This window comes from Amycolatopsis silviterrae, from assembly GCF_042684085.1.
Classification (GTDB): domain Bacteria; phylum Actinomycetota; class Actinomycetes; order Mycobacteriales; family Pseudonocardiaceae; genus Amycolatopsis; species Amycolatopsis silviterrae.
Genome location: NZ_JBHUKS010000023.1, coordinates 283,880 through 338,858, shown reverse-complemented (window position 1 = coordinate 338,858; position 54,979 = coordinate 283,880). Strand labels below are relative to the sequence as shown.

The window sequence follows — 54,979 nt, the reverse complement described above, 5'->3', positions numbered from 1 at the left end:
GTCAGGCCCACGAACAGGGACGCCGCGTCGAGGTCGGTGCCGTCGTAGGCGGTGGTGAACGCCTGCACCTCCTCGTTCCAGCCGTGTTCGAGCACGTCGGCCTTGATCTGGTCGCGCAGCTGGGGCCAGGCTCCCGGGACGCCGCGGCCGTACTCGTCGCCGAGCCGCACCGCGCGGTCGATGGTCACCCAGCACATCACCCGCGAGTACACCCGGTGCCGCGGCACGTGCCGCTCCTCCCAGATGCCGTGGTCCGGCTCGTTCCAGCGCCGCGTGACGGCCTCGGCCATCGCGCGCACCATCTGCCAGTCCTCGTCGCGCAGTTCGCCGCGCACCTTCGCCAGCGTCGCGACCAGTTCCACGACCGGGCCGAACACGTCGAGCTGCACCTGGTGGTTGGCCAGGTTGCCGACGCGCACCGGCCGCGAACCGGCGTACCCGGGCAGCGATTCGATGACCGCCTCCGCGCCGATGACGCTGCCTGCCAGCGTGTACAGCGGGTGCAGCCGCTCCGGGCCGGCAAGAGTGGCCAGCACGCCGTGCAGCCACTTCAGGTAGCCCTCGGCCTCCTCGTGCGAACCGAGGTGCACCAGCTCCCGCACCGTCATCGCGGCGTCGCGGACCCAGCAGTAGCGGTAGTCCCAGTTGCGGACCCCGCCGATCTCCTCCGGCAGCGACGACGTCGCGGCGGCCAGCACACCGCCGGTGTCGGTGTTGACCAGCCCGCGAAGCGTCAGCGCGGAGCGGCGCACCAGTTCGGTTTGCACGGTCGGCAGCTTGAGCTTCGCCGCCCAGTCGCTCCAGTACCGGCCCGCCCGGTCCCGGCGGTCCACTTCGGACAGTTCGTGGACGCTGAAATCCGTGGTGCCGCATCGCAATTCGAGCACGACCGGGGCTTCCGGGGCCGGCTGGACGAGCGCGGTCGCGGTGTCCTGCAGGCCGTCGGAGGTGATCGACCATTCGACGCCGGGCGAGCGCAGCACGAACGGCTCCGACGTGCCCAGCACGCGCAGGCCCTCGTCCTCGGCGACCAGCCGCACCGGCACGCCGCCGAATTCCGGCCGGGGCGCGAACACGACCTGCGCCACCGCCTCGCCGGAGATCACGCGCACGAGATCGGTGCGGTGCCCGGGGCTTTCCGGTTCGAGATAGTCCGTGACGAGCAGCCGCGACCAGCGCGTTTCGACCGTCATCGTGTTCGGCAGATACCGCTGGCCGAGCGGGAGCCCGTTGCGGTGCGGTTTGATCGAGAAGTGCCCGGCACCAGGGCCGCCGAGCAGATCGGCGAACACCGCGGGAGCGTCCGGACCGGGGTGGCACAGCCAGGTCAGCTTCGCGTCCGGCGTCACCAGCGCGACCGAGCGCTCGTTGGCAAGCAGCGACAGCCGCTCGATCGGCGGGGCGGACTCGCCGTACAGCCAGTTGCGCCGCTCTTCCAGGAGGAACGCGAGCACCATCGCGACGTCGACGGTGTCGGGCACGTGGTACTCGGCGAGCGATTCGCCGTCGCCGACCTTGATGCCGAGGTCCGGCCCGGACAGCCGGGCGAACGCCTTCTCGTCGGTGACGTCGTCGCCGAGGAACACCGCCGCGGTGGCCCCGACCTGGTGGCGAAGGGTGTCGAGGGCATTGCCCTTGTCGGTCTTCACGACCGCGAGCTCGACGACTTCCTTGCCGTCGGTGGTCGTGACGCCGTCCCAGGTCGCCGGGCCGTTGTGCACGTCCGAGAGCACGCGGCGGCCGGCGTTGTGCTCGGCGCGGCGCACGTGCACCGCGATGCTCGCCGGCTTGACCTCCAGCGACACCCCCGGCACGTCGAGCACCAGCTGTTCCAGCTCGTGTTCGAGCCGCCGGTGCAGCGCCTTCGCGTCCTCGTCGAGCGCGTGGATGAAGCCGATGTCGAACTCGGAGCCGTGGCTGCCGACCAGGTTGACCTCGGCGGGAAGCCGCGACAGCGTCGCGAGATCGCGCAGGGCCCTGCCGGAAATCACGGCGGTGGTGGTCTCGTGCAGGCCGGCGAGAGATCTCAGCGCACCGACGGACTCGGGCAGCGGGCGTGCCTCGTCCGGGTTCGCGGTGATGGGGGCCAACGTGCCGTCGTAGTCGCAGGCGACCAGCAGGCGCGGGGTACGGGCGATCTGCACGATCGCGCGCCGTAGTTCCGCGGGCAACGCCTCGGCGGTCAACACTCCTCCTCAGGAGGTCCAGCGCGGTACGGGGGAGGGGGTCAGTCGGCCGGTTCGGCACCCAGCGCCTGGAGGAACGAACGCGCCCACCGGTCGACGTCGTGGGTGAGGACCTGGCGACGCATGGCGCGCATCCTGCGTCGGCCCTCGGCGGGGTCGAGCGTAATGGCAGCCGCCAACGCGTTCTTCACCCCGTCCAGATCGTGCGGATTGACGAGGAACGCGCTGGTCAGCTCGGCCGCCGCGCCGGCGAACTCGCTCAGCACCAGCGCACCGCCCAGGTCCGGGCGGCACGCGACGTACTCCTTGCAGACCAGATTCATCCCGTCGCGCAGCGGCGTCACGACCATGACGTCGGCGGCGGAGAAGAAGGCGGCCAGCTCGGTGCGGTTCACCGACTGGTGCAAATAGTGCACGACCGGGTGGCCGACGCGGGCGAACTCGCCGTTGATCCGGCCGACCATCTGCTCGATCTCGCCGCGCATCCGCTGGTAGTGCTCGACGCGTTCGCGGCTCGGCGTGGCCAGCTGCACGAACGTGACGTCGCCGGGTTCGAGGCGGCCCTCGTGCAGCAGCTCGTGCAGGGCCTGCAGCCGCAGGTCGATGCCCTTGGTGTAGTCGAGCCGGTCGACGCCGAGCAGCACCGTTTTCGGATTGCCGAGGTCGCGGCGGATCTGCTTGGTGCGCTCGACGACCCCCTTGCTGCGGGCGAGGGTGTCGAGGCCTGCCGCGTCGATCGAGATCGGGAACGCGCCGACGCGCACGGTGCGGTCGCCGACCTGCACCATGCCCGGCCGGGACCGGACGCCGACCGCGCCGCGGGTGGGTTCGAGGCCGACCAGCTGGCGGGCCAGCCACAGGAAGTTCTGCGCGCCGCCGGGCCGGTGGAAGCCGATCAGGTCCGCGCCGATCAGGCCGCGCACGATCTCCGCGCGCCACGGGAGCTGCATGAACAGCTCGACCGGCGGGAACGGGATGTGCAGGAAGAACCCGATCCGCAGGTCGGGCCGCAGCTCGCGGAGCATCGTGGGGACGAGCTGCAGCTGGTAGTCCTGGATCCACACGGTCGCCCCGTGCGCGGCGACGGTGGCGCTGGCCTCGGCGAAACGGCGGTTGACCTTCACGTAGCTGTCCCACCACGACCGGTCGAAGACCGGCCGGGCGACGACGTCGTGATACAGCGGCCAGAGCGTCGCGTTGGAGAAGCCCTCGTAGTAGTCGCGGACCTCGGCCGAGGTGAGCGACACCGGGTGCAGGACGAGCCCGTCGTCGTCGAACTCGTCCACCTCGACGTCCGGTACGCCCGGCCAGCCGACCCACGCGCCCTTGCGGGACCTCAGGAACGGTTCGAGCGCCGAGACCAGACCGCCGGGACTGGCGGTCCAGCGTTGTTCGCCGCCGTCGGTGCGTTCCAGGTCGACGGGCAGCCGGTTGGCCACCACGACGAAGTCCGCGGACGGTGCGCTGTTCCGTTCGGCGATCGCGTCAGTCACTCCAGCTGCTCCCTCGTCATCGGCGGGTCGCGGCCCCACTGGAACCCTAGCGCGCGCGGAGTGACCGGCCGGTGACCAACTGGTTACTCCAAACGCCGTTCGGTCGGTTCCATCGGCCCGGCGAGGCGGGGTCCGGAGAGCCTGCGCTCGAGCCTGCCGAGCCCGGTGCGCACCGGCTGGGCGAGGTATTCGCCCAGTACAACGCCCGCCGCGAGGGCGAGCCCGACGGCGACCGCGGTCATCAGGGTCGAGATGTTGCCGCCCGGCACCACCGCTAATTGGTATAGACCACGATAGGTCGAGAGACCGGGGAGCAGCGGAGTGATCCCGGACACGGCTACCACGAGCGGAGTAACCTTCAGCCGCCGCGCCATCACGCCGCCGCAGAACCCGACGAGCGTCGCCGCGATCGCCGAAGCGCTCACCGCGTCGAGCGTCGCGAGGATCAGCGCGCCGTACACGAGCGCCCCGATCGCGCCCGCCGCGGCGGCGACGAGCATCGCGCGCAGCTTCGAGTACGAGGCGAGCGCGAAGCAGGCGGCCGCGCCCGCTCCGCCGATGACGATGATCGGCAGATCCTGCGCGGTCGAGATGGGGACGTCGGGCAAGGGGGTGCGCGGCAGTTCGAGCATCACCGCGATCCGCAGCGCGAGCACGACGCCCGCGATCAGCCCGGCACTCATCAACGCCGTTTCCATCGTGCGGCCGGACGCGGTGACGTAGTACCCGGTGATCCCGTCTTGCACCGCGGACACCGTGGAGAGCCCGGACAGCAGCACGGTGACCGCGGCGGCGACCACCAGCGTCGGCCGGTCGGTGGTGAGGATGTTGCTGCTGACGATGATCATCGCCGACAGCGTCGCGATCAGCCCGCCGACCACCTGCTGGAAGAAGAACGGCAGGTTGACCTTGTTGAGCAGCCTGCCGATCCGGTCGATCGCGGCGGAGATGACGACCGCGACGAGCGCGATGTCGAGCCCGCCGCCGAGCAGCAGCGTGATGAACCCGGCCAGCCCGCCCCAGGCGGCGGTCGCGGTCCAGCGCGCGTACGGGTGCGGCGCGGACGTGATCCGGTCCAGTTCGGTGACCGCTTCCTCGGCGCCGGTGTTGCCGCGGACGATCTGCCGCACGAGCGCCTCGGTCTCGGTCAGCCGCGTGTAGTCGAGGCTGCGCGTCCGCACGACCCGCAACGCGGTGACCGGCGCGAGGTCGGTCCCGCGGTGACAGGTGACGGTGATCGACGTGAAGATGACGTCGACCTCGCAGTGCGGCAGCCCGAGCGCCGAGGTGAGCGCGAGAATCGTCGCGGTGACGTCGGACGCGCCGGCGCCGCTGGACATCTGCACTTCGCCGATCCGCAGGGTGAGATCCAGAACGAAGTTGACGGTCGCGTCGTCGGGCGGCTTGGGCCCGATCGCCTCCTCGGACTCGACGGCGGGCTGCTCCGCCGTCGGGGCCTCGAGAATGTGCCAGGCGCGCCGGCGCAGCAAATTCGGCCGGTGGCGCTGGTTTGACCGCGGGTGCGGAGGCTCGAGAACCGGCCACCGTCTGCGCGCTGCCCCCTGGCCGGCACGCTCGTTGATCTTCATGATCGATCCCCACCTCCTCGTTCGTTCCCGGGGACCATCGGCCGTACCGCCCCAGCTGTTGCAGTGGCGTCCGCCACATCTGATCACGATCGTGCCGGATGCGATGGGATCGCGCCGGTTTTCGCCGTTGACCTGGGCGTTGGGGCGGGTTGTCCGGGTGCGTGCGAAGCGGCCCGATATACTTTTGGCGCGCCCGTCATCGGGTGCGCGCCGGTATAGCTCAGTTGGTAGAGCATCTGTCTTGTAAACAGAAGGTCAGGGGTTCGAACCCCCTTGCCGGCTCCGTAACGCGGGCTTTGTGCACCGCTGATCCGATGGTTCCGCTCGGCAGTAATCCGAAGGTGTTGGCGTGCCCTTTTGCGGGTGTGGTGAGCGTGCGGGTGGGCTAGACTGAATCAGTCGGCGGGGATGTGATTCAACCCGGGAGGAGGGCCGTGAGTTCACCACACGCGGGTGCGCGCATCGAGCGCGCCATCGAAGCTGCTGGGCTGAGTCAGCGTGCTCTTGAGAAAGCGACGGGCATCTCGCAGTCCACGCTGTCGCGGATTGTTTCGGGTGCTCGCCCGGCGAAGATGCCGGAGATCGCCGCGATCGCGCGTGCGGTCGGGGCCACGGTCGCCGAGCTGGCGGGTTCGGGTTCGGTGGCCGCGCGGGTGCAGTGTGCCGCACGGGCGACGAACGGATCGGACATGCAGCGGATGCGCGAGACGCTGCTGCATTACCTGGAGCTGGACGCGTACCTGGACGACCAGGCTGTGCCGGCCACGGTGTGAGGGCGGCGAAGGTGGCTGTGGAGACCTCGGAGACCTCGGAGGCCGAGGGCCGCGCCGCGGCGGAGGCGTTTCGTGCCGAGCATGGCCTGGCACTGCAACCGTTGGGCGATCTGGTGGCGTTGATCGAGCAGGTCACCGGGTTTGATGTCGCGGTGCTGGAGACCGGGCCGGATGAGCACGGCCTGACGATGCGGGATCCGGTGCGCGACGCCGTGTTCATCGGAGTCGCGTGCACCCGCCGTCCGATGCGGCAGCGCAGCACCCTCGCGCACGAACTCGCGCACGTGTTGTTCGGGGACTGGACCGACGATCACGACGGCGACTGGGCGGACCGGCGGTACGAGGAACGGCGCGCGGATGCGTTCGCCCGCCACCTTTTGCTTCCGCTGGACGGGGTCGGCCAGTTCGTCGCGGATCGGGGCTTCACTCCGGCGACGCTGTCGAACGTCGTCCAGTGGTTCCTCGCCTCGCCCGCCATGGCCGTGATCCAGTTGCACGAAGGCAAGCACATCGACGTTGCGGTCAAAGACCAGTGGATGGCCACCACCACGCCGCAGTTGGCGGCCAGATTCGGCTGGAGCGACCAGTACGCCGCGCTGCAAGCCGAGTCCGATCATCCGCGTGCCCCGCAGCGGCTGCTTGCCCGGGCGATCGTCGGTTACGCGGAATCCGTGGTGCCGGTCCAGACTATCGCCACCCTGCGCGGGGTCCGCGCCGCGGAGGCTGAGGCCGAGCTGCGCGGTGCCGGTGTCGTGCCCGCTCCGCAGCGGGTTTCCTGGGCCGAAGCCGGCGACGTGCCCGACGCCGAGGTCGACCTGGCCGAGCTGGACCGCGACCTTGCTGCTCCGGAGGATCGCGAGGGCTGATGACTCAGCGGCCGATCATCGACGCCGGCCCGAGCCTGAATTTCCTGTCTATCAACCAGGAACGACTGCTCATCCGCGTGCTCGGACAGTTGTCGGCACCGGAGACGGTGCAGGACGAGGTGCTGCGGAAAGCGAGTCAGGACGCGAGGTTTCGCGCGGCTGACGCGGTTTGGCGCAAGCTGACCCCGAAGTGGGTGCGGGTGCTGTCCGACGACCCGACGCCGGAGCTGACGGCCGTGATCGAGCGGATCACCCGGCTTCCCGCGCTGCAGCGGCTTCAGCAGTCGAGGGACCTGGGTGAGCTGATGGTGGTCGCGCACGCCGTCGTCGCCGCGGAATCGGGGCAGACCGTGCGGGTGCTGATCGACGACGGACAGGGTGCGCGGCTGGCCACCGCCGAGGCTGCCCGGCTGGAGCGCCTGCGGTCTCAGGGGAAGCCGGTCGGCGCGGTCGAGTTGGTGAGCACGGTGACGGTTCTTGAGATCGCCGCGCTGAAGAGGCTGGTCGTCGACCGTGGCGCGATGGGTGACCTGTACGGACGGATGCGAAAGCTCGACGACGGCCTTCCTCCGATCGGCCAGACCCGGCTGCTGCTGAGCCAGGTGTGGTCCTGACTCGGGTGCTACTCGTGGGTGGTCAGCCGGGTAATACCCGGGGTAGCATGACGGGTATGAAGGTTAGTGTGAGTCTTCCTGAGGAGGACGTGCGGTTCCTCGACGACTATGCCAAGGAGCAGGGCATCGAGTCTCGGTCCGCGGCACTGCACCAGGCGGTGTCGTCCTTGCGCGCGAGGCGGCTCATGGATGCCTACGAGGAGGCGTGGACGTCCTGGGGCGAGTCGGGCGAGGCCGAGGCGTGGGACGTCGTGGTCGGCGACGGACTGGAGTCCTGAGCCGTGCGGCGTGGGGAGATCCGGTTCGTTCAGCTTGATCCGGTGCGGGGCGCGGAGTCGAGCAAGACCCGGCCCGCGGTGATCGTCAGCAATGACATGGCGAACATGACGACCGAGCGTCTCGGCCGCGGCGTGGTGACGGTGGTGCCGGTGACCTCGAATGTGGAGCGGGTGTATCCGTTCCAGGTGCTGTTGCCTGCCGCGGAGACTGGCCTGTCGCGGGATTCCAAGGCGCAGGCTGAGCAGGTTCGTTCGGTCGCGGTGGAGCGGGTCGGCGGCAAGTGCGGGAGCCTTACCGGCGAGCAGATTCGTGGGCTGGATCAGGCGTTGCGCCTGCACCTCGGTCTTTGAGGCGGTCAGGCGGCGGACTGTGGGAAGTCGGTGGCCGGCAAGTCGATCGCGGCTCGGCCGGCGTCGGTGAGGAGTGCGGGGACGCGCTCGCCACGGCGGCCGGCGCGCAGCGGGATCACCAGGGCGAGCCGGGCTAGGCGGTGGGCGGTGAACTGGTCGCAGCACGCGACGCCGTCGATGTAGAGGTCGGGTTCGCAACTGCAGGTCATCTCGGCGCGGCCGAGGCCGACGGCGGTGAGAGTGGCTCGCTCGCGATGGTTCAGCGGGAGGATCTGGGCCGTCATGACTGCCTCGCTGGTGGGGATTCGCTTAGTGCTTGTCTCCCACTGTCCGAGATCCATCTGGTGCCAGCCAGCTCCAGTTTCGGGCCTATTTTCTGGTACCAGTTGACGGCTCAGCCGTGGCGGCGAGGGTCCAGCTGCTCGGCGTTGCGGGTGGCGAAGGCCGCCAGTGCCGCGGCGCGGTCGTTGAGCCGGACCTCGCGGGACCACATCATCAGCACGTGTGCGGCCGGGATCGCGGGGGTGATCTCGCACAACGCGACCGGCAGGTCTTCGTAGGACCGGTTCACCGCGGGGCGCTGGATCAGCACCGAATAGCCGAAACCGCGTGCGACGAGCGAGCGAGTCAGCTCGAAATCGGTGGTTCGCTGCTCCACACGGGGCTCGATGCCGGCGCGCTCGAACAGCATCCGGGTGTGCTGGGCGGCGGGTGGGAGGTCCAGCATGATCATGGGCTCGTCCGCCAGTTCGGTGACGGACACCGTCTCGCGGTGCGCCAGCCGGTGCCCGGCGGGCAGCAGCGCATACGGCGGCGCGCTGTACAGCAGCACCGAATCAAGGCCGTCGGGCAACGCGATGTCGTAGCCGATCGCCAGGTCGAGGCCGCCGGCGAGGAGGCGTTGCGGCAGTTCGGCCTGATTGCCGGTGACCACGGACAGGTCCACGCGTGGATGGTGGTCGCGGACCCATTTCATGAGGATGGGGACGATCGTCGGCGCGACGGTCGAGTAGCAGCCCAGCACTAGCGGGCCGGCGAGTTCGGCGGCGGCAGCGAGTTCGAGTTCGTCGGCCTCGCGCAGGAGCGCGGCGATCCGCGTGCGCAGATACTGGCCGGTCGGGGTGAGCGTGATGCCGTGTGCCTTGCGGCGCACTACGAGCTGGCTGTTCAGAATGCGCTCCAGTTCGGTGAGCGCTGAGGCGACCGCGGTCGGCGTGACGTGCAGGGCAGCCGCTGCCGAGGAGATCGATTTCGCCTCCGCGACGGCGGCGAAGTACTCGAGCTGACGCAGGGTGTAGCGCGGCATAACCAACCTCTGGTGTGGTTATTGGCAGGTTATTTGGACTTTACCTGTGGTGGTGCGCCGCACCAGGCTGATCGTCGAGGAGGTCGACGATGACAACCGAAACCACGGCGGCGCGCGAAATCCCGACAGCGGAGTGGGTGGAGATCCCAGCCCTGTACGCCGATCCGTACCCGATCTACCAGCGATTGCGGGAGAGCGCGCCGATCCACTGGGTCCCCGCGGTCGACCGTTGCCTGGTCGTGGGGTACGAGGCCAGCCACGAGATCGAGTTGGACCAGGAACGCTTCTCCGCCGACGAAGAGCAGTCGCTGATGAAGCGCGCGATGGGCCACAGCATGCTGCGCAAGGACGATCCCGAACACGACCTGGAGCGCAAGGCTTACGGCGGCGTGCTGCGGCCGAAAGCGATCAAGCAGCAGTGGGAAGCGGTCTTCGAACGCAACTACCGCACCTACGCGGAACGGTTGCGTGCCGCCGGGCCAGGCGCGGATCTGGTCGCCGAATTCGCCGCGCCGTACGCGGCGGAAAACCTGCGTACCGTTCTCGGCCTCGACAATGCGTCCCCGGAGGATTTGCAGCGCTGGTCCCAAACCCTCATCGACGGCACCGGAAACTACGCCGACGATCCGGGGGTCTGGGCGGCCGCGGAGCGCTCGTCGCGCGAAGTCGACGAGGCAATGGACGAAATGCTGCCGGTGTTGCGCGACAAGCCCGACGGCAGTCTGTTGTCGGTGCTCGGGGCTTCCGGAATGCCGCTGGAAGCGTTGCGGGCCAACATGAAAATGACCATCGGAGGCGGGCTCAACGAACCGCGGGACGCAGTCGCGACCACGGTGTGGGCGCTACTCAAGCACCCTGACCAGCTGGCGACTGTTCTGGCGCAGTCGCGATGGCAGGACGCTTTCGAGGAATGCCTTCGCTGGACCGCGCCGATTGGTATGTATCCGAGGCAGACGACGCGGGACACCGAAGTGGCGGGCATGGCGATCCCGCGCGGCACCCGGCTGGGCATCGTGATCGGTGCGGCGAATCGTGATCCGGAGGTGTTCGACGATCCGGAGTCCTATGACATCGACCGGCCGCGCAAACCGCATCTCGCGTTCGGCGGCGGCAACCATTTCTGTGCTGGAGCCTGGGTCGCCAGGACGTCGGTGGTCCGGGTCGCGCTGCCGCGGCTGTTCGCCGATTTCCCGGGGCTGCGGCTGGATCCGGCGCACCCCGCGACCGTCGGCGGCTGGGTTTTCCGCGGCGTGCTGACCCTGCCCGTGCACTGGGACTGACCCCGAGGAGCTTCGCATGCCCAAGGTCACTTTTCATCACGACGGCGGAGCCAGCACCGTCGACGTGCACGCTGGCACCACTGTGATGCGCGCGGCTGTCGAGAACGGCGTCGACGGAATCGTCGGCGAATGCGGTGGGCAAGCCATGTGCGCGACCTGCCACGTGTATGTCCGCGAGCATTGCCTTTCCACCTTGCCGCCGCGGTCGGAGGACGAGGAGGAAATGCTCGAATGCACTGCGGCACCGAGAGATGAGCGACGCAGCCGTCTCGGCTGTCAGCTCACACTTGGCGGTGCGCTCGAAGAGATCGAGGTCGATCTGCCCGAAACGCAGCTCTGAATCGGCTGCCCGGCTCCGGAAGCTTTCCGGAGCCGGGCAGCGGATCAGAAACCGTCGCAGGAGGCGGTCGCGAAGTTGCCCGACGCCTTGGCGGTCTTGGTTTCCTTGCCGTCCACGACGACCTTGCAGGTCACGTCGCCACCCTCGGCACCGGTGGTGACGGCCAGGGTGCCGCCCTTGATCAGGCCCTTCGTGGAGATGTCTTTCGACCACGGCAGGGACTTCGGCTGCTCCTGGTTGGTGGACGCGCCGCCGTCGCCGATCGTGGTGTAGCTGATCGAGGCGTCCTTCGCGGTGCCGGAAACCTCGTAGTGGATGGTGACGGAGCGGTTCGCTTCGTTGTTGAGTTCGTTGACGGCCTTGGTGACCGTCGCGGCCCAGATGATGCACAGCACCAGGCCGATCACCGAAAGCACGAGGCCGGCGATCGAGAGGCCCTTGTTCGTGGCCTTTCCGGAGCGTGTCCGGGCGAAGCCGAGCGCGGAGAAGATGATCCCGAGGATCACCAGCGGCCACGCGACGATCCCGATGATCGGGATGAACGAGAAAATCAGGCCGACCAGCCCGAGTACGAACCCGGCGGTGCCGAGGCCGTTCTTCGGCGGGACCGGGTAGGCCGGCGGGGCCGCCTGGGGCGCGGGCGGCGGAGGGTAGTCAGGGGCGGACATGAGAGCCTTTCGTGATCGTTTGACCACAAACAGGTCGCATTACCCGCCCCGAGTGTTACGGCGTGCTCGATATCAATTCGGGCGCGGCTCCACGTGCACTCGTTCCCCCTGCAGTCCGAAGAGGATCAGCAGCTCCACCGCACCGCCGTCGGCCGAGCCGAGCCAATGGGGTTCCGTCGTGTCGAACTCCGCGGCTTCGCCGGGCGGGACGGTCAGGTCCTTCGCGCCCACGATCAGGCGGAGGTGGCCATTGAGGACGTACAGCCATTCGTACCCGCTGTGCGTCTTCAGCGCGGGTTCGGCGGAGCGGCCGGGGATCAGCATTTTGTACGCGTGCACCCCGCCCGGTCGCCGGGTGAGCGGCACGTAGGTCATCCCGTGCTGGTGAATCGGGCGCAGGTGGACGCGCGGGTCGCCGGCGCGGGGAGCGCCGACCAGGTCGTCGATCGGCACGTCGTAGGCGCGCGACAGCGGCAGGAGGAGTTCCAGGTTCGCCCGGCGCTGGCCGTTTTCCAGGCGGGACAGGGTGCTTTCCGAGATGCCGGTCTCCACCGACAGGTCGGCGAGGGTGATGCCGCGCCGGTTGCGCAGGGTGCGCAGCCTCGGGCCGACCGCGTCCAGGACTTCGTCGATCTCACGCATGACCCCAGTCTCGCGGAAGTCGCGAGACTGGGGTGCGTTCAGGTCAGCCGACCAGCTCAGGCGTCGGTTTCGCGGCGCGGCGCGCGGGGGCGGTTTCCGGGAGGATCAGCAGGCAGACCAGGCTCAGCACGAGCAGTGCGGCCAGGTAGTAGCCGACCGCGAGGGCGTCGCCGGTCGCGGCGACGATGCGGTTGGCGATCATCGGGGAAAGTCCGCCGCCGAGCACCGCGCCGACGTGGTAGCCCACGCCGAGGCCGGACTGGCGCTGTTCGCGCGGGAACAGCTCGGCGAACCAGGTGTACATCGGTCCAAAGAGGATTCCAGTGGCGGTGAAACCCAAGAGCAGCGCGAAGAACACCGAGCTGACGGTGCCGGCGGACGCGATCGGGAACATCACCAGTGCGGCCCCGATCGACAGGATCGAACCGGTCAGCATCACCGGTTTGCGGCCGATCCGGTCGGACAGCCAGGCGGCTCCGACGTTCGCGGCGGCGTGGCAGAGCAGGGTGATCGTCGAAATGGTGACGATCGGGGCGCGCGGGAGGCCGAGTCCTTCCGGGGCGGCCGCGGTCGCGTAGGACAGCATGAACGTGACCAGCGCGAAGGTGCAGGCGGTGAGGCCGAGGTTCGCGCCGGCGATCAGCAGCAGCCGTCGCCAATTCGAGCGGAGGACGTCGGCGAGCGGCTTTTTCGCCCGCGTTTCGGCGGCGGCCATTTTCTCGAATTCCGGACTTTCCGAAACGCCGCGGCGCACCCAGATGCCGATGGCCAGCACGATCCCGCCGGCGAGGAACGGGAGCCGCCAGCCCCAGCTCATGATGTCGTCATTGGGCAGCAGGAGAACCAACGCGAACGCCAGGTTCGCCAGTACGACGCCGATCGGCGAGCCGAGTGCGACGAAAGAACCGTAGAGGCCGCGCCGTTTTTCCGGCGCGTGCTCGACGGCGAATACGGCGGCACCGGCGCTTTCCCCGCCTCGGGCGGCACCGTGCAGCAGGCGCAATCCGACCAGCAGCAGCGGCGCGGCGATGCCGATCACCGCGTACGGCGGGAGAACGCCCATGCCCAGCGTCGCGAAACCCATCAGCAGAAACGCGGCGTACAGTGCGGTGCGGCGGCCTCGACGGTCACCGAGCCAGCCGAAGAGGGCCGCGCCGAGCGGGGCCATCACGAAACCGATGGCGAACGTCGCGAGGCTCATGAAGGTGCCGAACCAGGCGTTGCCGGTTTTGAAAAAGACCGACCCGAACACCAGCGCCGCCGCGGTGCCGTAGATCGAGAAGTCGTACATTTCCAAGGAAGTGCCGACGCCGGCGGCGAATCCGAGCCGCAGCACGCCGGGGGAGTGCGCTTCGTCGCGCTTGGCCATAGCCGGCCTTTCGTCGTCTCGCGCGGAATGCGCGAGGTGTCCGGTGGTGGGGAAACGGTGGACACAGCTTAGGGAGCACGTGACGAAGGAGGCAAAGTCCGATTTCCGGCGGATTGATAAATAAAATCTATCAATTAATCGACGCGAGGGCCGGAATCAGCGGATTCCGGCCCTCGCGGTCAGTACAGCTCGATCACCAGTTTTTCCGAGCGGGCTCGCGACACGCACAGCGCCATCTGGTCGCCGGAAGCCTTGTCGCTGGCCGAAAGGCACTGGTCCCGGTGCTCCGGGGTGCCCTCCAGCACGCCGGAAACACACGAGCCGCAGATGCCTTCCTCGCACGATTTGAACACCTCGATCCCGTTGTCGGTCAGCACCGACAGGATCGAGCGGTCGGCCGGGATCTCGAACACCTCGCCGGTGTCGAGTTCGACGGTGAACGCCTGGTCGCCGCTCGTGTCGACCTCGGCCGCGGTGAAATGTTCGACGTGCAACTGGGATTCGCCGACCACCGGCGCGAACACGCCGGCGACCTGCTCCATGAACCCTTCCGGACCGCAGGTGTACACGTGCCCGGAGGAACTGAGCCCGCTCGCCACTTCCGCCAGTACGGCGGGCTGTTCGCCGCGCGGTACGCCGAAATAGAGCAGCACTCGATCGCGGAATTCCGCCCGTTCTTCCAGCAAGGAAACGAAAGCCGCCGACTCCCGGCTGCTCGCGAAGTAGTGCAGTTCGAATTCCGCACCGTCCGCGTGCAGCTGATAAGCCAGGCTCAGCAACGGAGTCACGCCGATGCCGCCCGCGACCAGCACGTGCCGGTCCGCGTCCGGAGCCAGCGAAAGCAGGTTCCGGGTCTCGCCGATTTCCAGCTTGTCGTTCTCCGCGACGGTGTGCAGCGCCTCGGAGCCGCCCCGCGAATCCGGCTCCCGCTTCACCGCGATCAGCAGCGACGACGTGTCGTCCGGCCGCCCGCACAGCGAATACTGCCGCAGGATCCCAGTCGGGCCGGTGACGTCGACGTGCGCACCGGCGGGGTGCGGGTCGAACGGCAGACCGTCGGCGCGCACGAGGCGAAGCGCCCGGATCCCGGGCGCTTCCTCGACGACCTCGGCCACGCGGACCACGGTGTTCGGCATCGGCTCTCCGTTTCAGGGCAAGCGGTTCAGCGCAGGTAAAGGCCGCCGTTGGCGTCCCAGCACGCCCCGGTGACCGAGGCCGCGCCGGGCGAGGCGAGCAGCGACACCATCCGCGCGATGAACGCCGGGTCGCCGAGCCTGCCGACGGGGATGTTCTTCGTGAAGGCTTCGAGGTTGTCCTCGCCGACGATCGACCGCACCATCGGGCTGTCCAGCGGCCCGGGCGACACGGAGTTCACGGTGACCCCGCGCGACCCGAGTTCGCGGGCGAACACCTTCGTCGCGGACATGATCGCGCCCTTGGACGACGCGTAATGCCCGCCGGTCGCGGTGCCGCCGTTCTGGCCGGCCAGCGACGCCATGTTCACGATCCGCCCGTAGCCCTGTTCGGCGAAGTACGCGCCGAAGATCTGGCAAGCGGTGAACGTGCCGGTGAAGTTGACCGCGAGAACCGCGTCGAGGTCTTCCGGCGTGATCTCCATCAGCGGTGCCGCCTGCGTGCGGGCCGCGTTGTTGACCAGCACCTGGACGCTGCCGAAGTCTCGGACGACGTCGTCCTTCAGCTGCGCGAGCGCCGCCCGGTCACGCACATCGACCAGGTAGCCGCGGCAGTTGCCGAGTTCCTCGGCGAGTTTATCCGCCGCTTCGCCGTTGACGTCCGCGATCGCGACGCGGTAACCCTCGGCGTGCAGCTGCCGCACGATCGCTTCCCCAAGCCCGCTCGCGCCGCCGGTGACAACGGCGACGTGCGGTTCGGCCGGCGCGCTCACAGCAGGAATCCCGCGGCGGGCACGGCGTCATCGCTGTTGACCAGCCGGATGACCTTCAACGCGATCCGGTCGCCTTCGGGACCGTCCGGCGACAACTGGATGCGGTGCACCAGATCCGCTGCCCACAGGTCGTGGTTGCCGCGTTTGTAAGCGACCAGGATCTGCGCTGACCGCAGCACAACTTCTTCGTCCGAAATGGACTCCGGGACGAATCGCGACACCGTGCGCACCGTGCGCGCGGAATCGACGGCGGCGAGCGCGTAGCCCTCGGTCATCCGCGCGATGCGCATCTGCCGCATCCGCGCGTCGTCGTAGACCATGTTCAGCGAGCCAGCGAAATCGTCGGTTTCCCGGTCGATCGGGATGACGTAAATGCCGTCTTCGGTGAACAGCTTTTCCCACGCGTGGTACTCCGTGCGGTCGAGCAGTTCCGCCTCGCGGTTGACGAGGTCGACGGCGCGCGCGACCCGGATGTCGGTGGTGGGGATGGTTTCAGTCATCGCCCATCATCTCCTTCCACTGGGCGTACGCGGCGCGCATGCCGGTTTCGTCGGTGACATGCGAGGTCGGCCAGCCTTCGGGGCTCGCCTTCTCCCGCGCCAGCCCGCGGTTGACCAGGATCGGCAGGTCCGGACCGCCGTGCGCACCGCGCTGGACACGGTCCCAGCCTTCGGCGTCGTCGGGCGTGCCGAAGCCGAACGGGCCTTGGAAATGCTCGTGGATGCGTAGCCGTTCGCGGTTCACGATGTCCAGCTCCGGCGGGCCGTCGGGGCCGATCGCGACGTGCTCGATCAGGGTCTCGTTGACCGAAATCGGCCGCAGCACGCGGAAAAACGCCGCGGACATCGAGACGTTCGGGAACAGGTTCAGGTTGAACCCGGTGCCGTGCATGGCCCGGACGACCTTGCGCACCTGCGCCTCGTCCAGCGTCTTCGACAGCTCGGCCACGACGTGGTCGAACCGTCCCTGCAGCGGTTCGGAGCCGTCGTCGACGTCGAGGTCGGAGTGCTCCGGCACCATCTGCATGACGCTGTGGCCGTTGCCGAGCGAGTGCGTGATCGCCGACGGATCGGTCATGAACGACATCATGTCGGCGGTTTCCGCGTCCACCGAAGCCATCCACGACCGGTGCACGATCGGGAAGTGGTAGCCGTCGGTGGTGTTCTCCAGCTGGATCTTCCAGTTGCCGCGGAATTTGAACTGGTGCTTGCCCAGCACCTTGATCGGGTAGCCGCCGCCCTGCTTCATGAAACGGTCGATCCACAGTTTTGCGTCGCCGAGGAAGTCCTCAAGGGACTCAGCGTCCTCGTCGAAAGTCGCGAAAACCATGCCGCCGTACGACTCGGTGCGCAGCTTCTTCAGCGACAGCTCGCCCTTTTCCAGCACGCCTTCGTAGCCATCCGGATAAGGGATGCCGCGCAGCTTGCCGTCGAGGCCGTAGCTCCAGGCGTGGTACGGGCAGGTGAAGCCGTTGGCCTTGCCGCTCGGCTTCTCGCACAGGCTCGCGCCGCGGTGGCGACAGCGGTTGAGCATCGTGTGCAGCGTGCCCTTGCGGTCGCGGGTCACGATTACCGGCTGGCGGCCGACGTACGTCGATTTGAAATTCCCCGGCTGGGCCAATTCGCTTTCGTGCGCGACCCACACCCACGAACGCTCGAAGATCTGCGTCATCTCGCGTTCGAAGATTTCCGGGTCGGTGTACAGTCGCGCGGCGACGCGGTCGCTTTCGGCGAAATCGGCGGGAACTTTCGCGTTCTCAGTCATGAGTTCTCCGATTTCAGTCAGGCAGTTCGACGTCTTCGCGGACGGTCAGCGGACGGCCGATCCGGGCCTCGATCTTGGCGAAGCGCCACAGCTTGACGCCGTTGCTGCCGACCTCCGTCGTGCGCAGCAGATTGCACCCGGCCTTGACGGTTTCCTGGCTGTCGGCGTCGGCGAGGATGTAGCAGGTCCACGGCCAGCCGTCGGACGGGCCGACCATGTGCGCGTCGTCGTCGATGTCACCGATGAAAGTGATGCCGGGCAACGCTTTCAGCTGGTCCATCATGGACACGAAGGACTGCCAGACGTCGCCGATGGTGATGCCGTCGGCGGGCAGATCGAAGAAGTTCTGGTTGATGCCGATGCAGAAAAGCACCCGCAGGGGCTGCGTGCTCACAGTCGGAGACTCCTCGTCGTGGTGGTGGCTGGTCAGCGGAATCCGGGGCTGGTCGGCGGCTGTCCCATGAGAACCGCGCCGGCGGCGTCGTGGATGGCCGGGCCCAGGAACGCATGCTGCTTGGGTACCAGTGCGTCGCCCTGAAGTCCACGCAGCGGGTGCGTCGCGTAGATCGGCGCGGTGCCGGAAATCTCGACGAGCTTCGAAACCACCTCGGACGACGTCTTCGCCAGGTGCGCGGACGAAAGCCGCAGCTGGGCGTTCTGCTCGTCGCTGGCCTCGTCGCCGGAAACGACGGTTTCCCAGACCTCGTGGCTGACCTCGTAGAACCAGGCGCGGGCGGAGCGCAGCGCGGCCTCGGCGTCGGCGTACCCGGTGCGGTAGTAGCCGCGGTCGGCGAGCTTCGGCGCACCGGTGACGCCGGTGTAGCCAGCGCCGACCTCGCGGGCGTGGTCGAGCGCCGCTCGCGCGACGCCCGCGCCGACGATGGCGAGAACCTGTGCGGCGTAAGCGATCGTGGGGTAGCGGTAGAGCGGCTCGTCCACGGTGGGCGCGCCGCCGCGGATGAACGTCCACTCGCGCGGGACCTCGACGTCGCGCACGACCAGGTCGAACGAACCGGTGCCGCGCATGCCGACGACGTCCCAGTCCTGGACGATTTCGACCTGGTCGGGACGCAGCAGCGCGGTGCGCGGTTTGCCGCCGGTCGACTCGTCGCCGGGGATGCCGACGCCGAGGATGTCCGCGCCCATGCAGCCGCTGGCGAACTTCCAGCGGCCGTCCACGCGGAAGCCGGTTTCGGTCGCCGGGGCGGGCTGGACCGGGAAGAGTCCGCCGGCGAAAGCGACGTCCGGACCGTCCTTGTACAGCTCGGCCTGGGTGTCCAGCGGGAGCGCGGCGAGGTAGATCAGCGACGAGCCGAAGCTGGCGACCCACCCGGTCGAACCGTCCACTGTGGAAATCCGCTCGATCAGGCGGAGGAACTCGGCGGGCGGGAGCGGCTTGCCGCCGAACTTCGCCGGGGTGCTCGCCCGGTAGACGCCGAGCTGCTTGAGCCGGTCGATGAAGTCGCGCGGCACGTAGCGCTGCTGCTGGAACTCGTCCTTGCGCCTGGCGAGTTCGACGAGCACCTCCTCCATGGTGACTTCGCTCATCGATGCTCCTCGGGAACGGGCGGTGCGGTCGCTCCGACGGTACGAACCCGGCGCCCGCGCGGGAATTGGTAGTGCCTGAGCGGGCGTAGGGGATTTCTTCAGTGCGAGCCGTCAGCCAGGGGCTTTACCCTGAGCCGATGGAAGCGGACCCGCGCGCGCCCGAGCTGACGACGCACGATTTCGTCGCGATGCTCAACGCCAGCCGCACGTGCGTGCTCGTGCACGACGGCGCGACGAAGAACATCCTGTGGGCCAATCCGGCCGCGTGCGAGATGCTCGAATGGAGCGTCACCGAGCTGCGGCCGTTGAAGGCGAACCACATGAGCAGCTCCGCGCAGCAGTACGACCGGGTGATCGGGCGGGCGTGGCTGCAGGAGGCCGTCGACAAAGGCGTCAGCCGGATCGAATGGCATTACCGCACCAAATCCGGCCGGGTGATCCCGACCGACGCGGTGGCCACCCGGGTCGAACTGGCGCAGGGCCCGGCGGTGATGGTGCAGTTCCGGGACATCGAACGCGAGCAGGAAATCGAGCGTGAGCTGCGGCTGACCACGTCCTGGGTGGACGCGCTGGCCAGGCAGACGTCGGCGGTCGCGTTGATGCTCGACGGTTCGGGCGAGCTGCGGTTCGCGACGGACTCCGCGGTCGCGCTGTTCGGCGCGACGCCGGATGAGCCGCTCGGCAGGCTGACCGACTACGCCGGCCTGCGTCTCGACGACCGTCCGGCCACTTGGGACGAGGTCCGCGAACGCGCGGCGCCGGCGACGCAGGTACGGCTGGAAATCCAGGGCCGGGTGTGGCTGGAGGGCAGCGTCGAACGGCTTCGAGAGCCTGGTGGGGACGCCTTTCTGCTGCTGCTCCACGATGTGTCCGAGCGCATCCGCGGCGAGGTCCAGCGTGAGCGGGAGCTGCACCGGGAGAACTACCTGGCGCGCTACACCGCGATGGGCGACATGGCGATGGCGATCGCGCACGAGCTGAGCCAGCCGCTCGCCGCCGCGGGCAATTTCCTGGCCGGGGTGCGGTCGCGGACCCTCGATGCCGCGCCGGTCGTGTACGGCATCGACAGCGCGGTCCGGCAGATCGAGCGGGCGAGCCAGATCGTGTCGTCGGTGCGAGCGTTCGTCGGGCATCTGGAGCACGTGGAGCAGGTGGCCGACCTCAACGAGATCGTCGAGGAATGCCTGTATTTCGTGCGGCTGCGAGCCGAGCCGGCCTCGATCGAGGTGACCTTCGAACGGTCCGCCGAGGCGGTGCCGGTGCGCTGCGAACGCGTGCTGACCGGCCAGGTCGTGCTCAACCTGTGCTTCAACGCGATCGAGGAAATGGCGCAGTGCCCGCAGCAGCGGCGCAGCCTGGTGCTCACCACGCGCCGCGACGGCGAAACCGGCGTGGTCACGGTGGACGACCGCGGCCGCGGCTTCCCGCGCAACCCGTTCGACGAGTCGTTCACCGCGAAGGAGCGCGGCAGCGGCATCGGACTGGCGCTGAGCCACCGCATCATCACCCGCCAGCACGGGACGATCTGGGCCGAACACCGGGCGGGCGGCGGTTCGCGGTTCGGCTTCGCACTGCCCGCGACCGGCCCGGGTTAGGAATTCTTCAGCTACGCCGGGGAAGTTCTCGATATCCCGCCGCCGGTGCGGCTTTGTACGGTCGAGGCAGTCCAGGCCCCAGTACTAGGAGGCACCGTGTCCGAGCTGACCCGGACCCAGCGCGAATTCCGCACCGCGATGGCCAACCTCTCCGCGGCCGTCAACGTCGTGACCACGGCGGGCCCGCACGGCCTCGCCGGCATGACGGTGAGCGCCGCCTGCTCGGTCACCGACAGCCCGCCGACCGTGCTGGTGTGCGTCAACCGGTCGAGCCGGTCGCACGCGATCCTGGTCGGCAACGGCCGGGTCTGCGTCAACGTCCTCGGCCCCGGCCAGGAGGACCTGGCCATGCACTTCGCCGGCGCGACGAAGGTGCCGACCGCCGAACGGTTCGAGCAGGACTGCTGGGACCTCGGCAGCGAGGACGCCCCCGTCCTGCGCGGCGCGGCCGCCTCGCTGGTCGGCCGGATCGTCGCCGAGCAGGAGCACGGGTCGCACTCGGTGCTGTTCGTCGAGATCGAGAAGGTGCTGACCGCGCCGGACAGCGGAGCTTTGGTGTACTTCCAGCGCCGCTTCCACCGGCTCGCCGCACTCAGCGCCTGACCGAGGAGATTCCGTGGACCGCATGACCCTGACCTGCTACAACGACACGCACGGCTACGGCTGGCGGCACGTCGACCTGTTCGTGCACGACGAGCACGGCCGCGAGCTGGACTGGGTGCACTGGCAGGTCCCGGCCGACGGCCCGGACGCCGCCGACGAGGCCACCGCCCGCGTCGAGCCACTGCTGCGCCGGACGTCCGGCTGGCGGCACGCGGTCAGCGCGAGCGGCATGGACTACTGGACCGCCGACGCCGCCTGGACCCAGCCGTGACCGCCCCGTGGTCGCTGCGCGCCCTCGTCGCCGACCTGGCCGCCGGCCGGACGACGCCGGAAGCGGCTCTGGTGGAGGCCCGCTCACGGATCGCCTCGGCTTCGTTCGATGCCTGGGTCGCTCCCGCTGAGGTGCCGGTCTCGACGGGTCCGCTGGGCGGGGTTCCGTTGGGCGTCAAAGACATCATCGACTTGGCCGGACTTCCGACCCGCTGCGGTTCCGTACTGCGCGCGGACGCCCCACCGGCCACTGTGGACGCTTCGATCGTCCGCGAATGGCGTCGGGCCGGTGCGGTGCCGATCGGCAAGACGGTTACTACGGAATTCGCTTTCTTCGCGCCCGGCCCCACGGATAACCCAGCCGCGCCCGGCCACACACCCGGCGGTTCCTCCAGCGGTTCCGCCGCCGCCGTCGCCGCCGGACACGTTCCGTTGGCGCTGGGCTCGCAAACCGCTGGCTCGGTCACCCGGCCAGCTGCGTTCTGCGGTGTCGCGTCGCTGGTCATGACGCGGGACCGGTTCCCGGTCGACGGCGTCACCGGCCTGAGCCCGAGCCTGGACAGCCACGGCATGTTCACCGCGACGGTGTCCGATCTGGCCTTGGCCTGGTCCGCGTTGTCCGACGAGCCGGAGGCGGCCGTTTCGGCACCGCGATTGCTGGTGTGGTCGCCCGAAGCTGCTACCCCTGCGATGCAGACCGCGCTTCGCACTGCGGTTTCTGGACTACGCGCCGCCGGTGCCGTAGTCGACGAATTCCCGGACCCGGCGCTGGTTACTGCATTGACCGCCGCCCACCCCGTGGTGATGGCCTATGAAGCGGCACGGGAACGTTCCGTCGAGCTTGCCTCCGCGGACCGGCTCAGCGCTCCGTTGTCGCAACTGCTGCGTACTGGCGCGGAGATGCCGTACTCGGACTACGAGGCCGCGCTTGCCGTCGTCGCCTCCGGCGCTTCACGGCTAGCGGAGATCACGACCGGCTACGACGCCGTGCTCGCGCCCGCCGCACTCGGCTCCGCCCCCGCGGGCCTGAGCGCGACCGGAGACCCGGTGCTCAGCCGCCCCTGGCAAGCTCTGGGCCTGCCGGTCGTCGCCGTGCCCGGCCTGCGTGACGAAGCCGGATTGCCGCTGGGACTGCAACTGGTCGGCAGCTCCCACGGCGAGTCTGCCCTGCTGGGATCCGGCCGCTGGGTGGAGACCGCGCTTAAACCGTGACGCGATGGGTGAGGATGTCGCGGACCAGCGTCCCCAGGCTGTCCGCCGACGTCTTCGCCTTGATCCGCGCCCGATGCACGTCCACGGTCTTGACGCTGGTGCCGAGCCGATGCGCGATCGCCTGGCTCGGCATCCCGTCGACCACCAGCCGGAGCACCTCGCGCTCCCGCTGGGTCAACGTGTCCAGCCGAACCCGGACCGCCTGCCGCTCCGCCTGCTCGGCGAACCGGCGGCGGGCCTCGATGAGCTGGGTTTGGACCACCTCGACCATGCGCTGGGCCTGGTAGGGCTTCTCCAGGAAGTCGACCGCTCCCGCGGTGAGCGCGCGGACCGACATCGGGATGTCGCCGTGCGCGGAACAGAAGATCAGCGGAGCCGGGCAGTCGATTTCCGCGAGCTTTTCCTGGAGTTGGAAGCCGCTGATCGCCGGCATCCGCACGTCGACGATGATGACCGCGGGCTCGGCCGGATCGAATTCGTCGAGAAAGGTCTGGGCGTCCGGATAGGTCAGCGCCTGCACCCCGACGCTCTCCAGCAGGAACACCAGGGACTGCCGCAAATCCTCGTCATCGTCGACGACGTGCACCACCGGGTCGTCGCTCATGGCTTCATCAGCACCGACGCCGACGGATAGTCGCTGGCCCACCCCTCGGGCAACGGCGCGATGAAGACGTTTTCGGTGCGAGTACGGGTGATCCGCCAGGTGTTGTCTTCCCGCCGGAACGCATTGTTCAACCGGCTGGACCGCAGCAGCGCCTTCCCGTCGGAGAACAGCCACGGCTGCATGTGGATCCATTGCCCGGTGGCTTCGTCGCCGTCCACGTGGATTTGCTCGGACGTCAGGTAATGTGCGTTCAGCAGAAGTTCGGGATCCTTTTTCTCGCCCCAGAACCGCTGGAAATGCGCCCGGATGGCATCCGCGCCCTCGGCCCGCCCGAACTGCCCGTCGTAGTACTCGCCGACGCCCTCCCACACCGCGTCGTCGGTGTAGAGCGCCATGATGAGGTCGATCCGCTCGTCGTCGCCGCCGACGCCGAACTCCGGGCAGGGCGTGTCGCAGAGGAACATGTACCGCGCCTGCACCCGCCGGATCTCCGCCTCGGCCTCAAGCACCCCGACCCGCCGCACGAGCCCCGCGACGGTCTCCTCCAGCGCGGCAACCCGCCGGCCCTGGTCGTCTGTCGGCGAGTTGGACGTTGCGGCGTGCTCGAGTGACATCGGTTCCTCACCAGACGGTCGTGACGGTTGGTGCTTCGGTGCCGAGTCTGGCCTTTCGGTGCGGTTTTCGGCCCGTTGACAGGGTAACCGGACCACCCGTGGCGTCGGCAGTTGTGCTCAGCCTCTGCCTGGGCTGGAAGGGTTGTCAATCGAATCGGCGAGTTATGCGCGGCGTGTTTCAACGGGGTGGTGGCGGTTATCAATGGCGGCCTGTTGGGTGGCTCGGAAGTCCGTGAGAGAGCCCCTCGCGGACTCTGATTCCCATGCCAGGGCCTTAAGGCGGCCTTGGGGGTGCGGCTGAGGCGTGTCCGCCCAGGCTGAAGCGGCTGGCGGACCGGGCTGGCTTGCTTCGGGGCCTGCGCGGACGGCGGGAGCTGGGTCTTGTACGCGGAGCGTGCTGTGCCGTCTGTGAGGGACTCCTTGAGGGAATCAGATTCCCTCAGGGGCCCCCTCACGGACTTGAAGAAACGGTCATACTGGCATTAATCAGGCATTTTGCTGACATGGACGTCCTTTATGGACGGTCAGCAGGCTGAGTCGCCCGGCTTAAGTCCCTGGCGTTGGACTCTGCTTCCCGTAAGGAGTCCTTCACGGACCGCGCGCACCGCTGGCGGATTATGCAGCACTCGCCCGTTCCGCGATACCGTTGCGTATGCGCGTTTCCACTGGTGCCAGCCTCCGGAGCCGGCGATGAGCGGGGCTCAGCGAGCCGACGCCCGGGAGAACCGGGAACGGATCGTCGAGATCGCCCGCGAGGCAATCGCCGGTTCGGGAGAGCTGCGGCTGAACGCGGTCGCCAAGTCGGCTGGTGTCGGGCAAGGGACGCTCTACCGGCATTTCCCCACGCGCGAGGACCTGCTTGCCGAGGTGTACCGGCAGGAAGTGGAGGAGCTGGTCGCGCTCGCACCGGAACTGCTGACCGCACACGGACCGGTTGAAGCCCTGTCTCGCTGGTTCGACCGGATCGCCGAATACGCGCGAGTCAAGCGGGGCGTCTTCGCGGCGCTGGAAACCGCCGTGTGGAAAGGCCTGTCCGAAGAAAGCCACGGCCCACTCGGCGACGCTATTACCCTCCTGCTCGACGCCGGAAAAGCCGAAGGAACCATCCGCCCCGACATCGACGCCCGCGACTTCTTCATCCTGTCGGGCTACCTGACCCGCCTGGACGAGGACGAGTGGGATTCCCGCGCGCGGCATCTTCTGGACGTGCTGTTGCAGGGGGTTCTTGCCCGCTGACCGGGACCGCCGCGTCGGCGCTGAACGGGTTGGTGGTCAAGGTGTGATCTGCTTGCGAGACAACGGATTCCCGTGCTGACTAGGGTTCGCTCGAATCCGACAGTCGCGGTGGGTCAGGTCGACTGTCGTGAGGAGGCCATCTCGGCGCGGCGGGGGTGGGGTGCGCAGTCCGGACAGGGGCAGGCAACGCGAGTGCGCTCCGGTACCGGCCGTGTGGCAGCTGTTGTGAGGCGAATGCGATAACGATGCGGTCGGCCCGGCGTGGCAAGCAGGCCGCGCGGCAGGGAACGCGCGCTGCGATCGCTCCGGTGGGTCGTGTGATCGTTGTTGCGAGGCAGGCGTGATCGAAAGTGGTCATCCCGGTGCAGCAGGCGCGGTGTGCAGGCCGCAGCGGGCAGCATCGAGAAGCGAGCGCAAATGCGCAGTGGGCCGCGACCGCAGAGTGCGGACAACTGCTGGAAGTTACGAAACCTCAGCGCCAGAACCGGCCGAGGGCCGAGGCGTCGGGTGTGGTGTCCATATTGGACGGGCCGCTCGCGGATGCGTCCGGCCCGGTCCCCCAGATTTCCCCAGTGATGGTGCTGTCGATGTTTCCGTTCAGGAGGCGACGGCCAGGCGAACCCGGCGGTCGCGGGCGTACGAGACCAGCTCGCGGACCTCGTCGGTGGTGATGATGCGGACAGCGTCTTCCAGGATCTCCGCCGTGGCGACCTGCAGCGGCCAGGAACGCAAGCCGGGAGCGGGTTCGTGCCAGAACCACTGGCCTTGGGCGAGATCTTCGGCGGCGACGGTTGGTTCGTCGGTGTTCATGCCTGCAGCCTAACTGGCACCACCGACAGAAAATCGCTCTACCGGACATCCCGGGACAACCCAGTAGGAAGCGCAAGAAGTGAACGCGGGTTCGGCGATGGTTCGTGCTGGTCGGAAGGATGCGAGCGGGCTGCCGGGTGGCGTGGGTCACGTGCGGCTCCGGGGTGGGGAGCGGATGCGGGACCGTACGAAAGTTAGGGGTGACCTGGTCGCTCTCCGGGACGGCTCAGGTGGATTTTGCACGGCTGGGCGGCCTGCCCTAGGCTTCGCCGGTCACCGCGCACACACCGGGGGTTTCCGGGACGAGAGGAACGGTGCGAATGGCTTTGCGCGACCCCGAGGCGTACCGCGACATCGACCTGCCGACGATCATCCGGATGGAGCGGCGGCTTCCCTGGTACGGCTGGCCGCACCTGCCGCTGGGGCTGCTGGTGTGCGTGTCCGCGATTCTCGCCGCTTACCGGGTGCCGGTTTCGTATCACCTGACGACGGCGCTGGTCGCGGGCAGCGGCGTGGTCGGTGGGTTTTCCGGGTACGGCTGCGGGCTGGTCATGGTCAGCACGCCCGATCTGGTCCAGACCGGGGCGCTGCACTGGCGGCGCACCCGGGTGCTGCGTGCGTTGCTGATCGTGCTCGGCGGGCTGTCCGCGGCTTCGATGGCGGTCGTTGTGGCATGCCATATTTCGTTGCTGGCTGGGGCTTCCGACCAGCATCCGTTCCGGCTTTCGGTGCAGGCCGGGCTGTACCTGGTGCTCGTGGTCGCCAACACGGTTCTCGCCGGGCTTGAGGCGTGGCAGTTGTCGAAGGTGTTGCGCACGCCCGTCGCCGAGGTTGCCGCCGAGCAGGCTGGGCCGGTGCGGGTTCGGCTTGGCTGAGTGTCTACATCGGACTCAGCGCCTGCGCAGCAGCACTTCTTGAGTCACTGAGGCGACCAAACGTCCGTCGGTGGTGAAGAATTCGCCGTGGGTCAGGCCCCGGGTGCTTGCGTAGCTTGGGCTTTCCATGTCGAAGAGCAGCCATTCGTCCGCGCGGAACGGGCGGTGGAACCACACCGCGTGGTCCAGCGACGTCAGCTGCGGTTCGCCCGGGTCGTCCCGGTGCGGCAGCAGGGCGGTGCCGGCCAGCCGGATGTCGGAGATGTAGGTGAGCGCGCAGACGTGCGCCAGCGGGGCGTCCGGCAGCGCGTCTTTCGCGCGCACCCAGATCTGCTGACGCGGGCCGCGGCCGGTGTCGGGCAGGCCGGTTTCCGGGTTGCTGACGAAGCGGACCTCGATGGCGGACAGGACGATCGGCGAGCGGTCCTGTTCGACGACGCCAGCCTCGTCCGGGGCGGGGACGTCCGGCATCCGCGCCTGGTGCGCGCTGCTCTCGGCCTCGGTCTGGAACGACGCGGACAGGCTGAAGATGCTTTCGCCGTTCTGGATCGCGACAACCCGGCGCGTGGTGAACGAACCGCCGTCGCGGGTGCGTTCGACCTCGTAGATGATCGGCATGTCGGTGCGGCCGCCGCGGATGAAGTAGCCGTGCAGCGAATGCACGTGCCGCGCCGCGGGCACGGTCGCGCCGGCCGCGGTGAGGGCCTGAGCCGCGACCTGACCGCCGAACGCCCGCTGCGGGGAACCCTGGTGGCACCAGCCGCGGAACAGGTTCAGCTCGAGCGGTTCGAGCTTCAGCAGCTGGTCTAGCCCGGCCCGGGTCGGATCGATCGTCGTCACCCGGCCAGTCTAAGCGCCTGCTCAGCTGCTCCGCGGGGTGAGCAACGACGCGACCGCGGCTGGATCCTCCACGTGCGCGTTGTGCCCGAGCCCGGACAAGACCACTGCCTCGGGAACCAGAGCGCGCAGCTGCTCAGGGCGGGACATCGGATCGTTCTCGCCGGTGGCGAGCACCACAGGGCAGCGTGCGTCCGCCAGCAGGCGCGGCATGTCCGGACCGCCGACGCCGAAGACGGTCGGGTCCAGCGTCAGCCGCCAGCCGTCCGCGGTTTCGGTGACGCCGTCCGGGTCGGCCGGAGCCAGGCCGGTCAGGCCGGCGATCTTCAGGTACGCGGTTTCCGCCTCCTCTCGTGTGTCGAAAAACCTCGGCGGACGGGCTGCCAGTGCCGCGGCCCGGGCCAGGTCGTCCTCGCTCCACTCCACCTTGATGCCCACCGCCACCACGCTGCTGACGTCGAGCCCGTAGCGCCCGCTCGCCAGCTCCAGCGCGACGACCCCGCCGAGCGAATGGCCGAGGACAACGACCGGACCGGACTCGTCCAGCGCGTCGGCCACCGCGGCCGCGAGCGTCTCGAACGAGTACTCGGGCAGTCGCGGCGAGCCGCCGTGTCCGGGCAGGTCGGGCACGAGCAGCCGCTGGCCGGGCAGGCCGGTGAGGCCGTCCCAGACCGCGCCGGTGGAACCGAGCCCGTGCAGGAGCAGGACCGGCGGTTCGCCGTGTCCGGTGACGCGCAGCTTCAGCTTTTCCACCGGACGGATCTTTCCGCAGGCGGTGCTCTCGGGGCTAGGGTCGGAACGTGTCGAGTGCTGCCATCGCCGACCCGGACACCTACGTCACGGGCGTGCCCTACGACCTGCTTGCCCGCCTGCGCCGCGAAACGCCGGTGACCAGGATCGGCGACTTCTGGGCGGTGCTGCGCCACTCCGACGTACGGCACGTGCTCCGCACCCCGGCGGTGTTTTCGTCGCAGCTCGGCGGCACGCAGATCCGCGACCCGGGCACCGCCGAGGACCTGCGGTACGTGCGCCGGATGATGCTCAACATGGACCCGCCCGAGCACGGCAGGCTGCGCGGGCTGCTCACGAAGGCGTTCACTCCGCGCGCGATCAACCGGATCACCGAGCGAATCGAAGGCTGGGCGCGGGATCTCGTCGCGGCGGTGGCCGATCGCGGCGAATGCGATTTCGCCAAGGACATCGCCGCCGACCTGCCGCTGCTCACGCTCGCCGAGGTGTTCGGCGTGCCCGAGCAGGACCGCCGGTTGATGTTCGACTGGAGCAACCGCGTGATCGGCTTCCAGGACGCCGAATACTCGGTGAGTGCGACCGTCCGCGCCGACGACGTCACCGACCTCGCCCGCGCCGCGCTGGCCGTGCGCCCGGAACCCGGCCCGGACGGCCAGATGCCGGATCCGCGCAGCCGCGCCGGAATGCCCGATCTTTACGCGTACGCACACGCACTGGGCGAGCACAAACGCGCGCATCCCGGCGACGACGTGATGAGCAATCTGATGCAGTACGTGGACGACGACGGCGGCCGGGTGTCGATTGAGGAGTTCGAGAACCTCTTTTGGTTGTTTTCCGTGGCGGGCAACGAAACCCTGCGCAACGGCCTGCCCGGCGGGATGGACGCGTTGCTCGCGCATCCCGAGCAGTACCGCAAGCTGCTCGACGACCGGAGCCTGCTGCCCGGCGCGGTCGAAGAGATGCTGCGCTGGCACACGCCGGTGATGCACTTTCGCCGCACCGCGACACAGGACACTCGACTGTCCGATGTGGACATCAAGGCCGGGGACAAGGTGGTGGTGTGGTTTTCCTCGGCCAACCGCGACGAGACGGTCTTTCCCGATCCGGACGTGTTCGACGTGACGCGCGCGCCGAGCGAACACCTGACGTTCGGCCACGGCCCGCATTTCTGCCTCGGTTCGCACCTCGCGCGGGTGCAGATGCGAGCGTTGTTCGAGGCCGTGTTCGACCAGCTCGGCGAGGTCCGTCTCGCGGGCGAACCCCGCCGGCTGCGGTCGAACTTCCAGAACGGGCTCAAGAGCCTCCCGATCCGCTGGGACTGACGGGGTCAGCCGAAGCCGACCATGGAGAGCCAGCGGTCCAGGTACGCCGTGTCGCCGGTGCGATCCGCGATCTCCGCCGACAGCCTGCCGTAGACCATCAGCAGCAGGTCGCTCAGCGGCGCGGACACGGTGACCGCCGCGTTCTCCGGCGGACCCGGATGCCAGGCCAGCTGATCGCCGGTGAGATCGACCGTCCAGGACATCGCGTGGTCCGTGGGGGCGAGGTGGATCGTGCGGTCCGGGCCGAGCAGTGTGCGGCGTTCCGGGACGTGCTCCAGCAAGAGCGGCAGCGAGCCGAGTTCCAGCCATTCCTCCATCGCGTCGTGTGCGACGTCCGGTGTGACGGTGAATTCCCCGCCCGCCGCCAGCGTCGCGTCGGCGCGGTGAATCAGAGTCTCGTTCATGAACCGGCGGGCGTAGAACGCTGCTCGCGGCGGCCCGTTCGGCACCGGCGTGAACACCTCCGCGTCCGGCCCCGCTTCGCGCAGCGTCGCGACCAGCGTCTTCGCGCCGTCCACGAGCCAGGACGCTGGCCTCGGGCTGTCCACCGGATTCCGGAGCGCGTCGTCCGGCAGCCAATGATCGGCCCGCGTGCGCACGGTTTCCTCCGCCCACCGATGACCGGTGCTGACGTGATCGAGCAACTGGCCGAGGTTCCACTCCGGACAGGCCGCTACTCGCACTGTCCGGTCCGCGCCCTCGACAGCCGCGGCGAGCAGTTCCGTCTGCCGCACGATCTCGGCGCAACGCTCGTGGAAGTCCATCCGATGTCCCCTCCGGTTCAGATCCGCTGACACCGGACAGTCGGAGCCGACGCGGCCATCCCGACATCGCGGCCGACGAAAATATCCGCGGGTTACTCCACGCTCCAGGCGTCTCCCCATTCCGCGTCGCGGGCGGCGCGGTATCGCACGCCGTGCCGTTTCGACACGACGGTTCCTGGCGCGAGTCCGTCGACCGTGCACAGATCGAGTTGCACGAACCCCTTGTGCTTGCGCGGATGCCGGATGATCCGAGCCGACGGACGGTCGACCGGTGCCGACGTGGCCGCCACATACGAGAACTTTTCGTCCTCGAAGCCCAGTGTGCCGGACTTGATCCGCCGGTGCACCCCGCTCCGGGGCAGCCGGGCGGAGAAATGGCACCAGTCCTCTCCTGGCTTGATCGGGCAGGCGTTGTCGTGCGGGCACGGCGCCACGACGCTGCGGCCCGTCTCGCGCAGCACCTCACGAGCCGCGCGGATCCGCTCGAACCCCGCCGGGGTGCCGGGTTCGATGAGCACGACCGTGCCGGCTTTCGCGGCGAGCCACTGAACGACGTCGGCACGGCCGCGTTCAGGCAGTTCGCCGAGGACGTACGACAGGGTGACCAGATCGGCCTCCGGCGCGGCCGACGCGGAATCGACCAGTCCGCGTTGCCAGACCGCGGTGCGGACGGCTGGCTCGCCGGAGTTCGCCGCCAGCTTGCGCCCCAGCGCCAGCGCGGCCGCCACCTGTTCCAGGACAGTGCACTTCTCCAGCGACGGCCAGACCTCAGCCGCTGCCCACACCGCCGCTCCGGTGCCGCCGCCGATGTCGACGTGCGTCTTCGGGGAAAACCCGGGCGCGGCGGCAGCCACCTCGCCCAGCACGGAGCTGACCGCCGCGTACGTCGCGGGCATCCGGTACCCGGCGTAGGCGGCGACGTCCACCTCAGAGGAGAGGATCGGCGACGTCGCCGAGTCGCCTTGCCGATAGCGCTTGCTGAGCCGGTCCACGGCCTGCGCGAGCCGGGATTCGGGGAACCGGGCCAGCTCGTCGTCGAGGGCGGCGCGGAGAGGTTCGGGGAGTACTGCCACGAATAACGATTCTCCCATGCCCGTTTTGTCCCCTGAAGCTCGCCTGACCTGCTAGTTTCGCGACCGGGAAAAAAGTTTGAGGACGGTGTCGATCCGGCCGCGGCCCGTTCGACGCATGGGTGAAGGCAAGCCGAGAGCGAAGGGGAACCGAAGATGCGATTCATGGTGATCATGAAGGCCAGCGAAGAGAGCGAAGCGGGCCAGATGCCCAGCACCGAACTGCTCGCCGAGATGGGCAAGTTCAACGAGGAACTCGTGAAGGCCGGCGTGATGCTCGCGGGCGAGGGGCTGGCGCCCAGCTCCGAGGGCGCGCGGGTGAAGTTCGCCGGAGACAGCGAGCCCAGCGTGGTCGACGGCCCGTTCGCCGAGACCAAGGAACTGATCGCCGGGTTCTGGATCCTCCAGGTGCGTTCGCTGGAGGAAGCGGTGGAGTGGATCAAGCGCGTGCCCAACACCGACGGCGCGCACCACGAGATCGAGATCCGGCGGATCTTCGACGCCGAGGACTTCGGCGACAACCTCACCCCGGAGCTGCGCGAGGCGGAAGAGAAGCTGCGCGAGCAGACCGCGCAGAACTGATGCGGTTCATGGTGCTGGTGAAAGCCAGCGCGGACTCGGAAGCCGGGGCCGAGCCGAGCGCTGAACTGATCGAGCAGATGAACCAGTTCAACGCGGAACTCGCCGAATCCGGCCACCTCGTGCAGACCGCCGGGCTGACGCCCAGCGCCGAGGGGGCCCGGCTGCTCTGGTTCGAGGGGGAGGCGGAGCCGAACGTGGTGGACGGCCCGTTCGCCGAGACCAAGGAACTCGTCGCCGGCGTGTGGATTCTGGAGGGGGAGTCGGTCGCCGAGATCGTGGAGCTGATGAAGCGGGCGCCCAATCCGCAGCGGCAGGCGGGCACGATCGAGATCCGCCCGATGGTGGACGCGTTGTGACTCCGCGCCCGCCCGAGGGTTGCCTCGGGCGGGCCGGGCCGGTCTGATGGGCCGGTGGACACGCGAAGTGCGGTAGAGGCCGTTTGGCGGATCGAGTCGGCGCGGGTGATCGCCGGGCTCGCGCGGATGACCCGCGACGTGGGCCTCGCCGAGGAGCTGGCGCAGGACGCGCTCGTCGCCGCGCTCGAACAGTGGCCGGAGACCGGGGTGCCGCGCAATCCCGGCGCCTGGCTGATGACGATCGCGAAGCGGCGCGCCATCGACCTGTTCCGGCGCAACGAAACCCTCGGCCGCAAGCTCGACGAGATCGGCCGGGAGGCCGAACAGCTCGGCGAGGGCGTGCTGCCCGACTTCGACGCGGTGCTCGACGACGAGCAGATCGAGGACGACCTGCTGCGGCTCGTGTTCACCGCGTGCCATCCGGTGCTGTCCACCCAGGCGCGGGTGGCGCTCACGCTGCGCATGCTCGGCGGGCTCAGCACCGACGAGATCGCCCGCGCGTTCCTGGTGAAGGAATCCGCTGTCGCGCAACGCATCGTGCGGGCGAAGAAGACGCTCGCCGAGGCCAAGGTGCCGTTTGAAACCCCGGTCGGCGACGAGCGCGTGGCGCGGGTGCCCGCCGTGCTCGAAGTGATCTACCTGATCTTCAACGAGGGCTACTCCGCGACGCGCGGTGACGACTGGATGCGGCCCGCGCTCTGCGAGGACGCGTTGCGGCTCGGCCGGGTGCTGGCCGGCCTGATGCCCGGCGAACCCGAGGTGCACGGTCTGGTGGCGCTGATGGAAATCCAGGCGTCGCGGTCGGCGGCGCGCACCGGCCCGAACGGCGAGCCGGTGCTGCTGATGGACCAGGACCGCAGCCGCTGGGACCGCCTGCTGATCCAGCGGGGCCTTACCGCGCTGGCCCGGTCCGAACGACTGGCGGACGGCACATACGGGCCGTATTCCGCGCAGGCCGCGATCGCCGCGTGCCACGCCGTGGCGGTGGCTCCCGACGACACCGACTGGACTCGGATCGCGGCGCTGTACGCGGGTTTGGCACAGCTGACGCCGTCTCCGGTGATCGAGCTGAACCGGGCCGTCGCGGTCTCGATGGCCGAAGGACCGGAGGCCGGGCTGGCGCTGGTGGACAAATTGCTGACTGAGCCAGCGTTGAAGAATTACCACTTGCTGCCGAGCGTGCGCGGCGACTTTCTGTACAAGCTGGGCCGCCGGGACGAGGCGCGCGCCGAATTCGAGCGCGCGGCGAAGATGACGGGCAACGAACGGGAGCGTGCGTTGCTGCTGGGGCGGGCTGAGTCGTGCAGCAAGCTGGAAGCGGGAACGAGGTAGCGGTGCGCGAGTGATCGACATGCCGCAACGGTCCACCACCCGCCCGACAATTCCCGGGCCCGCACCCCGTCATCCCCAGGGTTGTCCACAAGTCGACACGCCTGTGGATAACCTGTTTCCGCTGGTGACAGCGGTGGAACCCGGCTGGTAAAACCGATCAGGTGAATGGCCTCAGCGGCAATGCCAGGGACTTAAGCTGGGCGGCTCAGTCCACTGACCGTCCATAAAGGATGCCTAGACCGGTGAAATGCCCGATTAACGCAGGAGCGCCCGTTTCTTCAAGGCCGTGAGGGCCACCTTGAGGGACTCTGATTCCCTCAAGGTGGCCCTCACGGACCTTTACTCGTCCGCCAGCTCGGGAGGGAAGCCGCCGGTCGCGATCGGCCCCCACCGGTCGATCGTGATCCGGATCAGGCTCTTGCCCTGCTTGCGCATCGCCTCGCGGTACTCGTCCCAGTCCGGATGCTCGCCGGAGATGCTGCGGAAGTAGTCGACCAGCGGCTCGACCGAATCCGGCAGATCGATCACCTCCGCGGTCCCGTCGACCTGCACCCACGGCCCGTTCCACTCGTCCGACAGCACGCACACCGACACCTTCGGATCGCGCCGCAGGTTGGCCGCCTTGGCGCGCTTCGGGTAGGTCGCGATGACGATCCGGCCCTCGTCGTCGACGCCACAGGTGTTCGGGGACAGCTGGGGCCGCCCGTCGGCGCGGGTGGTCACCAGGATCGCCCGGTGACGCGGCTTCAGGAACGCGACCAGCTCGGCGCGCTCAACCTTCGTGTTGGTGGCGATAGTCCTCGGCATACCCCGACGGTAGCGTGCGTTCATGCGCACCACAGAGCGTTCCGGAGGGCCGTCCGGCCTGCGATCCTGGCTCAATCCGGCACTTCCGGCGTTCCCGGCTCCGCTCACCGATCCCCGCGAGCGGCGCGCGGTCAAGATCGAGCTGGTGCTCGTTTTCGGCATCACGCTCGGGTTGTCCGGTGCGCGCAGCCTGCTGTCCCTTGTGGACTCCCTGCTGCGCCCGACCCCGTTGGCGCAGCAGCAAGTCCAGCTCAACGTCCCGCGCGCCGCCGCGAGCCTGCTGGACCTGCTCCAGCAGCTGCTGAGCGCCGCGCAGCTGATCGGCTGGGGCGGGCTCGGCCTGTACCTGCTGTGGCGGGCCGGGCTGAAACTGCGTGAGATCGGCCTGAGCCGCCGCATCCGCACCGACGCGCTGATCACCGTCGGAATCGCCGCGCTCATCGGCATTCCCGGGCTCGCGCTGTACTTCGTCTCCTACCACCTCGGGTTCAGCCTCGCGGTGCAACCGTCCACTTTGGGCGATACCTGGTGGCGGCCGATCGCGCTGACGCTTTCCGCGTTCGGCAACGCTTTCGCCGAGGAGGTGCTCGTGATCGGCTACCTGCTCACCCGGCTGCGGCAGCTCGGAGTGCGCGAGAACGCGTCGCTGTTCGGCGCCGCGGTATTGCGCGGTTCCTACCACCTGTACCAAGGGTTCGGCGGGTTCGTCGGCAACCTCGTGATGGGGCTGGTGTTCGGCCGCGTGTGGCAGCGCACCAACCGGCTGTGGCCGCTCATCGCCGCGCATACTTTGTTCGATGTGGTGTCCTTCGTCGGCTATTCGTTGCTGAAAGGCCGTCTTTCCTGGCTACCGTGATGCCCGCTCATTAGGCTCCGGCTCGTGAGCGAGACAACCGCACCTCCCAGGGTGGACAGCGAAGTCGGGCCTCTTCGGGCAGTCCTGTTGCACCGGCCGGGAAACGAGCTGAAACGGCTCACTCCCCGCAACAACGACAAGCTCCTTTTCGACTCCATCCCGTGGGTGAGCCGGGCGCAGCAGGAACACGACGCGTTCGCCGACGTCCTGCGCGGCCGCGGCGTCGAGGTGCTGCTGCTGGCCGACGTTCTCCGCACCGCGCTGGAAGATCCGCGCGCGCATGCCGCCGGGGTCCACGCCGCGGTGGACGATCGCCGCCTCGGCAACGACCTCGCGGATTCGCTTAGGTCGCACCTAACGAGCGTCGACGCGCCCACGCTCGCCGAGGTCCTGATGGCGGGCATGACGTTCGAGGAGTTGCCGTCCGCCGAGGGCGCGTCGCTGGTGCGGATGATGCACCACCCACGCGACTTCGCCGTCGATCCGCTGCCCAATCTGCTCTTCACCCGCGATTCGTCCGCGTGGATCGGCGACCGGGTCGCGATCTCGTCGCTGACCATGCCAGCGCGACGGCGGGAAACGGCGCTGCTCGACCTCGTTTACGCCTACCACCCCCGGTTCCGGCACGCCGCCCGCGCTTACGGCGCGCATTCCGCGCCCATCGAAGGCGGTGACGTGATGCTGCTGTCCCCCGGCGTCGTCGCGATCGGCGTCGGCGAACGCACGACTCCCGCCGGAGCCGAATCGCTCGCCCGTTCCGTATTCGCCGACGGGCTCGCGCATACCGTCGTCGCGGTGCCGATCGAACAATCGCGCGCGACGATGCATCTCGACACCGTGTGCACGATGGTCGACGTCGACGCCGTCGTGATGTATCCGCTCGCCCGCGATTCCCTCACCGCGTTCACTATCAAGCCGACCGGCGACGGCGGCGTGAAAGTGGCCGGCCCGGCGCCATTCCTCGAAGCCGCCGCGGAGGCGATGGAGATCGACCGGCTGCGGGTGATCGACACCGGCCTCGACCCGGTCACCGCGGAGCGCGAGCAGTGGGACGACGGCAACAACACGCTGGCCTTGGCCCCTGGCGTGGTCGTGGGGTACGAACGCAACGCGGAGACCAACGAACGGCTCACCGCGGCGGGCATCGAGGTGCTGCCGATCACCGGGTCCGAGCTGGGGTCCGGGCGGGGCGGGCCGCGCTGCATGTCGTGTCCGGTGCGCCGGGATCCGCGCTAAGGCGAAGTTAGCCTTTCCTTAATAAGGGTTACTTCATTAAGGGAAGGCTAATCAAAATAAGTGTTTCCTTCTTGAGGAATGGTAACCCTAATGGGGTGGAGATCACCAGCTAAAAGTGGAAAACAATCGGGCATTGACGTACCGTGATGGACATGGCCGCTACGAAGAAAGAACCGCGCTCGAAGTTTTACGAACTGCTGCAGGCGCAGATTCACAACGAGTTCAACGCCTCCCAGCAGTACATCGCGCTCGCGGTCTGGTTCGACAACGAGGACCTGCCGCAGCTCGCGAAGCACTTCTACAAGCAGTCCGTCGAGGAGCGCAATCACGCGATGGCGCTCGTCCAGTACATGCTCGACCGGGACCACCACGTCGAGATCCCCGGCACCGGCGAGGTCCGCAACGACTTCTCCGCCCCGCTCCAGCTGATCGAACTCGCGCTGGAGCAGGAGAAGGAGGTCGCTGCCGACATCTCCGCGCTCGCGAAGGCCGCGCGGGCCGAGGAGGACTACATCAGCGAGCAGTTCACCCAGTGGTTCCTCAAGGAGCAGGTCGAGGAGATCTCCCAGATGTCGACGCTGGTCACCGTCGCGCGTCGCGCGGGCGACAACGTCTACGAGATCGAGAAGTTCCTGCACCGCGAGGCCGTCGGCGACTCCGGTGCCGACTCCGGGATGCCCCCGGTCGCGGGTGGCGCGCTGTAACGCACGAACGTGCCCGGAAGCCCGGTTGTCCCCAGTGTGGACAACCGGGCTTCCCCATGTGGATAACTTCAGCGCCGCTCGTAATGCGCGATGAGCACGCCGGTGGTGGTCGCGACGCTGCCGGCGAGCGAGAACTCGGTCAGCGGGGCCGGTCCCTCGAACAGCCGCGCACCCTGGCCGAGCGTCAGCGGATGGATCAGGAACGTGTAGCGGTCGATCAGTCCGGCGGCGTGCAGCGCGCGCACGAGCGAAACGCTGCCGATGATCGAGAGATCCTTGCCGGGCAAGGCTTTCAACTCGGCAACCGTCTCCACCGCGGAGCCGCGCAGCAGCACCGAGTTCTGCCAGGCGTCGGCGTTGTCGAGGGTGGTGGAGACGACGTACTTCGTCGCGGCGTTCATGTGCGTCGTGAACGGGTTCCCGTCCGTCCGCGGCCCCCACGCCGTGCTGAAGTCCTCCCAGGTGCGCCGGCCGAACAACATGTCCCCAGGCCGGCTCATGCCCTTCCCCATCTCGCGCGCCATGACGTCGTCGCGGTAGCCGTTGCCCCAGCCACCTAGGTCGAACCCACCTCGGGTGTCCTCATCGCTGCGGCCGAGGCCTTGCACGACGCCGTCGAGGGTGCTGCTCAGGGTGACGCTGATCGAACGCATCGGGGATGTCCTTCCGCTCCCGCGGGCCGCGAACCGGCCCGTCACCCGCTACACGAGCGGCGCGGAGCCAGATCGACATCGGCCAGCCGGAATTTTTCAGCTGCCGCAGTCCGGCGTCTTCGCGCGGACCTCGACCCCCTCGACAGCCCCGTCCGAGTTCAGCGTGAAGTGATACGCCCCCTGGTCGCCGGTGGGCGACACCAACGCGCTCCCCGACTCCGACGTGCCCGGATACGTCGAGGTGACCTGGTCCTTCGGCGACCCGTCACCCACGCCTTCCGGAGTGTGCGCGGCACCTTCGGGCTTCACTGCGACCACGCCGTTGTCCTTCGACACGACCGCCGTCGCATCCGGAACCCCAGCACCGCTGACGTCGTAGTAAGTGCAGCCAGGCGACTCTTTCACCGCTGTAAGCGTCATGCCCTGCTCGGTGAGCTGCTGCTCGGTCATGCCGAGCTTCACCGCGCCAAGGCCGTCCGCGGTCACCAGCGCTCCGGAAGCGGCCTTCGCCGGCGTCGTCTGCGGCGGTTCCGGCTTCGTGTGGTGCGGACGCGCGGGCACCGTCGGCGGGTCGGCGATGCCGGGCTCCGAGGTCTGGATCGGCACTTGCGCCTGCGGTAATTCGACGCTCGAAGGAGCCTCGGGCACCGACGAAGGCAGCGTGGGCTGGGCCGAAGCGACCGGCCGCGCGGCGACGTTGGTCGTCGCGTGCTGGGTGCGCAGCTGGATCGCCACCACACCGGCCGACGCCAGCGCGAGCACGCACGCCGCCCCCGCCGCGGACGTCAGGATCCGCTGCTTGCGACGCCGCCGGCGCGCGCCCGCCACGATGGCCGACGCGGCGTCCTCGTTCGGCTCGACGGCCAGCCGTTCGTCGGCGAGGAGGGCGCGGAGCCGCTGTTCCAGATCGTCGGGCTCGGTCACCCGGCGTCGCCTCCTTCCTGGTTCCGCAGTTTCGCCCGCAAGGAGGCGATCGCCTTGCTCGCTTGGCTTTTCACCGTCCCCTGGCTGATGTTCAGCGCTTTGGCGATCTCCACTTCGGACAGTCCTTCGTAGTACCGCAACACCATCACCGTGCGCTGCCGCGGCGGAAGGTCGCGCAGCGCCTGCCACAGCGGCTCGTGCTCGAACGGATCCTTCGGCGCGCACGGGCTGGTGTCCGGCAGGTCCGCGACGAGGTTCTCCCGCCGCGTCCGGCGCCAGCGGCTGACGTGCGCGTTCGCCATCGAACGCCGCACGTAGGCCAGCGGGTCGCCGGTCTTCTGCCGGACATACGACCAGCGTGCGCCCATCTTTTCGAGCACGGTCTGGACGAGGTCCGCGGCGTCGTGCGGGTTTCCGGTAAGCACGTGGCCGTAGCGGAGCAGCCCGGGCAGGGCTTCGCGCACGAAATCGCCGAAGTCCGTGAGGCTGTTGACGGCCTCCGCCTGTCCCGCCCACGGCGGATCTCCGCTCGCGATGGGCGGTGCGGCAGCCGTCACCGTATCGCCCCCTCCCCGGATGACCGCGTCGAGCGACGGTTCCTCGTCATCCCCACCACGCATGAGCGCCCCCGAGGGTTGTCCCGTCTCCGTCGCTACTTTCCGTAGCTGTGGACAACTCAGGTCAGCGCACGGAAAGCGACTCGGGCAGCGTCAAGGCGCCATCCGCGTCAGTGGGGAAATCGGTTACCGAGACCACAGCGTTTCGCGGGATCGGGCCGTAGATGTGCGGAAACTGGATTCCGCGCGGGTCCGGCGGGTCCCCGTCCTCCCAGCGGACCGGCGCTTCGACCAGCTTGGGGTCGATTTCGAGCAGCACCAGGCCAGCGCGGCCGCGGAAGAGCGCGTTGGCGGGCAGGGCGACCGTGCCCGGATCCGAACAGTGAATGAATCCGACGTCGTCGAGCGACGGCGCGCGGTACTCGCCGCCGGCGGGCACCGCGGCCCACTCGTCGCGGGTGCAGATGTGGAGGATCACGCGGTGATCGTCCCATCGACTTACCCACATGTGGACAACTCGGCCTGAGTTGTCCACATGTGGATACGTCAGCGAATGGTGAGCTGGCGCCCGATCAGCCCGTCGCGGGCACGGCGTTCGGTGGCGTTGAGCGGCTCGGAGTCGAGCGACTTGAGCGCCTCGTCCAGCCGCGCGCCGAGCTGGTCCTTGGGCTCGGCCCACTCCCGGGCGTGCGCCTCGGGGTCGAGGTCCCACACCGGGACGAGCAGGCCGTGCGCGCGGAACGAGCCGGCGTAGCGAGTGCCCTCGCCGAGCCCGAGCGTGCCCGCCGCGGACAGTCGCGCAAGCGCTTGCAGCAGCAGGTTCTCCGGTTCCGGGCGAACCCAGCGCAGGTGCGCCTTCTCGCCGGCGAGGACCCAGTAGGCACCAGAACCGAGCCGGTCGGTCGGCATGATCGCGGCGTTCGCGCGCTCGAGCGACACCGCGACGTCACCGGTCGCGTCCGCGTCCTCGGGCAGCCACCACGCGAAGTCGGTGTGGAGGGCGACCTCCAGTTCCGCGCTCGGCACGAGCAGGTCCTGGAGCCGGTTGCGCTCGTCCGGATCGGTCGGCGACGTCGTGTCCGGCACCGAGAGCACGTCGCCCGGTTCGGCGTCGAGCAGCCAGCGAAGCGCGCGGCCGAGGTCGCGGCTGATGTCCGAGGACCGCGTCTGCACCTGCAGGCCGAGGAAGCGCTCACCGTCCGAGCGGACGAACGCCGCGGCGGCCATGGGCAGCACCGTGCCGAGCGTGACGTCGCCGCCGTCGGCGAGCGTGAGCTTCGCCGTGGCCGACGGGACGAACTCGCGCAGCGCGATCAGCTCCGGCTCCGCCGCCAGACCCTCGAACGGCTGGCCGACGAAGACGTCGCGCACCTTCGGCTTGCGGTCCGGCTTGGGACCCTTCTTACGCGCGCCCTTACCCATTTCAGCCTCCTCGGAACTCAGTCTCAAACGCTATCGAAGAGACTGGCCGCCCAGGCTCGCGGGTTAGAGTCAGCTCGTGTTCGACCCTCGCGATCCCGCCTTCCTCGCCGACCCGTACCCCGCGTTCGCCGCACTGCGCGCCGAAGGCGAGGTGCACCAGCACGACGGCCTAGGCATCGCGATCACGGTTTCGCACGCCGCGTCGGCCGCCGTCCTGCGGCACCGCGGACTCGGCCGCATCTGGACCGACGCGCAGCCACTCGAACGGTTCGCGTCGTTCAATCTCCTGCACCGCAACTCATTGCTGGAAAACGAACCACCCGCACACACCCGCCTCCGCCGCGTCATCGCCAGCGAGTTCGGCCGGGGTCACGTGCAACGGCTGCGTCCGATGGTCGCGGAACTCGCCGAGTCCATGGTGGACACTCTGGCTGCGAAGATCGCCGCAGATGGCAGCGCGGATTTGCTAGAACACCTCGCCCAGCCGTTGCCGGTCGCGGTGATCGCGGAACTGCTCGGCGTACCGGTGTCGGATGGTTCCCAGCTGGTGACGTGGAGCAACGCCATCGTCAAGATGTACGAGTACGGCCTCTCCGAGGACGGCCGCGACGCCGCCGAACAGGCCGCGGCCGACTTCGTCGCGTACCTGCGCGACGTCGTCGCTGACTCGCCGCGCGGAATCGTCCGAGACCTGACCGCAAGCGAACTGACCCCCGACGAAGTGGTTGCCACCGCGGTCCTGCTGCTGATGGCCGGCCACGAAGCGACGGTGAACGTGATCGGCAACGGCGTGACCGCGTTGCTGACCCACCGCACGGAATGGGAGCGGCTTAGGTCCGACCCAAGCTTGCTGGACTCGGCTGTGGAAGAACTGATCCGCTTCGACTCGCCGCTGCAACTGTTCGAGCGCACGGCGACGGAGGATGTGGAAATCGCCGGGCACCAGGTGGCGAAGGGTTCGAAGATCGGGGCGCTCCTGGGCGCCGCGGCGCGCGACCCGAAGGTGTTCGACGCCCCGGACACCCTCGACGTGGGCCGGACGCCGAACGCGCACCTCGGGTTCGGGATGGGGATCCATTATTGCGTTGGGGCCCCACTGGCGAGGGTGGAGATCGCGGCGGCTTTGACGGCGCTGACGAAGCGGCTGCCGGACCTGCGACTGGCCGCGGAGCCGGAGCGGCGGCCGGAGTTCGTGATCCGGGGGCTGCGGACTTTGCCGGTGACTGCTTGAGGGCCACAGCCTGAGGATGATGGCCCGAGGTTGACGGCCCAAGCCGGGATGACCGCCCTCGGTCGCGCCGGATTCGGCTGGCGGGTGCTGCATAATCGCGTAACGGCCGCGCCAGGTTCGGCAATCCATCCACAATGGATGGTCAGCTCGGTGGCCGGGAACGAGCTGCCACCGCACCGCGATCACCGCTCCACCGCGATCCCGCAACGCTGCGGCCCCCGCCGCACCGCACCTGCGGCCATACCGCGGGCCCGCCGCACTGCCACCGCACTGCACTCCCGCAGCGATCCGGCACGCCGACGCACGCACCGAAGCCTCGTTCCCCACCCTCCCGCCATCAACCGGGCCCAGATCCCCGCGTTAAACAACCGTCCGGACCCAACCTGAACAACCGCCCAGCATCAACCGCAGACTCAGCGCAATCCGGCGAACAAGTCGTCCTCCAATCCAGCCCCCACCGCGATGGGTCCATTCGTGCGGGCAAGGTGGTAGTCCTCCCAGGGCCACGCCTTTCGCTCAATCTCCCGGGAATGCGCGAAAAACGGATGCCCCGGATCCATCTGCGTAGCGTGCGCGCGCAACGCGGCATCCCGGGTCGCGAAGTGTTCCTCACAGCGGACGCGGGCGGTCACGGTGAGCACGTCGGTCGGCGGCAATTCCTCCAGGACTGGGCCCATCAACGACTCCTCGCCAGCCGCGAGCGTCGCCTTGTGCATGGCTTCGAACCAGGATCGGCTGAGGGTGGCCAGGTAGTAGAGCTTGCGCGGGGTGCCGTCGTCGGACTCGTCGAACGCTGCGGTCGTGACCTCGTGCGTGCGAATGTGGTCGGGGTGTGGATAACCTCCGGTCTCGTCATAGGTGACCACTACCTGTGGACGGAATTCCCGCATCAGCTCCAGCAACGGTTTCGTCGCCTCAGCCAACGGAATCCCCGCGAAGCTTCCGGCTGGGGACGGCGTGGCCAAGCCCGAGTCGACGTGCCCGAGAAAGGTCTGCCGGACGCCGAGAATCCTTGCGGCATCAGCCATTTCCCGGCGGCGGATGGCGGGAAGATCCCGGCGGACGTCCTCTCGGTCCAAAGTTGGGTTGAGCACATCGCCGCGTTCGCCGCCGGTGCAGGTGGCGACTAGGACGTCGACGCCTTCCGCGGCGTAGCGGGCGAGGGTCGCGGCGCCTTTGCTTGATTCGTCATCGGGGTGGGCGTGCACCGCCAAGAGCCGCAAGGTCATGCGCGGGTTCCTTTCGGGAAGAAGAAAGCAGGTACCAGGCTCAGCAGCGAAAGGCCCAGCGCCCAAGTAAAAGTAGTACCGAACGCGGCGGCACCCGGCGGTTGCGCGTGCAGAACGGCGACCAGCACCGCCGTCCCCAGCGAACCGCCGATGCGGTTGACGACGTTGATCGCGCTCGCCGCGCGCGGGATCTGACTGCGCTCCAGCGAGGTGTAGAGCATCGTCATGCCAGGTGTGGCCGTCGCGCCTAGGCCGAGCCCACGGATCAGCAGCGACACGGTCAGCAAAGTCGGGCTGGGGGAATCGCCGAGTTGAGTGAAGGCGATCGTGCCTACCAGCGACAATCCGATGCCAGCGAGCATGACCGTTCGCGAGCCGAATCGGTCCAAAAGCTTTCCGCCGGCGATGAGGACGACGGCCGAGCCTAAGGCCTGCGGGGCGAGCAGGAGTCCGGCAGCGAGTGCGGAGGTGTGCTGGATTTGCTGGTAGTAAAGCGGAAGCAGCAACATCGAACTGTACAGCGACGCGCCCAGCAGGAAAGTGCTCGCGCTGGCGACGGCGAAAGCCTTGTGTGCGAACAATTTCAGGTCGAGCAGCGGTCGTTGCGCGCGACGTGCGTGCACGGCGTAGGCGATCAGCAGCACGGCGCCGAGAATGGCGAACGCTTCGGATCCTTCGCCTAGGCCGTAGCCGAGTGCGCCGAGTCCCGGCGGGAGCAGCAGGAGGCCGCGGACGTCGAGCGGATCGCGCGTGCCAGCAGGTTCCTCACGCGGCAGCACTCGCACGGCGAGCAGCAAGGTCGCGACGCCGAACGGCACGATTCCGAAGAACAGCCAGCGCCAGCCCAGGTCCTGTACGAGCGCGCCGCCGAGCATCGGGCCGAGCACTGGCGCGACGGTCGCGGGCAGCGTGACGACGCCGATCATCCGGCCCAGCCGCGGACCGGCCGCCTGCGCGAAAATCGCCTGGCCGACCGGTTGCATGAGGCCGCCGCCGAGGCCGTGCAGCACGCGGAACGCGATCAACGCCGGTGCCGACCAGGCGAACCCGCACAGCACCGTCCCCAGCGTGAACAGCCCGACGGCCGCGATCCACACCTGACGCCCGCCGAACCGGTCGGCCAGCCAGCCGGACAGCGGGATGGTCAGCGAGGCGGCCAGCAGGTACGCACTGGCCACCCATTGCACGGTCGGCAGCGAACTGTCCAGGTCCCGCGCCATCACGCCGATCCCGACCGACACGATCGTCGCGTCGAGGATCGACAGCACCGCGCCCAGAATCAGCACCCCGCCGAGCCGGCGAAGCCCGGAATCGGAGACCGGAACGTGCGTGGTCATCGAGTCACCCCCTTCGTTAGGTCGGACCTGAGATTAGGTCGGACCTAGTGAATGGGTCAAGCACAAATTTAGGTCGGACCTAGTACACTGGCCGACGTGAGCCTCAGGGAGCAGAAGAAGCTGGAGACGCGGCAGACGATCTCCGCGGTGGCGACCCGGCTGTTCATCCGGCGCGGGTTCGACCAGGTGACGATCGCCGAGGTCGCGGAGGAGGCGCGGGTCGCCAAGATGACCGTGACGAATCACTTCAGCCGGAAGGAAGACCTGGTCTTCGACATCCGGATGGACTTCACGGACTGGCCGGCGAACCTCGTCCGGGCCAGCCCGGAGACGCCGGCGCTCGACGCCGTGCGGGGCGGGTTCTTCGCGGAGCTGGACAAGGCGAGCGCGTTGCTCGGGTTCGCGGACGTGTCCTTCGTGCGGATGGTGCGCCACAGCGAACGCCTCACGACCGCGCTCATGGAGATGCACGCCGAACGGGAAGTCCAGCTCGTCGCCGCGCTGCTCGACCGGCACCCGGACCGGGAAATGCTGTCGCGGACCGCCGGGGCGCACCTGACGTCAGTGCTGCGGCTGCTTCTCGAGGACGTCTGGCAGCTGACCTGGCAGGACGTCAAGCTGGACGACCTGGTGGAGCAGATCCGGGAATCGGCGGCGGTCGGGTTCGGCCAGCTGGAACCGGCGCTCGGCGACCTTTAACGCGCGGCGCCGACCGGACGCGCGGTGCGCAGCTCCGGCTCCGGCGCACCCTCGATCTTGAGCACACGCAGGTCGCGCAGCCGTTCCGGGGCGATCGGCATCAGCAGGTGCGAGAACCGCCGGATCACGAGCGCGGTGACGATCGCGAGCCCCGCCGCGGCGAGGTCGGTGAGCGCGACCAGCAGGACGCTGTCCGCCATCGCCTGCACGCCCGGCCGGATCCGCCAGATGATCGTGACGACGAGCAGGACCCAGTTCGCCACCCACGCGCCCCACCAGCCGAGCACGAGCCGCGAGGGCTTCGGCCGCTCATCGCGGGAACGGCGCAGCACAGCGTGCTCCAGCTCGCTGACCACGGACAACGCGAGCGGCAGATTCACGACCGGCACCAGCACGCCCACGAGCACCTGCCAGACCGGCCGCGGCGGAGCTTCCCCGACTTCGTCCGCGGCGGCTTGCCGGGCGACCAGCAGCCACCAGACCGAAAGTCCTGCTGGGAGCAGCGAAAAGATAGTGGTGAGCAGACCGGCGAGCATGACGAAGGCATCGGAGAACCCGACGACGCCGGTGCTCAGCGCGGAATCACGGCTCTCCACGAGAAGCGCGTACCGCCAGATCTCCGCCACCGCCGCGACCACGGCAAGGACGGCGAACGTCCAGAGGATCGTCGTGAGGCTCCGCGCGAGCACCGGGATCCGGTCGATCGGCCGGACCTCCCCGGACGCGGTGCCGGGCACGTTCGTCGGACGGCGCCAGGTCAGGTTCGGGAAGCCCCATCGCGGCGGCACCGGATAGGACGGCGGGCCGGAGTAGGGCGTCGCGGGCACGGCACGACGCCGCCGGACCGCGCTCGGCGGCGGGGACGCGACCCAGCGCAGTTTGGGCGCACGCTTCGGCGGAATCGGCTGCGGCTGAGGCTGAGGCTGTTGCGCGGCACGGTGGACCGCACCTTGCTGGGCCGCGGTGAACGGGCGGGGGTACGCCTGCGCCGGGTACTGCGGGTGCGCCGGATAGTGCGGATGGGCGAACTGCTGGCCGGGATGCACTGGCCCGGGTTGCGGTGCCCAGTGGGCACCCGGCTGAGCGGGACTGCCTGGTCCAGCGGGCAAGCCGCCGGAGTGACCGGGTTGCGGAGTCATCCCCGGCTGAGCGGGGCCGCCCGGTCCGGCAGCCAAGCCACCGGAGTGGCCACCCGGCTGGACGAAACCGCCCGGCCCAGCAGCCGAACCGCCCGGCTGGGCAAAACCGCCTGGTCCAGCAGCCAAACCACCAGACTGACCGGATTGCGAAGGCATCCCCGGCTGGACGAACCCTCCCGGCCCAGCATTCACCCCGCCAGACTGGCCGGGAGGCTGGGAAGCCGGGTCAGCCCAGCCGTGAACCGGTCCATTCGCTGCCGGAGCGCCCGCCCCGCCAGGTTGTCCCGCGCCAGTCGCCGCGTGCCCAGCATCGGCGGGCCGCGAGCCCGCCGCACCAGGATCAGGCCAAGAACCGTCCCCAGCATCCCCCTCGGCCCGGCCGAAGCCCGGCACGAAGGACGCCGGATCCGAGGATTCCGACGGCTCGGGAACAGACTGGGCAGGCATCCGTCAGAGAACCTCGGGTTCGGCGTCGGGGCGTTCGCTCACCATGCGGCGGCCTTCGCGGGCCCAGGCTCCCATGCCGCCCGCGACGTTGACCGCGTCCCAGCCGCTCGCGTTCAGCCAGGCCGCGGCGCGTGCCGAGCGGCCGCCGGAGCGGCAGATGACGTAGACCGGGTTTTCCTCGGGGAATTCAGCCAGTTCGCCGACTCGCGCGGGCAGTTCGCCGAGCGGGATGTGCACCGCGGCCGGGGCGTGCCCGGCGGCCCACTCGTCGTCCTCGCGGACGTCGAGCAGTGCGACGTCCGCGGGCAGGTCGCGGACTTCAGCGGTCGGAATTTCAGCAGGGCTCACCACAGGTTCCATGCTCCCATGTCATGACGTTGTACGCGTGTGAGGAACGCTAACCGCTACGCCTTGCGGTGTCGTCCGCGGCCGGCGCGCAGCTTCTCGTCGGCCTGGCCGAACCGGGCGACCGCGCGGTCGCGCATCAGGCCGAGCGGGTCGGGGGCGTGCAGGCGCAGCATGATGTCGTTCACCAGCTCCGGGCGGCCGGACCGGGTCAGCCTGCTCACCACGTAGGTCGCCAGGAACGCCGCGGGCACCGAGATCAGCGCCGGCTGCACGGTGTACCACGGCATCTTGTCTCCGGTGTACTCGCAGACGATGTTGTACGCCAGCGCGCCGAGCACCATCCCGCCGCCGACGACCATCCCGGCCAGCGCGCCCGGCCAGCTGAGCTTGCGCCACCAGATGCCAAGCAGCAGCAGCGGGCTGAACGTGGACGCGGCGAGCGCGAACGTCATCCCGATCGACAGCGAGATGTCCTCGGTGCGGAAGATCAGCGTGAGCGCCATCGGGCACACCGCGACCAGCAGCGTCGCGACCCGGAAGTCGCGGACCCGGCCGGGCAGCAGGTCCGTCGACACCACCCCGGCCACGCTCACCAGCAGGCCTGAACAGCTCGACAGGAACGCCGCGAACGCGCCCGCCGCCGTCACCGCGGCGAGGATCTGTCCTGGCCAGCCGGGCAGCACCGCGGTCGGCAGCAACAGCACGGCCGCGTCGGTGTTGCCGGTGAGCAGCAGCTGCGGCACGTACATCCGCGAGAGCGCGCCCAGCATCGTCGGGAACAGATAGAAGAGCCCGAGCAGCAGCAGCACGTGCACGGTGGTGCGGCGCGCGGCCTTGCCGTCGGGGTTGGTGTAGAAGCGGACCAGCACGTGCGGCAGGCCCATGGTGCCGAGGAACAGCGCGAAAATCAGCGAGTACGTCTGCAGCAGATCGCTGATGCCGCTCGACGCCGGGTGCAGCCAGGCGTCGTTCGACGTCGGGGCGTCGCTCACGATCGGCACCGGCGTTCCGGCGGCGAATTCCAGTGTGGTGCCTGAGGAAACCTTGTGCGGCACGAGCGGCGACCAGCGCGCCATGCCGCCCGCGGGACCGTCGTCGATGCGGCCGTGTGCGTAGAAGAACGTCTCGGTGGTGACCTTCACGGTCACGTCGGTTTGCACCGTCACCTTGGTGTCCGAGGGAAACACCGGCGGCGCGGGCGCACCGAGCGCACGCACGCCGCCCGGGCCGCCGCCGGAGAAGAAAACCATGCACAGCACGAAAGTCGGCACGGCGATCGCGAACAGCTTGAGCCAGTACTGGAACGCCTGGACCACCGTGATCGCGCGCATCCCGCCGGCCATCACGTTGACCGCCACCAGGACGATGACGACGAGCGCGCCGACCCACGCCGGCACCGGGATGATCTGCGCGAGCGTCAGCCCGGCACCCTGCAGCTGCGGGACCATGTAAAGGATCCCGATGAACACCGCGCACGCGGTCGCGAACCGGCGCAGGCCGATCGAACCGAGCCGGGCCTCGACGAAGTCCGGCAGCGTGTACGCACCGGACCGGCGCAGCGGCGCGGCGACGAACAGCATCAGCGCGAGGTACCCGGCGGTGAAGCCGATCGGATACCAGGTGGCGTCGGCACCCTGCTTGAGCACCATGCCCGCGACGCCGAGGAACGACGCCGCCGAGAGGTACTCGCCGGAGATCGCCGCGGCGTTGCGGCTGGACCGCACGGTTCGGCGGGCGACGAGGAAGTCGTGCGTGCTGGTGGCCCCGCGCGACGAGCGGAAGCCAAGGTAGAACGTCGCGAAGGCGACCAGCACCAGGCCGGTCAACGTCCACGGGGTCAGCTGCACGGCGTGAATCCTCGCACGACCGCACGGTTTCCGGACGCGCCGCCACCACGGCGCGCATCCCCCGCGCGGGTCAGTTCTCGATCATGTCGACGAAATCGCGTTCGTGCCGCTCGGCGAGCCGGTTGTACCAGAGGCCGACGGCGAAGAGGAACGGGAACGGAAGCAGGCCGAGCACGAGCCACGGGATCGGGATGCCGATCACGGTGAACCGCGCGACCGCCGGGAGGAAGTAAAACAGCGCGGGCAGTATCCCGAGCACGACCAGCACCAGCACCGCCAGCCACACCGACGTGCGCAGCTGCACCTTCACCAGGTCGCGGACCAGCAGTTTTCCCCAGCTGGTCTGTTCTTCCAGCTCGACCCGCCCGCGCATCCGGCCGGACGACTGCCGCGAGTCGGCGAGCACCACGCGTTCCCGTTTCGGCCGCACGTGCGCGGGCTCGCTGGAGCGCGGGGCCGGTTCGGGAGCGGGCGGCACCGGTTCGACCACCGCGCGGTCCTCCGGCCGCACGCCCAGCGTCGGGTCCGGTTTGCGGACTCCGTTCTCGAGCCGGTGGTAAGGGTCTTCGGGCGAGGACATCGACGGCTAGCCGCCCCGGCCGGAGCCGACGATGCGGTCCTTCAGCGCCCGGGTGTGCCGACGGCTGACCGGCAGCACTTTCTCCTCGTTGCCGATCACGACCTGGTAGCCGCCCTGACCCATCCGCATTTCGGTGATCAGCGGCAGCGCGACCAGGAACGACCGGTGGATCCGCACGAATCCGGCCTTCTCCCAGCGTTCCTCCAACTGGGCGAGCGGGATCCGGACCAGGTGACTGCCCTCGGTGGTGAACAACCGCGCGTAGTCGCCTTGGGCCTCCACCCAGCGCACCGAAGAGCGCGGGATCAGCTTCGTGGTGCCGGCCAGCTCGACCGGGATGACCTCGTCATCGGTCTTCACCGGTTCGCCGCCGCCCTGGCCCGTGGGCGGGCCGGCGGCCGTGGCCAGCTTCTCGCGCACCCGCGAGACCGACCGGTCGAGCCGGTCCTGCTGGAACGGCTTGAGCACGTAGTCCACCGCGCCGAGGTCGAACGCGTTCACCGCTTCCTCGGCGTGCCCGGTGACGAACACCAGTACCGGCGACGGGTTCATCGCCGCGATGACCCGCGACATCTCCATCCCGGACAGGCCGGGCATGTCGATATCGGCGAACACGGCGTCGACCGTCGGCAGGCCGTTTGCCCGCCGGGCAGCCAGTTCCGGGTCGTCGTGCGAGAACAGCCGCAGCGCGTCGGAGGCGTCCGAGGCCTGGAAAACGCGGTGGATGTGCGGGTTGTTCTGGAGTCCGTGGCTGAGTTCGTCCAGCCCGGCCAGCTCGTCGTCCACGGCGAGGACGATGAGTTTCCGGGTGTCGTCGTGAGCACTCACAGTGAGACGCATCCTGCCGATTGCGAGGTGCATTGTCCAGACCCGATCGAAGCTAGCCACTTGTGAGTGGCGTACCGGAGTCGCCACTCACCCGCGGTCACAGGCCGAATCGCGACCAGGCCGCCTTCGTGGTGACCGCGTCCAGCAGCGCGCTCGCCGCCGCGGGCGCACCGATGCCCAGACGCGCGAGCAGCGGTTTCTTCGGCTCGGCCACGGTGATCTCGGCGTCCGGGTACCGCTCGCGGACGATCTCGCGCAGCGAACCGAGCCCGTCGACCAGTCCGAGGTCGACGGCCTTCTGCCCGAGCCAGACGTCGCCGGTGAACAGATCGGTGGCATCGGTCAGCCGGTCGCCGCGCCGCTCCTTGACCCATTCGACGAACAGTTCGTGGAGCTGGCTGTGCATGTTCTTCAGCCACTCGACGTCCTCGGGCTTCTCCGGGCTGAACGGGTCGAGCCGCGATTTGTTCGCCCCGGCGGTGTGCAGCCTGCGCTCGATGCCGAACCGTTCGAGCAGCCCGGTGAACCCGAACCCGCCGCTGATCACGCCGATCGAGCCGACCATGGACGTCCGGTGCGCGTAGATCTCGTCCGCCGCGCACGCGAGCCAGTACCCGCCGGAAGCGGCGACGTCCTCCGCGAACGCCAGCACCGGCACGCCCTTCTCGTCGGCCAGCTGCCGGATCCGCTCCGCGACCAGGCCGGACTGCGTCGGCGCACCGCCGGGCGAGTTGATCTGCAACGCGACCGCCTTGAGCCGATCGTGCGCGAACGCCCTGGTGAGCGCTGATTCGACGGCACCGAGGTTGATCGCGCCGCGGGCAAGCGGCGACGGCGTCGGCGTGATCACCCCGTGCAGCTTCACGACGGCGACCACGTCCTTGCGGTCGCCCCGGTCGCCGAGCATGGGAAGGCGGGAAGTCAGCTTGTCGGTCACGCTCATCTGCCCAGGCTAACCAGTTCAGTGCGCGGGCAGCATTCCCGAACGCGAGCCGTGCACCCCGTCGGGTTCGGGTTCCGGGTCAGCGGGCCGGGGAACCGGCGCGGGCGGCTGCTGCGGCACGTCGGCGGAGTAGTCCGGCATGTTCGGCCGCACCCCGAGCTTGAACTTCGGCACCCGCAGCGCGACCTTCATGCCCGCACCCGGCGCGGTCTCGACGGTGAGCGCGTAGTCCTCGCCGAACACCTGCCGCATGCGCTGGTTGATGTTGCCGAGCCCGACGTGCGCGCCGGTGCGATGCGCGTTGCGCAGGTCGGTGAGCTGACGCGGGTCCATGCCGATGCCGTCGTCCTCGACCGTGATCAGCGCTTCGTGCCCGTCGTCCCGCGCGATGACCGTGACGCAGCCACCGCTCGGCTTGCTGGCCAGCCCATGTTTGACGGCGTTCTCGACGAGCGGCTGAATGATCAGGAACGGCACCACGACGCTCAGCACCTCGGGCGCGATCTTCATCCGCACCTCGAGCCGACCGCCGAAGCGAGCGTTTTCGATGGTCAGGTACCGGTCGATGTTGCGCAGTTCCTCGGCGAGCGTGGTGTACATGCCGGAGGTGCGGAACGAATAACGCGTGAAGTCCGCGAAGTCCTGAAGCAGTTCGCGCGCTTCCTCCGGATCGGTGCGGATCAGCGCGGAGATCGTGTTGAGCGCGTTGTAGACGAAGTGCGGCGAGATCTGCGCTCGCAGGGCTTTGATTTCCGCCTGCTGCAGCTGGTTGCGCGACTCCTCCAGCCGCGCGAGTTCGAACTGGGTGCAGACGAACTGGCCCACCGCCTCGGCCATCTGCACCAGCTTGCCGCGCGTACGCCCGACCACGATCAGCGTCGCCTCGGCCTCGCCCTCAACGAGAATCGGCACAATCGCGGCAGTCTTCATCTTGCAGGTGCCCCGGTGATTGCACGGCATCTTGTTGTGGTCAGCGACCGCCCGGCGGTGTTTCCGCAGCGCGGTCCCGATGTCCTCGACGACGTCCAGATAGTGATCGGTGGCCTCGCCCGCCCAGGACAGCAACGTGCCTTCACTGTCCGTGATGCCGACCGCGAGACAGTCGAGCACCTCGAGCAGCTCCGCCGTCATCCGGTTGGCGGCCTCCTCGTCGAGCCCCGCCCGCAAATTCGGCGTGGCCTTGGACATCCGGTGGACGGCCTGCAACACGGCGTCCTGGATCACGCCCTTGGGCCGGCGCGCCCGGAAGGCGAGGACCAGCACCACGATCACCAGGATGCCGACCAGTACCCACGGGACGACCAGCGCATAGGGGAAGTCGGACACGACGTCCATGCTCTGCGCTCGACCGACCGGGTGCAAGGTCTGCTTCCCACTTTCTGTCCAGTAGCGACGACCGAGGGTGGGCAAACCCTACCGTCACTCCCGGTGAGCGTGAGGATCTTGCGCCATTCGGGTGGTGGCGGTGGCTGTGGGTCGCCGATGAGTGGGGTGAAGGGACCCTTCATCACTACGCAAGGTTAGGGGTGAGGGGTCCCTTCATTGCTTGGCTAGTGCGGATGAGGGTTCTTGGGTGCCCGTGCGGCAGTTCGGTTGGCCCGGCTCGCTCGGCCCGGACCGCTTGGCCCGGCTTCCCCTTGCCCCGGCTCCCCTTGGCCCGACTTCCCTTTGCCCGGCTTCCCTTGCCCGGCTTCCCTTGGCCCGACTTTCCCTTGCCCCGGGTCCCCTTGGCCCGGCTCCCCTGGGGGTTCTTGGGTGCCCATGCGCCAGTTCGGTTGGCCCGACTCGCTCGGCTCGGACCGCTTGGACCGGCTCCCCTTGCCCAGCTTCCCTTGCCCGGCTCCCCTTTGCGATCTTTTGCCCCAGCCCCAGCGATCCCTCGCCCCGGCCCGCTTGCGAGAGCACACGCTGAGCCCCGCCGAGGCGCTCGCCCGACTGCCGTGAGGGGAACCCTCACAGACTCTGATTCCCTCAGGGGCACCCTCACGACCTTCGCACCCCCGGCGGGACCCAGCTTCCCGCCGATTCCCTCGCACCCCCGCGAACCCCCAGCGCTCGCCGATTCCTTCGCCACCTTGCTGCCGTGAGGGGCCCCTTCACGGAATCTGATTCCCTCAAGGAGTCCTTCACGGACCGCCCCGGCCCGCAACCACGCACCCAATGCCACATTGGGGCGCAAGCCCCACCCCAGCGAAACCTCCACCAACGCACCCAAACCAGCGAGGCACCCAGCCCCACCCCCGCACCCCGATACGAAGCCTCCCTGCGCACGGCTGGTGCTTGTCAAGGCATCTTTCCCGCCTTGACAAGCACCCGCCGTGCGTCAGCACAATCGGGCTTCGGGGTGCCCCACGCGCCCCGAATTACTTCAACAACCGAGACATCCGCCGATCCGCCAACGCCTTCCCCCCGGTCTGACAAGTCGCGCAGTACTGAAACGACTTATCCGCAAACGAAATCTCCCGAATAGTGTCCCCGCAAACCGGACAAGGCAGCCCCGTCCGAGCATGCACCCGCAGCCCAGACCGCTTCTCCCCCTTCAACCGCGCGGCCTTCTGCCCCACCGACCGCGAAACAGCGTCCGTCTCCACCTCGCGAATCGCCTCGGCAAGGGCCTCCAGCGCGCCCTCGTCCAGCTTCCCCACCGTCGCGTAAGGCGACAGCTTCGCCCGATGCATGATCTCGTCCGAGTAAGCGTTCCCGATCCCCGCGATCACCGACTGATCCGTCAACGCCCACTTCAGCCGCGTCCCCTTGCCCTGGAACAACTCCCGCAGCTGCGACGCGTCAACCGCCAGCGCATCCGGGCCTAGCCGGGCCACGCTCGCCACCTCCGAGGGGTCCGCGACGATCCACACCGCCAGCCCCTTCTTCGTCCCCGCTTCAGTCAGGTCGAAGCCAGGACCAGCTGCGGACTCCAGATGCACCCGCAGCGAGATCGGCCCCTTGCCCGGCTTCAACGGGGCCGGGGACAGCCCGTCCGACCAGCGCAACCATCCCGCGCGCGCCAGATGCACCACCAGATGCAGGTCGCCGAGGACCACATCGAGGTGCTTGCCGTGCCGGGTCGCGCCGGTGATCTCGCGGCCGTGCAGTTCGGTGTACGGCGGCATCGCGGTCTTCAGCACGCTGAGCGACGCGACGTCGATCCGGAAGACGGTGCTCCCTACGGCGTGTTCGCGCAGGTGATGGGCCAGTGCTTCGACCTCGGGCAACTCGGGCATGGCACCAGTCTCGCGCGCCGGTCCCGTTCCGGCCAGGTCTATTCGACCGGGTGCAGCGGACCGTCGAAGTCCGGCAGCGAATGCTTCTGGATCGTCTTCGAGATCCGCTTCACCTCGCCGGACACGGTGAACATGCCGCGGATCGTGCCGACCCAGCGCTCCG

The 54,979-nt window shown here is 68.8% G+C and carries 60 protein-coding genes and 1 tRNA gene (2 of these 61 cut by a window edge); 23 read left to right on the top strand and 38 right to left on the bottom strand.

The genetic code is table 11. From position 1 onward, the window contains the following. The 3 genes from otsB to ACFSVL_RS29960 all read right to left on the bottom strand — a co-directional run. Positions 1–2,186: the 5' portion of a trehalose-phosphatase gene (otsB, locus tag ACFSVL_RS29970; RefSeq protein ID WP_378308902.1), read on the bottom strand. Its footprint begins 349 nt before the window's first position; only the first 2,186 of its 2,535 coding nucleotides appear in the window; the start codon lies at positions 2,184–2,186; its stop codon lies off the left edge, out of view. Between the two features lie 41 nt (positions 2,187–2,227). Next, positions 2,228–3,679 carry an alpha,alpha-trehalose-phosphate synthase (UDP-forming) gene (locus ACFSVL_RS29965; protein WP_378308901.1) on the bottom strand — a complete coding sequence of 484 codons (1,452 nt, stop codon included), beginning with the start codon at positions 3,677–3,679 and terminating at the stop codon, positions 2,228–2,230. 83 nt (positions 3,680–3,762) lie between these two features. Beyond that, the gene (locus tag ACFSVL_RS29960) at positions 3,763–5,268 is read right to left on the bottom strand and encodes a threonine/serine exporter family protein (protein ID WP_378308900.1); all 1,506 of its coding nucleotides are present in this window, start codon (positions 5,266–5,268) and stop codon (positions 3,763–3,765) included. Between the two features lie 209 nt (positions 5,269–5,477). Between ACFSVL_RS29960 and ACFSVL_RS29955 the strand changes: the two genes are divergently transcribed. The 6 genes from ACFSVL_RS29955 to ACFSVL_RS29930 all read left to right on the top strand — a co-directional run bounded on the left by ACFSVL_RS29955 (position 5,478) and on the right by ACFSVL_RS29930 (position 8,150). Further along, a tRNA-Thr gene (locus ACFSVL_RS29955) sits at positions 5,478–5,550 on the top strand. Positions 5,551–5,702: 152 nt separating this feature from the next. Continuing rightward, positions 5,703–6,041 (top strand): helix-turn-helix domain-containing protein, encoded by a 339-nt coding sequence (locus tag ACFSVL_RS29950; protein WP_378308899.1) that lies wholly within the window; start codon positions 5,703–5,705, stop codon positions 6,039–6,041. Positions 6,042–6,058: 17 nt separating this feature from the next. Next, positions 6,059–6,907: an ImmA/IrrE family metallo-endopeptidase gene (locus ACFSVL_RS29945; RefSeq protein WP_378308898.1), complete on the top strand. Its 849-nt coding sequence runs from the start codon at positions 6,059–6,061 to the stop codon at positions 6,905–6,907. Then, the gene (locus ACFSVL_RS29940; protein WP_378308897.1) at positions 6,907–7,521 is read left to right on the top strand and encodes a hypothetical protein; all 615 of its coding nucleotides are present in this window, start codon (positions 6,907–6,909) and stop codon (positions 7,519–7,521) included. Before ACFSVL_RS29945 ends, ACFSVL_RS29940 begins: the two co-directional genes overlap by 1 nt. Before the next feature lie 56 nt (positions 7,522–7,577). Then, complete coding sequence (locus ACFSVL_RS29935; protein WP_378308896.1) at positions 7,578–7,799, top strand: ribbon-helix-helix domain-containing protein; 222 nt, start codon at positions 7,578–7,580, stop codon at positions 7,797–7,799. A gap of 3 nt (positions 7,800–7,802) precedes the next feature. Then, positions 7,803–8,150 carry a type II toxin-antitoxin system PemK/MazF family toxin gene (locus ACFSVL_RS29930; protein ID WP_378308895.1) on the top strand — a complete coding sequence of 116 codons (348 nt, stop codon included), beginning with the start codon at positions 7,803–7,805 and terminating at the stop codon, positions 8,148–8,150. A 5-nt stretch (positions 8,151–8,155) separates the two neighbouring features. Here ACFSVL_RS29930 and ACFSVL_RS29925 read toward each other — a convergent pair whose 3' ends face one another. Together ACFSVL_RS29925 and ACFSVL_RS29920 are read right to left on the bottom strand one after the other, a co-directional pair. Next, positions 8,156–8,434 (bottom strand): hypothetical protein, encoded by a 279-nt coding sequence (locus tag ACFSVL_RS29925; protein WP_378308894.1) that lies wholly within the window; start codon positions 8,432–8,434, stop codon positions 8,156–8,158. Between the two features lie 110 nt (positions 8,435–8,544). Beyond that, complete coding sequence (locus tag ACFSVL_RS29920) at positions 8,545–9,456, bottom strand: LysR family transcriptional regulator (RefSeq protein WP_378308893.1); 912 nt, start codon at positions 9,454–9,456, stop codon at positions 8,545–8,547. Positions 9,457–9,545: 89 nt separating this feature from the next. Here ACFSVL_RS29920 and ACFSVL_RS29915 point away from each other — a divergent pair, with 89 nt between their 5' ends. Together ACFSVL_RS29915 and ACFSVL_RS29910 are read left to right on the top strand one after the other, a co-directional pair. Further along, a complete protein-coding gene (locus tag ACFSVL_RS29915; RefSeq protein ID WP_378308892.1) occupies positions 9,546–10,736 on the top strand; it encodes a cytochrome P450 in 1,191 nt (396 codons plus the stop codon). Positions 10,737–10,752: 16 nt separating this feature from the next. After that, positions 10,753–11,076, top strand: a complete 324-nt coding sequence (locus ACFSVL_RS29910; protein ID WP_378308891.1) for a 2Fe-2S iron-sulfur cluster-binding protein — start codon at positions 10,753–10,755, stop codon at positions 11,074–11,076. A 44-nt stretch (positions 11,077–11,120) separates the two neighbouring features. Here ACFSVL_RS29910 and ACFSVL_RS29905 read toward each other — a convergent pair whose 3' ends face one another. The 9 genes from ACFSVL_RS29905 to ACFSVL_RS29865 form a co-directional block, all read right to left on the bottom strand. After that, positions 11,121–11,744, bottom strand: coding sequence for a DUF4190 domain-containing protein (locus tag ACFSVL_RS29905; protein WP_378308890.1), 624 nt, complete (start codon positions 11,742–11,744; stop codon positions 11,121–11,123). 72 nt (positions 11,745–11,816) lie between these two features. Then, on the bottom strand, positions 11,817–12,386 hold the full coding sequence (locus ACFSVL_RS29900; protein WP_378308889.1) for a helix-turn-helix domain-containing protein: 570 nt from the start codon (positions 12,384–12,386) through the stop codon (positions 11,817–11,819). Positions 12,387–12,429: 43 nt separating this feature from the next. Next, entirely contained in the window at positions 12,430–13,755 is a 1,326-nt protein-coding gene (locus ACFSVL_RS29895) for an MFS transporter (RefSeq protein ID WP_378308888.1), read from the bottom strand. 179 nt (positions 13,756–13,934) lie between these two features. Then, entirely contained in the window at positions 13,935–14,891 is a 957-nt protein-coding gene (locus ACFSVL_RS29890) for a PDR/VanB family oxidoreductase (protein WP_378308887.1), read from the bottom strand. Between the two features lie 26 nt (positions 14,892–14,917). Continuing rightward, complete coding sequence (locus tag ACFSVL_RS29885; RefSeq protein WP_378308886.1) at positions 14,918–15,661, bottom strand: SDR family NAD(P)-dependent oxidoreductase; 744 nt, start codon at positions 15,659–15,661, stop codon at positions 14,918–14,920. Then, positions 15,658–16,161: an aromatic-ring-hydroxylating dioxygenase subunit beta gene (locus ACFSVL_RS29880; RefSeq protein ID WP_378308885.1), complete on the bottom strand. Its 504-nt coding sequence runs from the start codon at positions 16,159–16,161 to the stop codon at positions 15,658–15,660. Before ACFSVL_RS29880 ends, ACFSVL_RS29885 begins: the two co-directional genes overlap by 4 nt. Then, entirely contained in the window at positions 16,154–17,425 is a 1,272-nt protein-coding gene (locus ACFSVL_RS29875) for an aromatic ring-hydroxylating oxygenase subunit alpha (protein ID WP_378308884.1), read from the bottom strand. The genes ACFSVL_RS29880 and ACFSVL_RS29875 overlap by 8 nt, the downstream gene beginning before the upstream one ends. 13 nt (positions 17,426–17,438) lie before the next feature. Continuing rightward, positions 17,439–17,819, bottom strand: a complete 381-nt coding sequence (locus ACFSVL_RS29870; protein ID WP_116200316.1) for a hypothetical protein — start codon at positions 17,817–17,819, stop codon at positions 17,439–17,441. Positions 17,820–17,851: 32 nt separating this feature from the next. Then, positions 17,852–18,973 carry an acyl-CoA dehydrogenase family protein gene (locus tag ACFSVL_RS29865; protein ID WP_378308883.1) on the bottom strand — a complete coding sequence of 374 codons (1,122 nt, stop codon included), beginning with the start codon at positions 18,971–18,973 and terminating at the stop codon, positions 17,852–17,854. 137 nt (positions 18,974–19,110) lie between these two features. Between ACFSVL_RS29865 and ACFSVL_RS29860 the strand changes: the two genes are divergently transcribed. The 4 genes from ACFSVL_RS29860 (at position 19,111) to ACFSVL_RS29845 (ending at position 22,653) form a co-directional block, all read left to right on the top strand. Continuing rightward, positions 19,111–20,568: an ATP-binding protein gene (locus ACFSVL_RS29860; RefSeq protein WP_378308882.1), complete on the top strand. Its 1,458-nt coding sequence runs from the start codon at positions 19,111–19,113 to the stop codon at positions 20,566–20,568. Between the two features lie 96 nt (positions 20,569–20,664). After that, positions 20,665–21,171 (top strand): flavin reductase, encoded by a 507-nt coding sequence (locus tag ACFSVL_RS29855; RefSeq protein WP_378308881.1) that lies wholly within the window; start codon positions 20,665–20,667, stop codon positions 21,169–21,171. A 22-nt stretch (positions 21,172–21,193) separates the two neighbouring features. After that, positions 21,194–21,442 carry a hypothetical protein gene (locus ACFSVL_RS29850; RefSeq protein ID WP_067578010.1) on the top strand — a complete coding sequence of 83 codons (249 nt, stop codon included), beginning with the start codon at positions 21,194–21,196 and terminating at the stop codon, positions 21,440–21,442. After that, positions 21,439–22,653, top strand: a complete 1,215-nt coding sequence (locus tag ACFSVL_RS29845; protein WP_378308880.1) for an amidase — start codon at positions 21,439–21,441, stop codon at positions 22,651–22,653. Before ACFSVL_RS29850 ends, ACFSVL_RS29845 begins: the two co-directional genes overlap by 4 nt. Here ACFSVL_RS29845 and ACFSVL_RS29840 read toward each other — a convergent pair. After that, the gene (locus ACFSVL_RS29840) at positions 22,643–23,257 is read right to left on the bottom strand and encodes a response regulator transcription factor (protein ID WP_378308879.1); all 615 of its coding nucleotides are present in this window, start codon (positions 23,255–23,257) and stop codon (positions 22,643–22,645) included. The genes ACFSVL_RS29845 and ACFSVL_RS29840 overlap by 11 nt on opposite strands. Next, positions 23,254–23,871, bottom strand: a complete 618-nt coding sequence (locus ACFSVL_RS29835) for a nuclear transport factor 2 family protein (RefSeq protein ID WP_378308878.1) — start codon at positions 23,869–23,871, stop codon at positions 23,254–23,256. The genes ACFSVL_RS29840 and ACFSVL_RS29835 overlap by 4 nt, the downstream gene beginning before the upstream one ends. Positions 23,872–24,561: 690 nt before the next feature. Here ACFSVL_RS29835 and ACFSVL_RS29830 point away from each other — a divergent pair. Next, positions 24,562–25,107: a TetR/AcrR family transcriptional regulator gene (locus ACFSVL_RS29830; RefSeq protein WP_378308877.1), complete on the top strand. Its 546-nt coding sequence runs from the start codon at positions 24,562–24,564 to the stop codon at positions 25,105–25,107. 597 nt (positions 25,108–25,704) lie between these two features. On the opposite strand, the gene ACFSVL_RS29825 is transcribed toward ACFSVL_RS29830, so the two are convergent. Continuing rightward, complete coding sequence (locus ACFSVL_RS29825; protein ID WP_037354589.1) at positions 25,705–25,917, bottom strand: hypothetical protein; 213 nt, start codon at positions 25,915–25,917, stop codon at positions 25,705–25,707. 320 nt (positions 25,918–26,237) lie between these two features. On the opposite strand from ACFSVL_RS29825, the gene ACFSVL_RS29820 reads away from it, so the two are divergent. Beyond that, positions 26,238–26,792, top strand: coding sequence for a hypothetical protein (locus ACFSVL_RS29820; protein WP_378308876.1), 555 nt, complete (start codon positions 26,238–26,240; stop codon positions 26,790–26,792). A 15-nt stretch (positions 26,793–26,807) separates the two neighbouring features. On the opposite strand, the gene ACFSVL_RS29815 is transcribed toward ACFSVL_RS29820, so the two are convergent. Both ACFSVL_RS29815 and ACFSVL_RS29810 read right to left on the bottom strand, forming a co-directional pair. Continuing rightward, positions 26,808–27,632: an acyl-CoA thioesterase gene (locus tag ACFSVL_RS29815; protein WP_378308875.1), complete on the bottom strand. Its 825-nt coding sequence runs from the start codon at positions 27,630–27,632 to the stop codon at positions 26,808–26,810. A 21-nt stretch (positions 27,633–27,653) separates the two neighbouring features. Then, on the bottom strand, positions 27,654–28,382 hold the full coding sequence (locus ACFSVL_RS29810) for an alpha/beta fold hydrolase (protein ID WP_378308874.1): 729 nt from the start codon (positions 28,380–28,382) through the stop codon (positions 27,654–27,656). Between the two features lie 47 nt (positions 28,383–28,429). On the opposite strand from ACFSVL_RS29810, the gene ACFSVL_RS29805 reads away from it, so the two are divergent. Continuing rightward, positions 28,430–29,701 carry a cytochrome P450 gene (locus ACFSVL_RS29805; protein WP_378308873.1) on the top strand — a complete coding sequence of 424 codons (1,272 nt, stop codon included), beginning with the start codon at positions 28,430–28,432 and terminating at the stop codon, positions 29,699–29,701. A 5-nt stretch (positions 29,702–29,706) separates the two neighbouring features. Here ACFSVL_RS29805 and ACFSVL_RS29800 read toward each other — a convergent pair whose 3' ends face one another. Further along, positions 29,707–30,465, bottom strand: a complete 759-nt coding sequence (locus ACFSVL_RS29800) for a maleylpyruvate isomerase family mycothiol-dependent enzyme (protein ID WP_378308872.1) — start codon at positions 30,463–30,465, stop codon at positions 29,707–29,709. A 92-nt stretch (positions 30,466–30,557) separates the two neighbouring features. Next, positions 30,558–31,556, bottom strand: coding sequence for a small ribosomal subunit Rsm22 family protein (locus tag ACFSVL_RS29795; protein WP_378308871.1), 999 nt, complete (start codon positions 31,554–31,556; stop codon positions 30,558–30,560). Between the two features lie 135 nt (positions 31,557–31,691). On the opposite strand from ACFSVL_RS29795, the gene ACFSVL_RS29790 reads away from it, so the two are divergent. Genes ACFSVL_RS29790 through ACFSVL_RS29780 form a run of 3 tightly spaced genes read left to right on the top strand, consistent with a single transcriptional unit; the run spans position 31,692 to position 33,805 of the window. Next, on the top strand, positions 31,692–32,117 hold the full coding sequence (locus tag ACFSVL_RS29790; RefSeq protein ID WP_378308870.1) for a YciI family protein: 426 nt from the start codon (positions 31,692–31,694) through the stop codon (positions 32,115–32,117). Beyond that, positions 32,117–32,473 (top strand): YciI family protein, encoded by a 357-nt coding sequence (locus ACFSVL_RS29785; protein WP_378308869.1) that lies wholly within the window; start codon positions 32,117–32,119, stop codon positions 32,471–32,473. Before ACFSVL_RS29790 ends, ACFSVL_RS29785 begins: the two co-directional genes overlap by 1 nt. A gap of 54 nt (positions 32,474–32,527) precedes the next feature. Beyond that, on the top strand, positions 32,528–33,805 hold the full coding sequence (locus ACFSVL_RS29780; RefSeq protein WP_378308868.1) for an RNA polymerase sigma factor: 1,278 nt from the start codon (positions 32,528–32,530) through the stop codon (positions 33,803–33,805). A 339-nt stretch (positions 33,806–34,144) separates the two neighbouring features. Here the strand turns inward: ACFSVL_RS29780 and ACFSVL_RS29775 are convergent, their stop codons facing one another. Then, the gene (locus ACFSVL_RS29775; protein WP_378308867.1) at positions 34,145–34,612 is read right to left on the bottom strand and encodes a PPOX class F420-dependent oxidoreductase; all 468 of its coding nucleotides are present in this window, start codon (positions 34,610–34,612) and stop codon (positions 34,145–34,147) included. Positions 34,613–34,634: 22 nt separating this feature from the next. On the opposite strand from ACFSVL_RS29775, the gene ACFSVL_RS29770 reads away from it, so the two are divergent. From ACFSVL_RS29770 to ACFSVL_RS29760, 3 genes are all read left to right on the top strand, one after another. Further along, a complete protein-coding gene (locus ACFSVL_RS29770) occupies positions 34,635–35,468 on the top strand; it encodes a CPBP family intramembrane glutamic endopeptidase (RefSeq protein WP_378308866.1) in 834 nt (277 codons plus the stop codon). Positions 35,469–35,519: 51 nt separating this feature from the next. Then, entirely contained in the window at positions 35,520–36,704 is a 1,185-nt protein-coding gene (locus ACFSVL_RS29765; RefSeq protein ID WP_378308968.1) for an arginine deiminase, read from the top strand. A 152-nt stretch (positions 36,705–36,856) separates the two neighbouring features. Next, positions 36,857–37,408 carry a ferritin gene (locus ACFSVL_RS29760; RefSeq protein WP_378308865.1) on the top strand — a complete coding sequence of 184 codons (552 nt, stop codon included), beginning with the start codon at positions 36,857–36,859 and terminating at the stop codon, positions 37,406–37,408. 68 nt (positions 37,409–37,476) lie between these two features. Here the strand turns inward: ACFSVL_RS29760 and ACFSVL_RS29755 are convergent, their stop codons facing one another. The 5 genes from ACFSVL_RS29755 to ACFSVL_RS29735 all read right to left on the bottom strand — a co-directional run bounded on the left by ACFSVL_RS29755 (position 37,477) and on the right by ACFSVL_RS29735 (position 40,964). Continuing rightward, positions 37,477–38,061, bottom strand: a complete 585-nt coding sequence (locus ACFSVL_RS29755; protein ID WP_378308864.1) for a dihydrofolate reductase family protein — start codon at positions 38,059–38,061, stop codon at positions 37,477–37,479. Positions 38,062–38,157: 96 nt separating this feature from the next. Then, positions 38,158–38,985, bottom strand: a complete 828-nt coding sequence (locus ACFSVL_RS29750) for a hypothetical protein (protein ID WP_378308863.1) — start codon at positions 38,983–38,985, stop codon at positions 38,158–38,160. Next, the gene (locus tag ACFSVL_RS29745) at positions 38,982–39,542 is read right to left on the bottom strand and encodes a SigE family RNA polymerase sigma factor (RefSeq protein ID WP_378308862.1); all 561 of its coding nucleotides are present in this window, start codon (positions 39,540–39,542) and stop codon (positions 38,982–38,984) included. Before ACFSVL_RS29745 ends, ACFSVL_RS29750 begins: the two co-directional genes overlap by 4 nt. A gap of 124 nt (positions 39,543–39,666) precedes the next feature. Further along, entirely contained in the window at positions 39,667–40,020 is a 354-nt protein-coding gene (locus tag ACFSVL_RS29740; protein WP_378308861.1) for a DUF952 domain-containing protein, read from the bottom strand. A gap of 68 nt (positions 40,021–40,088) precedes the next feature. Continuing rightward, complete coding sequence (locus ACFSVL_RS29735) at positions 40,089–40,964, bottom strand: DUF5926 family protein (protein WP_378308860.1); 876 nt, start codon at positions 40,962–40,964, stop codon at positions 40,089–40,091. Between the two features lie 76 nt (positions 40,965–41,040). Between ACFSVL_RS29735 and ACFSVL_RS29730 the strand changes: the two genes are divergently transcribed. Then, positions 41,041–42,195, top strand: a complete 1,155-nt coding sequence (locus tag ACFSVL_RS29730; RefSeq protein ID WP_378308859.1) for a cytochrome P450 — start codon at positions 41,041–41,043, stop codon at positions 42,193–42,195. 413 nt (positions 42,196–42,608) lie between these two features. Here ACFSVL_RS29730 and mca read toward each other — a convergent pair whose 3' ends face one another. Together mca and ACFSVL_RS29720 are read right to left on the bottom strand one after the other, a co-directional pair. After that, complete coding sequence (gene mca, locus ACFSVL_RS29725; RefSeq protein WP_378308858.1) at positions 42,609–43,424, bottom strand: mycothiol conjugate amidase Mca; 816 nt, start codon at positions 43,422–43,424, stop codon at positions 42,609–42,611. Then, positions 43,421–44,761: a DHA2 family efflux MFS transporter permease subunit gene (locus ACFSVL_RS29720; protein WP_378308857.1), complete on the bottom strand. Its 1,341-nt coding sequence runs from the start codon at positions 44,759–44,761 to the stop codon at positions 43,421–43,423. The genes mca and ACFSVL_RS29720 overlap by 4 nt, the downstream gene beginning before the upstream one ends. A 96-nt stretch (positions 44,762–44,857) precedes the next feature. Between ACFSVL_RS29720 and ACFSVL_RS29715 the strand changes: the two genes are divergently transcribed. Continuing rightward, on the top strand, positions 44,858–45,460 hold the full coding sequence (locus ACFSVL_RS29715; RefSeq protein ID WP_378308856.1) for a TetR/AcrR family transcriptional regulator: 603 nt from the start codon (positions 44,858–44,860) through the stop codon (positions 45,458–45,460). On the opposite strand, the gene ACFSVL_RS29710 is transcribed toward ACFSVL_RS29715, so the two are convergent. The 9 genes from ACFSVL_RS29710 to ACFSVL_RS29670 all read right to left on the bottom strand — a co-directional run. Next, positions 45,457–46,506 carry a DUF4328 domain-containing protein gene (locus tag ACFSVL_RS29710; RefSeq protein WP_378308855.1) on the bottom strand — a complete coding sequence of 350 codons (1,050 nt, stop codon included), beginning with the start codon at positions 46,504–46,506 and terminating at the stop codon, positions 45,457–45,459. The genes ACFSVL_RS29715 and ACFSVL_RS29710 overlap by 4 nt on opposite strands. A gap of 543 nt (positions 46,507–47,049) precedes the next feature. Further along, positions 47,050–47,406, bottom strand: a complete 357-nt coding sequence (locus ACFSVL_RS29705) for a rhodanese-like domain-containing protein (protein WP_378308854.1) — start codon at positions 47,404–47,406, stop codon at positions 47,050–47,052. Positions 47,407–47,450: 44 nt separating this feature from the next. Next, positions 47,451–49,241 carry a sodium/solute symporter gene (locus ACFSVL_RS29700; protein ID WP_378308853.1) on the bottom strand — a complete coding sequence of 597 codons (1,791 nt, stop codon included), beginning with the start codon at positions 49,239–49,241 and terminating at the stop codon, positions 47,451–47,453. A 70-nt stretch (positions 49,242–49,311) separates the two neighbouring features. After that, positions 49,312–49,821: a hypothetical protein gene (locus ACFSVL_RS29695; RefSeq protein ID WP_378308852.1), complete on the bottom strand. Its 510-nt coding sequence runs from the start codon at positions 49,819–49,821 to the stop codon at positions 49,312–49,314. A 6-nt stretch (positions 49,822–49,827) separates the two neighbouring features. Then, positions 49,828–50,661 carry a LytR/AlgR family response regulator transcription factor gene (locus tag ACFSVL_RS29690; RefSeq protein WP_378308851.1) on the bottom strand — a complete coding sequence of 278 codons (834 nt, stop codon included), beginning with the start codon at positions 50,659–50,661 and terminating at the stop codon, positions 49,828–49,830. Between the two features lie 85 nt (positions 50,662–50,746). Next, on the bottom strand, positions 50,747–51,592 hold the full coding sequence (locus ACFSVL_RS29685; RefSeq protein WP_378308850.1) for a S49 family peptidase: 846 nt from the start codon (positions 51,590–51,592) through the stop codon (positions 50,747–50,749). Positions 51,593–51,610: 18 nt separating this feature from the next. After that, a complete protein-coding gene (locus ACFSVL_RS29680) occupies positions 51,611–52,927 on the bottom strand; it encodes a sensor histidine kinase (RefSeq protein ID WP_378308849.1) in 1,317 nt (438 codons plus the stop codon). A 1,028-nt stretch (positions 52,928–53,955) separates the two neighbouring features. Then, positions 53,956–54,816, bottom strand: a complete 861-nt coding sequence (locus ACFSVL_RS29675; protein ID WP_378308848.1) for an Fpg/Nei family DNA glycosylase — start codon at positions 54,814–54,816, stop codon at positions 53,956–53,958. Between the two features lie 38 nt (positions 54,817–54,854). Continuing rightward, on the bottom strand, positions 54,855–54,979 hold the 3' end of the coding sequence (locus ACFSVL_RS29670; protein WP_378308847.1) for a DUF983 domain-containing protein. Its footprint extends 316 nt past the window's final position; the window shows 125 of its 441 coding nt (coding positions 317–441); its start codon lies off the right edge, out of view; its stop codon occupies positions 54,855–54,857.

Coding starts and splice junctions, on each gene's coding strand:
- ACFSVL_RS29820 (WP_378308876.1), top strand. CDS start 26,238: ATGGCTTTGCGCGACCCCGAGGCGTACCGCGACATCGACCTGCCGACG.
- ACFSVL_RS29890 (WP_378308887.1), bottom strand. CDS start 14,891: ATGCCGAACACCGTGGTCCGCGTGGCCGAGGTCGTCGAGGAAGCGCCC.
- ACFSVL_RS29790 (WP_378308870.1), top strand. CDS start 31,692: ATGCGATTCATGGTGATCATGAAGGCCAGCGAAGAGAGCGAAGCGGGC.
- ACFSVL_RS29915 (WP_378308892.1), top strand. CDS start 9,546: ATGACAACCGAAACCACGGCGGCGCGCGAAATCCCGACAGCGGAGTGG.
- ACFSVL_RS29775 (WP_378308867.1), bottom strand. CDS start 34,612: ATGCCGAGGACTATCGCCACCAACACGAAGGTTGAGCGCGCCGAGCTG.
- ACFSVL_RS29895 (WP_378308888.1), bottom strand. CDS start 13,755: ATGGCCAAGCGCGACGAAGCGCACTCCCCCGGCGTGCTGCGGCTCGGA.
- ACFSVL_RS29785 (WP_378308869.1), top strand. CDS start 32,117: ATGCGGTTCATGGTGCTGGTGAAAGCCAGCGCGGACTCGGAAGCCGGG.
- ACFSVL_RS29675 (WP_378308848.1), bottom strand. CDS start 54,816: ATGCCCGAGTTGCCCGAGGTCGAAGCACTGGCCCATCACCTGCGCGAA.
- ACFSVL_RS29755 (WP_378308864.1), bottom strand. CDS start 38,061: ATGCGTTCGATCAGCGTCACCCTGAGCAGCACCCTCGACGGCGTCGTG.
- ACFSVL_RS29920 (WP_378308893.1), bottom strand. CDS start 9,456: ATGCCGCGCTACACCCTGCGTCAGCTCGAGTACTTCGCCGCCGTCGCG.
- mca (WP_378308858.1), bottom strand. CDS start 43,424: ATGACCTTGCGGCTCTTGGCGGTGCACGCCCACCCCGATGACGAATCA.
- ACFSVL_RS29685 (WP_378308850.1), bottom strand. CDS start 51,592: ATGAGCGTGACCGACAAGCTGACTTCCCGCCTTCCCATGCTCGGCGAC.
- ACFSVL_RS29935 (WP_378308896.1), top strand. CDS start 7,578: ATGAAGGTTAGTGTGAGTCTTCCTGAGGAGGACGTGCGGTTCCTCGAC.
- ACFSVL_RS29760 (WP_378308865.1), top strand. CDS start 36,857: ATGGCCGCTACGAAGAAAGAACCGCGCTCGAAGTTTTACGAACTGCTG.
- ACFSVL_RS29795 (WP_378308871.1), bottom strand. CDS start 31,556: ATGGGAGAATCGTTATTCGTGGCAGTACTCCCCGAACCTCTCCGCGCC.
- ACFSVL_RS29865 (WP_378308883.1), bottom strand. CDS start 18,973: ATGAGCGAAGTCACCATGGAGGAGGTGCTCGTCGAACTCGCCAGGCGC.
- ACFSVL_RS29860 (WP_378308882.1), top strand. CDS start 19,111: ATGGAAGCGGACCCGCGCGCGCCCGAGCTGACGACGCACGATTTCGTC.
- ACFSVL_RS29840 (WP_378308879.1), bottom strand. CDS start 23,257: ATGAGCGACGACCCGGTGGTGCACGTCGTCGACGATGACGAGGATTTG.
- ACFSVL_RS29830 (WP_378308877.1), top strand. CDS start 24,562: ATGAGCGGGGCTCAGCGAGCCGACGCCCGGGAGAACCGGGAACGGATC.
- ACFSVL_RS29800 (WP_378308872.1), bottom strand. CDS start 30,465: ATGGACTTCCACGAGCGTTGCGCCGAGATCGTGCGGCAGACGGAACTG.
- ACFSVL_RS29850 (WP_067578010.1), top strand. CDS start 21,194: ATGACCCTGACCTGCTACAACGACACGCACGGCTACGGCTGGCGGCAC.
- ACFSVL_RS29695 (WP_378308852.1), bottom strand. CDS start 49,821: ATGTCCTCGCCCGAAGACCCTTACCACCGGCTCGAGAACGGAGTCCGC.
- ACFSVL_RS29900 (WP_378308889.1), bottom strand. CDS start 12,386: ATGCGTGAGATCGACGAAGTCCTGGACGCGGTCGGCCCGAGGCTGCGC.
- ACFSVL_RS29940 (WP_378308897.1), top strand. CDS start 6,907: ATGACTCAGCGGCCGATCATCGACGCCGGCCCGAGCCTGAATTTCCTG.
- ACFSVL_RS29705 (WP_378308854.1), bottom strand. CDS start 47,406: ATGGAACCTGTGGTGAGCCCTGCTGAAATTCCGACCGCTGAAGTCCGC.
- ACFSVL_RS29960 (WP_378308900.1), bottom strand. CDS start 5,268: ATGAAGATCAACGAGCGTGCCGGCCAGGGGGCAGCGCGCAGACGGTGG.
- ACFSVL_RS29925 (WP_378308894.1), bottom strand. CDS start 8,434: ATGACGGCCCAGATCCTCCCGCTGAACCATCGCGAGCGAGCCACTCTC.
- ACFSVL_RS29905 (WP_378308890.1), bottom strand. CDS start 11,744: ATGTCCGCCCCTGACTACCCTCCGCCGCCCGCGCCCCAGGCGGCCCCG.
- ACFSVL_RS29680 (WP_378308849.1), bottom strand. CDS start 52,927: ATGGACGTCGTGTCCGACTTCCCCTATGCGCTGGTCGTCCCGTGGGTA.
- ACFSVL_RS29735 (WP_378308860.1), bottom strand. CDS start 40,964: ATGGGTAAGGGCGCGCGTAAGAAGGGTCCCAAGCCGGACCGCAAGCCG.
- ACFSVL_RS29770 (WP_378308866.1), top strand. CDS start 34,635: ATGCGCACCACAGAGCGTTCCGGAGGGCCGTCCGGCCTGCGATCCTGG.
- ACFSVL_RS29835 (WP_378308878.1), bottom strand. CDS start 23,871: ATGTCACTCGAGCACGCCGCAACGTCCAACTCGCCGACAGACGACCAG.
- ACFSVL_RS29690 (WP_378308851.1), bottom strand. CDS start 50,661: ATGCGTCTCACTGTGAGTGCTCACGACGACACCCGGAAACTCATCGTC.
- ACFSVL_RS29880 (WP_378308885.1), bottom strand. CDS start 16,161: ATGACTGAAACCATCCCCACCACCGACATCCGGGTCGCGCGCGCCGTC.
- ACFSVL_RS29875 (WP_378308884.1), bottom strand. CDS start 17,425: ATGACTGAGAACGCGAAAGTTCCCGCCGATTTCGCCGAAAGCGACCGC.
- ACFSVL_RS29720 (WP_378308857.1), bottom strand. CDS start 44,761: ATGACCACGCACGTTCCGGTCTCCGATTCCGGGCTTCGCCGGCTCGGC.
- ACFSVL_RS29825 (WP_037354589.1), bottom strand. CDS start 25,917: ATGAACACCGACGAACCAACCGTCGCCGCCGAAGATCTCGCCCAAGGC.
- ACFSVL_RS29910 (WP_378308891.1), top strand. CDS start 10,753: ATGCCCAAGGTCACTTTTCATCACGACGGCGGAGCCAGCACCGTCGAC.